Source organism: Streptomyces sp. NPDC058872 (assembly GCF_042743065.1).
Classification (GTDB): Bacteria; Actinomycetota; Actinomycetes; order Streptomycetales; family Streptomycetaceae; genus Streptomyces.
This window is the reverse complement of record NZ_JBHYMK010000002.1, coordinates 1-55,917: the sequence shown is the minus strand read 5'-3', so window position 1 is coordinate 55,917 and position 55,917 is coordinate 1. Positions and strand designations below refer to the sequence as shown.

Below are 55,917 nucleotides of genomic sequence, written 5' to 3'. Positions count from 1 at the left end.
GGCGCTGCCGCTCCTCCTCCGGGGCGGGTTCCCGCTGCCGTCCGGCTCCGTCCCGACCGACCGTCAGGCACGCCCCTCGGCGTCCGCCTCGATCGCCGTCGTGCGGGCCCAGCGGTAGTCCGCCTTGCCGCTGGGGGAGCGCTGGATGCTTTCGGTGAGGACCAGTTGGCGGGGGACCTTGTACCCCGCGAGCTGTTGCCGACAGTGGTCCTGGAGGCTCTCCAGGTCCAGCGGCGCTGCGTCCGGCCGGAGTTGGACGACCGCGGCCACGTGGTTGCCCCAGCGGGCGTCGGGGACCCCGGCGACGAGGGCGTCGTACACGTCGGGGTGGGACTTCAGGGCCTGTTCCACCTCCTCGGGATAGACCTTCTCGCCGCCGGTGTTGATGCACTGGGAGCCCCGGCCGAGCACCGTGACCACCCCGCTCTCGTCCACGGTCGCCATGTCGCCGAGGAGGACCCAGCGCACGCCGTCCCGCTCGAAGAAGGTCTCGGCGGTCTTGACGGGGTCGTTGTAGTAGCCGAGCGGGACGTGGCCGCGCTGGGCGAGGCGGCCGGTCTCGCCCGCGGTGACGGGGGAGAGGGCGACCGGGTCGACGACCTGGGTGCGTTCGTTGACGTGCAGGCGGAAGCCCTTGGCGGGGCCCGCGTCGTCGGTGGCGCGGCCGTTGGAGCCGGATTCGGTGGAACCGAAGTTGTTGAGCAGCAACACGTGCGGCATCAGTTCCTGGAGTTGGGCCCGCACCGTCTCGGACATGATCGCCCCGGAGGACGAGAGGCTGAAGAGCGCGGACAGGTCCGTGTCCCCGAGCGGCCCGCGCAGCGCGTCCACGAGCGGACGCAGCATCGCGTCGCCGACCAGGGAGATGCTGGAGACCCTCTCCTTCTCCAGGGTGCGCAACACCTCTTCGGGCACGTACTTGCGGTGGAGGACCACCCGCTGACCGTAGTTGAGGGCGATGAACGCGGTCAGCGTGGAGGTTCCGTGCATGAGGGGCGGTGCGGGGAAGAAGGTGATGCCCGAACCTCCCGCCGCGACCCGCTCCGCCAACTCCTCGGGGCGCTTCACCGGCTCGCCCGAGGGGTCACCACCGAAGAGGCCCGCGAAGAACAGGTCCTCCTGGCGCCACAGGACTCCCTTGGGCATGCCGGTCGTGCCGCCGGTGTAGATGATGAAGAGGTCGTCGCCGGACCGGGTGCCGAAACCGCGCTCCGGCGAACCGGCGGCCTCGGCCTCCGCGAACGGCACGCAGTCGAATGCCGGAGCACCCCCGATCACGGAGCCCTGCCGTGCGGGTCCGTCCCCCGGGCCGGGGGCGGGGCCGCGGTCGGTGGTCGGGCGGTGGTCGGGCGGGGTCCCCACCCGCACGAGGTGCCGCAGCTTCTCCGCCTGCGGCGCCGCCGCCGCGACCCGGTCGGTGAACTCGGCGTCGAAGACGAGTGCGGCGAGGTCGGCGTCCCGGTAGAGGTAGACGAGCTCTTCCTCCACGTACCGGTAGTTCACGTTGACCGGCACGATCCGCGCCTTGAGGCAGGCGAGGAGGGTCTGTAGGTATTCCACGCCGTTGTACAGGTGGAGTCCGAGGTGCTCGCCGGGGCGGATGCCCGCGTCCGTCAGGTGGTGCGCGATGCGGTTGGCGGCGGCGTCGAGCTCGGCGTAGGTCAGCCGGCGTTCCGCTCCGGTGCCCGGATGGTCGACGTACACCAGCGCCTCGCGGTCGGGGACCACGTCGACGACGGATTCGAACAGGTCGGCAAGGTTGTACTCCACCGTTCCTCCTGACCCCGGTTCGCGCTGGTTCGCATGGACTCGGCGGTCATTAGAGCGTCGACGGGGCACCGGGGGAAGGGGGTGCGCAGAAGAATCTGACTGAGTGTCAGAAAACTATTGAACTGACCTCCACACTCCTGCAACCTGTTCCAGAACTGGAGACGGGAGACCTCATGGGCGGTACCGAACACCTCGACGTCCGGCGCGTAGGCGCCACGCTCGTCCTCACCCTGAACCGGCCCGAGGCCAAGAACGCGCTCTCGCTGCCGATGCTCGTCGGCCTCCACGACGCCTGGCTGGAAGCCGATGCCGACGACGGGGTCCGCTCCCTCGTCCTCACCGGCGCGGGCGGGGCCTTCTGCGCGGGCATGGACCTCAAGGCCCTCGCCGGCAAGGGCATGGGCGGCGAGCGGTACCGGGACCGGCTGAAGGCGGACCCCGACCTGCACTGGAAGGCCATGCTCCGCCACCACCGCCCCCGCAAACCGGTCATCGCCGCCGTCGAGGGGTACTGCGTCGCCGGCGGCACCGAGATCCTCCAGGGCACCGACATCCGGATCGCGGCGGCCTCCGCCACCTTCGGCCTCTTCGAGGTGCGGCGCGGCCTCTTCCCCATCGGCGGCTCCACCGTCCGCCTGCCCCGCCAGATCCCCCGCACCCATGCCCTCGAAATGCTCCTCACCGGACGCCCGTACGGTGCGGAGGAAGCGGCCCGGATCGGCCTCGTCGGCCGCGTCGTCCCCGACGGCACCGCACTGGACGCGGCCCTCGAACTCGCCGACCGGATCAACGCCTGCGGGCCGCTGGCCGTCGAGGCCGTCAAGGCGTCCGTGTACGAAACGGCCGGGATGACCGAGGCGGACGGGCTCGCCGCCGAGCTGAAGAGGGGCTGGCCGATCTTCGACACGGCGGACGCGAAGGAGGGGGCGAGGGCCTTCGCAGAGAAGAGGGCGCCGGTGTACCGCCGAGAATGAGGCCCTCCTGCACCCTCCTGCCCTTCCGCGTCCGGCCGTGCGGGAACCCGCCCCGGGAACGGCGGCGGAACATCCCCATCCCCGTGCCGCGGGATTCGCCCCGCCGACCCGTCCGGCACACGGGTCCGGCCGCGGAAGGGACGGGGGCGAAGCCCCGCGCAGCGGACCGCCGTCGCACCCCACGCCCGCCCACCCGTCAGGAAGGAACCGTCCCGTGAACGCTGCCGCACCCCCGCCGGAGGCGCTCCGCGCCCCCCTCGTCGTCGAGTTCCCCTTCACCCGCTCCCTCGGGCCCGTCCAGTCCGCCTTCCTCACCGGACTCCGCGACCGCACGGTGCTGGGCGTGCGGACCGAGGAGGGGCGGGTGCTCGTGCCGCCCGTCGAGTACGACCCCGCCACCGCCGCCGAGCTCCGCGAGCTCGTCGAGGTCGCCGCCACCGGCACCGTCACCACCTGGGCCTGGAACCCCGATCCCCGCCCCGGGCAACCACTCGCGACCCCCTTCGCCTGGGTCCTGGTCCGCCTCGACGGCGCCGACACCGCCCTCCTGCACGCCCTCGACGCGCCCGGTCCCGAAGCCGTCCGCACCGGGCTGCGGGTCCGGATCCGCTGGGCCGCGGAACGCTCCGGTGCCATCACCGACGTCGCCTGCTTCGAGCCGTACGGGAGCGGGGCCGCGCCGGAACGCGAACCGGCCCCCCACGAAGGCCGGTTCGACGAACCGGTGACCGGCATCGTCGCCCCCGCGCGCCTGGACTACACCTACGGCCCCGGCCGCGCCCAGAGCCGCTATCTGCACGCGCTCGCCGAACGGCGCACCGTCGGCGAGCGCTGTCCCTCCTGCGCCAAGGTGTACGTGCCGCCCCGCGGCGCCTGCCCCACCTGCGGCATCGCCACCACCGACCGGGTCGAGGTCGGCCCCCGGGGCACCGTCACCACCTTCTGCATCGTCAACATCAAGGCGAAGAACCTCGACATCGAAGTGCCCTACGTCTACGCCCACATCGCCCTCGACGGGGCCGACCTCGCCCTCCACGGACGCATCGCCGGCATCCCCTACGACCGGGTCCGGATGGGCCTCCGGGTCGAACCCGTGTGGAGCGGGGACGGCCGCTACCCGGACCACTACCGGCCCACCGGCGAGCCCGACGCCGACTACGACACCTACAAGGAGCTGCTGTGACGCCACACCGGCCGGACCGGGAGGTGGCGATCGTCGCCTTCGCCCAGAGCGACCACCGACGGCACACCGACGAACTGTCCGAGGCCGAACTGATCATGCCCGTCCTGCACGAGGTGCTGCGTCGGGCCGGCCTCACGACCGCCGACATCGGCTTCACCTGCTCCGGGTCCTCCGACTACCTCGCCGGGCGCGCCTTCTCCTTCACCATGGCGCTCGACGCCGTCGGGGCCTGGCCCCCGATCTCCGAGTCCCACGTGGAGACGGACGGCGCCTGGGCGCTGTACGAGGCATGGGTGAAACTGCTGACCGGCGAGGCCGACACGGCCCTCGTCTACTCCTACGGCAAGTCCTCGTCCGGCTCCGTCCGCGACGTCCTCACCCGCCAACTCGATCCGTACTACCTCGCCCCCCTCTGGCCGGATTCCGTTGCCCTCGCCGCCCTCCAGGCCCAAGCCCTCGTCGACGCGGGAGTCACCGACGAACCCGCCCTCGCCGCCATCGCCACCCGCAGCCGCACGGATGCGACGACGAACCCGCACGCCCAGGTCCGGGGCGCCCGCCCACAGGGCGGATACGTGGTCCACCCCCTCCGTGCCGGTGACTGCCCGCCCATCGGCGACGGCGCCGCAGCCGTGATCCTCGCCGCCGGCGACCGGGCCCGCGAGTTGTGCCGGCGCCCCGCCTGGATCCGTGGCATGGACCATCGGATCGAGGCCCACTCCCTCGGCGTCCGCGACCTCACCGACTCGCCCTCCACCCGCCTCGCCGCCGAACGCGCCGGAGCCTTCGAAAGGCCCGTCGACACCGCTGAACTCCACGCTCCCTTCACCTCCCAGGAGGTCGTCCTGAGGAAGGCCCTCGGCCTCGACGACGACGTGACGATCAACCCGTCCGGCGGGGCGCTCGCCGCCAACCCCGTCATGGCCGCGGGGCTCGTGCGGCTCGGCGAAGCGGCAGCCCGCATCCACCGGGGCGAATCCGACCGTGCCCTCGCCCACGCGACCTCGGGCCCCTGCCTCCAGCAGAACCTGGTCGCCGTCCTGGAAGGAGACCGCCGTGGCTAAGGAGCCCGTAGCCGTCGTCGGCATCGGCCAGACCAAGCACGTGGCCGCCCGCAGGGACGTGTCGATCGCCGGGCTCGTCCGCGAGGCCGCGCTCCGCGCCCTGGAGGACGCCGCCCTGACCTGGGCGGACATCGACGCCGTCGTCATCGGCAAGGCCCCCGACTTCTTCGAGGGCGTCATGATGCCCGAGCTCTACCTCGCCGACGCCCTCGGGGCCGTCGGCAAGCCCGTGCTCCGCGTGCACACCGCCGGTTCCGTCGGCGGCTCCACGGCGCTGGTCGCCGCCAACCTGGTCTCCGCGCGCGTCCACCGGACCGTCCTCACCCTCGCCTTCGAGAAGCAGTCGGAGTCCAACGCGATGTGGGGACTCTCCCTCCCCGTCCCCTTCCAGCAGCCGCTCCTCGCCGGCGCCGGAGGATTCTTCGCCCCGCACGTCCGGGCCTACATGCGCCGCACCGGCGCCCCCGGGAACATCGGATCCCTCGTCGCGTACAAGGACCGGCGCAACGCGCTCAAGAACCCGTACGCCCACCTCCACGAGCACGACGTCACCCTGGAGAAGGTCCAGGCCTCCCCGATGCTCTGGGACCCCATCCGCTACTCCGAGACCTGCCCCTCCTCGGACGGCGCCTGCGCCATGGTCCTCACCGATCGCGACGGCGCCGCCCGCGCGCCGCGACCGCCGGCCTGGGTGCACGGCGGGGCCATGCGCAGCGAGCCCACCCTCTTCGCCGGCAAGGACTTCGTCTCCCCGCGGGCCGGCCGCGACTGCGCGGCCGACGTCTACCGGCAGGCCGGCATCACCGACCCCCGGCGCGAGATCGATGCCGTCGAGATGTACGTGCCCTTCTCCTGGTACGAACCCATGTGGTTGGAGAACCTCGGGTTCGCCGAAGAGGGCGAGGGCTGGAAGCTCACCGAGGCCGGGGTGACCGAACTCGACGGCGACCTGCCCGTGAACCCGTCCGGCGGGGTGCTGTCCACCAACCCCATCGGGGCCTCGGGAATGATCCGCTTCGCCGAAGCGGCCCTCCAGGTGCGCGGGGACGCCGGCGCCCATCAGATCGACGGAGCCCGTCGGGCGCTCGGCCACGCCTACGGCGGCGGTGCCCAGTTCTTCGCCATGTGGCTCGTCGCCGACGCCCCACCGGCAACGTAGGGCCTGCTGAACCCTCCGGGGGAGGACCTCTAGGCTGGCCCCATGACAGCGGAACGTGACCTGACCCGGCTCCTCGCCGGGATGCGCCCGGAGCTCGACCCCGGCCGCTACGTCTTCACCACGGTGGACGGCCCCGCCGCCCCGGCCGGGGTCGCCCCCGTCGTCACCGTCGCCGAGGACGAGGGCCTCACCCTCGTCGTACGGCAGGAGGAGGCGGACGCCGCCGCCCTGCCCTACGCCTACGTGGCGGGCAGGATCACCCTCCGGGTCCACTCCGCGCTCGACGCGGTGGGACTCACCGCGGCCGTCGCGGGCGAGCTCGCCGCTGCAGGCATGAGCTGCAACGTGGTGGCCGGATTCCACCACGATCACCTCTTCGTCGAACACGACCGGGCCGACGAGGCGTTGGCCGTCCTGAACCGTCTCGCGCGGCGGACGGCCGGCTTCGGCGAATGACGGTCACAAGCGGCGCCGACGGGCGTACGCTGGGGCCTTCACGGGGCCAACCGCCCGGTGCCCCTGATCGCGCGCCGGACGTGCGCCCTCGACCTGGGGGTGCAGCGTGGCACGTCAAGGCGACCGGCCGACCCGACGGGGAGGCAGCCTCTTCGAACGCGAAGCGGCACTCAATGCGGCCGAAGAAGCCCTTGACCTCCTGATGGGCACGGCCGAAGAGCCGCCCTGGCCCGTACCCGCGCCCCGCACTCCCCACGGCCCCCACCTCGTTGCGGTGCCGAACCGGCGGCCGACCGGGGACCGCACGCCGGGTCCCGCCTCCGATCCCGTACGTCCTGCCCGTCCGGAAGCCGGCCCCGCACGCCGCCCCGGCCGGGTGCCGGGACCCCGACCCGTGCCCGACCCCTCCCGCCCCCACGGGTCCGGGGAGCATCCGCCGGACCGCGGTCGCGGCGCCGGCGGCCCCGTCGGCGCGGACCCCTCCGACGGCACGGGAGGCACCGATCCCTCTGCCGGAACCGATGCCCCCCGCGGCTCCCGTCCCCCCGTCGCACGGCGCGGCGGAGTCCTCGCCTATGCCGCACCCGGCGGACTGGGCAAGACCACCCTGCTCGCCGAGGTCCGCCGTCGCGCCGCCGCACGGGGCTGCACCGTGCTCTCCGCCCGCGGCGGCGACCAGGAGCAGCGGGTGGCCTTCCACGTCGCCCGGCAGCTGCTCCAGCCGCCGCTGGCCCACGCCTCCGACGCCGAGCTGCGCGAGCGCCTCGGGTCCTGGTACGACATCGTCGGCCCCGCCCTGGGACTCCGGGTCGCCGGGGAGGGGGCACCGCCGGACCCGCAGGGGCTGCGCGACGGCCTCGACTGGGTCCTCACCCACCTCGCCGTGCGGCGCGATCCGCTCGTCGTCGTCCTCGACGACCTCCACTGGGCCGACCCCGAGTCCCTCGGTTGGCTCGCCGCCTTCGCCCCCCGTGCGGAGGAACTGCCCATGCTGTTCGTCGTTGCCTATCGTCCCGACGAACTCCCGCTAGAAGGAATGGAGTTCACGGGGCGTCGATCCGGGCGACGACCCCTCGGACTGGATCCGCTCACCTCTTCCGCCGTCGCCCGCCTCGTCCGCGCCCACGTCGGCGCCCACGCCGACGACGCCTTCTGCCGCGACTTCTGGGCCGCGACCTCCGGAAGCCCCTTCGAAGCGGTCGAGCTCGCCGCGAAGGTGTGTGCCCGCGGCCTCGATCCCACCGCCGGCAGCGCCGGAGAGCTGCACGACCTCGCCGCCGCCCTCAAGGGCAGCGGACTCGTCGCCCGCCTCGAACGGCTGGGCGCCGCCACCGTCCGTCTGGCCTGGGCCTGCGCGGTCCTCGGCGCCGGGATCTCGCCGCAGCTGGCCGGGGCCGTCGCCGGGCTCGGCAGCGAGGCGGTCGCCGACGGCGCCGAACTCCTTCGGGAGGCCAGGGTCCTGGCCGAGGCCGAAGGACCGGACGGGCCGCTGGAGTTCGTCCATCCGCTCATCGCCACCACCGTGTACCGGTCCATCCCCGCCGCCACCCGGGTCGCGCTGCACGGCCAGGCCGCCTGGTGCGTCGTGGACGCCGGCCTCGGTTCCACCGCCGCCGCCCGCCACCTCCTGGAGACCCACCCCGAGGGCGACCCCTGGGTCGTCCACCAGCTCCGCGCCGCCGCCGGGGAGAACCTCCGCGCCGGAGCCCCCGACGCGGCCCGCCGCTTCCTGGCCCGTGCCCTGCGCGAGCCCCCCGCCGCCGACGACCGGGCCGCGGTCCTCTACGAACTGGGCTGTTCCTCCCTCCTCACCGAACCCGCCACGACCGTCAACCACCTGCGCGCCGCCCTGGAGGAGCCCGTCGCCGATCCGGCCCTCCGCCACGGCATCGTCTACCGCCTCTCCCAGGTCCTCGCCCACAGCGACCGCCTGGTGGAGGCGTCCGAACTCCTCGCCCGTGAGGCGGGCCGGACCACCGACGCCCGCAGCCGGCTGCGGATGCAGGCAGAGAAGTTCATGTGGGACGCCTTCCGCGCCGACGAACCCGATTCGCCCGCCCGCTCACGCCGCCTCGCGGCCCTCGCCGACCGGCTCACCGGACGCGACCTCACCGAGCGGTACGTCATCGGGCTGCGCGCCTGGGACGCCACCCTTCGCGCCGAGCCCTCCGCGGTGGCCCTCCGTCACGCCGAGCGCGCCCTCGAAGGCGGGCTGAGCTGGGCCGACGAAGGGCGGGGCTTCGAGGTGCCGGTCCTCGTCGCCCTCACTTTCCTCTACGCCGACCGCCCCGGTCGAGCAGAGGAACTCTTCGCCGCCGGCACGGCCGAGTTCGAGCACCAAGGCTGGCGCGGCGCCCACCTCTCCTTCGCCTACACCCTGCTCGGCTACATCCGCTACCGGCGCGGTCGGCTGGTCGAGGCGGAGGACTTCGTCCGCTCCGGGCTGCGCCTCGCCGAGCGCGTCGGCCCCCGCACCCCCGCACAGTGGTACGCGGTGGGGGTCCTCATCGAGGTCCTCCTCGCCCGGGGACGCCCCGAGGAAGCCGCCCGCACCGCCCACGGTCACGACTTCGGCGAACCCTTCCCCGCGGCCGTCACCTTCCCCGACTCCCAGACCGTCCACGCCGAGCTGCTCCTGGCCCGGGGGCGTCCCGAGGAGGCCGCCGCGGAGCTGGCCTCCGTCGGCCGCCGCCTCGACCCGCGCGGCATGCGCAATCCGGCCTGGTGTCCCTGGCAGCTCCACCTCGCCCTCGCCGAGGCCGCCACCACCCCCCTCCAGGCCCGTCGCACGGCAGAGGGCGCGGTCGCCCGCGCCCGTCAGTACGGTGCGCCGTCCACGATCGGGCAGGCGCTCCGGGTGGCCGCGGAGGTGTCCGAGCCCTCGGCGCGCGTGAAGCTCCTGGAGGAGTCCGTGGACTGGCTCGACCGGTCGCCCGCCGCCTATGAGCTCGCCCGCTCCCTCGTCGCCCTGGGTGCCGCCCTGCGCCGCACCGAACGCTCGGGAGAGGCCGCCGAGCACCTCTACCGGGGACTGGAGGCAGCACAGGACTGCGGCGCCGACGGCCTCGTCGACGAGGCACGGACCGAACTGGCCGCGGCCGGGCTGCGTCCCCGTACGCTGCACCCGGCCGACACGGACGTGCTCACCGCCCGTGAGCGCGCCGTCGCCGAACTCACCGTCCGTGATCGGGACGCGGTCGCCGTGCTCGGCATCGACGCGACCGCCGTCGGGCGGGCCCTGTCGTCGGTCTACCGCAAGCTCGGCACCGATCGCACGGGCCTCGACCGGGCCCTGGCGAAGGCGAAGGGGGCCTTCGAGCGGGGGTGAGCGGAGGAGGGCGCCCGGCGCGTCGCGCCGTGCGTCGGGGCACGTACCATGGCCCTATGTCCTTCCTCCGCCGCCGTAGCGCCGCCACACCCGCGGGCCCGGACTTCGACGTCCTGGCCATGGACCCGGGGGACTGGCCCGGCAATCTCGGCGCCGGTCTGCTGCCCGCACCCGACGGTTCCTGCCAGGGCGTCTTCCTCCGGTACGACCTGTTCGGCGGTCGCGGACCCGCGATGATCATCGGCAACCTCCCGGAGGGCTCCCCGGCCCGTGAGCTCGCCGACGGACAGATCCCGTTCGAGGTGGCGCAGCTCCTCGCCGCTCTGGAGAACGACGAGCCGGTCGAGGTCCTCGACACCGAGGACGTCCCCGTCATGCAGGGCGACAACCTCCTCATCGTGCGCCGGCTAAAGCTCTCCGAGAGCAGGATCTCCTGCGTCCAGTTCGACCGCAGCGACAACGTCCTCGTGACGATCGCCAGTTGGGACCGGCCGATCACCGATGACCTGTACGCACTGCTGAAGCCGCTGCCCGCCGAACTGTTCCAGCAGGGCTGACGGGGAGCGGGGTCGATGAGCGCGCGCGTCGACAGTTGGATCTGGGCGGTCCGCCTGACCAAGACCCGCTCGCAGGCGGCGGCGGCGTGCCGGGCCGGGCACGTCAAGGTGAACGGCGAGCGGGTCAAGCCCGCGCAGGCCGTGAAGCCGGGGGACGAGGTCCGGATCTTCCACGCCGGTCGTGAACGGATCGTCGAGGTCAAGGAACTCCACACCAAGCGGGTCGGTCCGCCGGTCGCCGTCGAGGCCTACGTGGACAACAGCCCGCCCCCGCCGCCGCGCGAGCACGTGGCGGTGGCCGCCGTGCGCGACCGCGGCGCCGGCCGCCCCACCAAGCGGGAGCGCCGCGAACTCGACGGACTCCGCGGTCGACGCTCCTGATGCACCCCGAGGCCCGTACCCGTACCCGCCCGGGTACGGGTACGGGGCGCACCCGAGGTCCCCGGGGTGCGCCCTCGTTCCGTGCCGTCAGCGCGGGGCGGAGCCGATCAGCCCGGCCACGCGTGCGGCAGAGGTCCCGATCCCGGTCGGTCCCCGACCGGGCAGCGGGGTGCCGCTGCCCGCGTGGACGTCCTCGGCGCCGTAGCGCCGAACGCTCCGATGCCAGTTGAGGATCCCGGCGAGCCAGTCCTCCAGTTCCCGCAGATACGCTTCGAAGGCCCTCCGGCCCGCCGCGTCGAGTCCGAAGTGTTCGTAGAGGAGCGGGACTTCACGCTGCTTCAGGTGCTCGTACTGGCGCAGTCGACCCCGCATCAGGTCGTCGACCATCGATACCGCCGTCGGGTAGTCGCAGTCGAAGAACGTCTGCAACACCAGCACCCCGTTGTGCACTTCGCCCTCGACCTCGATCTCCTTCTGGTAGGAGAAGAGGTCGTTGAGCAGGGTGGCGTAGTCCATGACGGCGTGTTCGAGGGCCTGGACCGTGCCCGTGCGGAACAGCTCCGGCGGCAACGTCCCGGTGTGCCGCAGGCGGCACAGCAGCGTGGTCAGTTCCGAACCGAAGGTGCTCCGGCGCATCTCCACGTAGTCCACCGGGTCGGGCACCCGGTGCTGGGCCTGGTTGTGCAGTTCCCACAGCCAACTGTCCAGCATGGCGTCCAGTGCGACCCGCAGTTGGGCGCGGGGCCCCGGATCCATGGGCCCCGCGGTCCTCGCCCAGAGGTCGGCGAGCGAGCGCTCCAGGGGATTCACGGCGCGGGCCGCCCCCGCCGTCACGTCGGTCAGCGGCATGCAGGCCTTGAACCGCTCGGTCTGCTGCTTCGCCCCGAGCAGGTTGCGCGACCGCCCGAAGACGTACGGGTAGTAGTCGTCCCCGTACGTCCCCCAGGTCAACCACTCGGCGCTCAGCACCAGTTCTTCGAGGGTGGCGTCCGGGTCCAGCCCGGCCGAACACAGGGCCAGGTCGAAGCCTTCTGCCAGCGGCCGGTCCCACAGGTCGTCCAGGAGCCCCATCGACTCGGCCCAGTCGAGGGAGAGCCGGCGCGCTTCCGCATGGTGCGGGCTGAGCGCCAGTGGGTACGGAAGGTCGAACTCCGGCAGGAGTGAGGGGCCGACGTGCCGGTGCGGCACGTGCGTGAGCGCCCGCCTGCGGGCGGCGGCGGGTCGTCCGAAGAGGTTGCGGACGTCCAGGGCGGAGGTGCCGATGATGCCGTCCAGATGCGGGGGCCCGGCGGCCATGCCCTCGTTCATGTACCGACTGGAGCGCATGTGCCACTCGTGCCCGCCCGACTGCCAGTCCTGGAGCCCCTTCGCGTAGGCCGCGACGGCTGCGCACTCCCGGGGGTCCAGCCCCTCCTCCGCGACGAGCAGCGGCACCTCGGTGAGCGCCGTGTTCTCGAACTGCTGGAGCCGGGAGGTCAGCAGGTCGTTGACGGCGTCGGCCGCTTCCTGGGTCGTGCAGCCGAGGAAGCGCTCCAGGACCAGGACGCCGTTGCTGTTCTCGCCCTCGTCCTCGACCTCGCGCTGGTACGAGAAGAGGTCGTTGCGCAGGTGCACGGCGTCCGAGAAGGCGTCCTTGAGGACGCGCAGGGGGCGGGCGAGGGCCACCCGATCGGGCACCTCGGCCCCCACCGCGAACTCGACGAGCCCGGCGGACCACGGCGCGCCACCCACCTTGCGGCGCATCTCGATGTACTCGACGGGATTGGCGACGCGGCCGTCGTTGATGTTGTCGAGCTCCCAGAGCGACTCGTACAACAGGTGCTCCGTCGCCTCCGCGAAGCGCGTCCGCCAGGCTTCGGACATCGAGGGGACGGTCCGTAGCCACAGGTCGGCGAGGCCCGCCTCGACGGGATTGGTCGGCTCGGGCATGCTCCGCACCGGGTCCGCCGGCATGAACAGCGGCAGTCGGTCCAGGTAGGCCTTGCCTCCCGCCCTGTCCTGGGTGCGCTTGAAGACCTCCAGGAAGTGGTCGTCGAAGAAGAAGACCCAGGTGTACCAGTCGGTGACGAGGTCCAGTACCCCGGCGTCACAGTCGGGGTGGGTGTAGCCGCAGAGCAGGGCGTAGTCGTGGGACGTGAGGTCGTGCTCCTCCCAGACGCCCGAGCCCTCCAACATCCCCATCTCCCGTGCCCAGTCGCGCGTGTGGGTGCGGGCGGTCTCCACGTGGGGATTGAGCCGTGCCGGATGCGGGACGTAGAAGTCCGGCATAACGAAGGGCTGAGGCATGTCCTGGCGGGCCTTCCGGTGGGTGCGGGCTGTGACCGGCCCAGCCTTACCCGTCCCCCGGACGGCGCACGCGACCTTCTGGATAGTCATATGAACGACAGGTGGGGGGTGATGTGGGCGTGCGCCCGGCGGTGCTTCCCCGGAGGGACCCCGCATCCCCTCGGGTCCGGAAGACCTGCACGTCAGCGGCCTTCACGAAGCCGATTCGATGGCCGAACTGAACCTGGTAGCACTCCTCCTGTCCCCGCACCACCGTGTGCCCCTCCGCCTCGAACGTCGGAGCGAAGTAGTACTCGCCCGAGGTGCGGCCACCCACCACGTACCGATGGCCCGCCGGCACGACGCCAGGGCCGTGAGCGACCGCGGTGCACGGATCGGCGACGGACGTCTGCGCACGGGTGAACGGGACAAGGCGGCCTCCGGGGACGGGGGCGTGCGGGGCCGAACCCGTACAGGGGCACCGGCTCGCGAACGTTCCGTCAATCACGCCCGCCCCAGGCGTTTTCCCTCGTCGGAGCGGGAGCGGCGGCCATCGGGTGGGGTTTCGCCGAGACGGCCCCGGTGCCTGGCGGGCGTCACCGGAGTGGACCATTGGAGAGCGGGGACAGCGATCCGGACGGGAACGCGCCGGTGCGCCGCGTCCCGGTGTGTCGGCACCGGGCGCACGGCGCACCAACCCCCGTGTGGTCGGTCGGACCCGCCCCTTCAGCGCGTCCCGACCGCCGCGCGCACGGCCCGCCGTGCCATGGCGCAGTCGTCGTGCAGCCGCCTCAACAACAGCCGCTGTTCCTCGCCGGGGGCGAGCGCCCCCGAGGGCACCGGCACGGAACCGGCCGGCGGTGCTTCCTTCATGGTGCGCTGCACCGCGGTCTCGTAGGTGCGGATCTCCCGCGTCAACACGATCATCAGGTTCACCAGGAAGGCGTCCCGAGAGGCCGTGCCCGCCTGTTGGGCGAGCTGGCTGATCTGGCGCCGGGCCAGCGGTGCGTCACCGAGCACCGTCCACAAGGTCGCCAAGTCGTAGCCGGGCAGGTACCAGCCGGCGTGCTCCCAGTCGACGAGGACCGGCCCGGCCGGGGAGAGGAGGATGTTCGAGAGCAGGGCGTCGCCGTGGCAGAACTGCCCCATGCCCTGTCGACCGCCCGCGTGCGCAAGACCGTGCAGGAGCTTCTGCAGGTCGTCCCGGTCGCGGTCGGTGAAGAGCCCGAGCTCGTGGTACCGGGCGATCCGCGCGCCGTAGTCCAGCGGCGCGTCGAAGGTGCCGGCCGGGGGCCGCCAGGCGTTGAGCCGGGCGATGGCACCGAGTGCGGCGCGCACGTCGGCACGGGGCGGGGCCTCGACGGGGTGGCGCGACAGCGCCGCCGCCCGCCCGGGCATCCGCTCGATCACCAGTGTGCAGTTGTCCGGGTCCGCTGCGATGAGGCGTGGCGCCCGCACCGGTGGACGATGCCGGACGAAGGAGCGGTAGGACGCTATTTCGTGCCGGAACCGCTCGACCCACGAGGGGGAGTGGTCCAGTAAACACTTCGCGACCGCCGTGGTCCGCCCGGTCGTCCCGACGATCAGTACGGAACGTCCGCTGCGTCGCAGCACCTGCACCGGGTTGAACTCCGGACAGATCCGGTGGATCGATGCGATCGCCTTCTTCAGCTGCGCCCCCTGGGGGCCGGACAGATCGATTCTTCCGCTGACCGGCTGGGTACCGGTGCCGCCCACCCAGCGCCGCGGCCTCACGGCTTGGGCGGAGGGGGCGAGGTACGGTCCGGAGCCGGTCGGGACGATGCGGTGCTGCGGCCGGGGCGGGGCGGACACGGAGGACGATGCTGTGTACATGGAGGTGACAGATCCCTTCGTGCGCCGACGAGTTGCGTGCGTCGCCCCGCCCGCCCCCGGTCCGCACCCTGGGGAATGAGGGCCGGTCGACGGGGCGGGGTGGCGCATTCCTACCTGACACCCGGGGGCGGGTGGCGGAACATCGGGCGCACCCTGGCGAACCCTGGCGAATAGTCGCCAGCCCTATGACAGGGGGTTAGTGTCAACTCAGCCGAGAACCTGGGGGCTTAGACGTGACCGGACAAACCAACACCCGCCTGGCAGACCTGTTCGGCCTGGCCGGCTGGTCCAAGGGCGAACTCGCGAGACTGGTCAACCGGCAGGCGGCGGCCATGGGCCACCCCCAGCTGGCGACCGACACCTCGCGGGTGCGGCGGTGGATCGACAGGGGCGAGACCCCGCGCGATCCCGTGCCCCGGGTGCTGGCGGCTCTGTTCACCGAGCGACTCGGCCGTGTCGTGACCATCGAGGACCTCGGGTTCGTACGACACGGGCGCGCCGGAAAGAAGCAGGACGTCAGGAGAGCGGAGAACCCTGACGGGCTGCCCTGGGCACCCGATCGTACGGCGGCGGTCCTCACCGAATTCACGGGAATGGACCTCATGCTCAACCGACGCGGCCTGGTGGGCGCGGGTGCCGCACTCGCCGCCGGCTCCGTACTCAGCAACGCCATGCACGACTGGCTGCAGACCGACCCCATGCACAAGGGCCCCGCTCCGCGGGCCAGCGATCCCCTCCACGCCGACCCCGCTGGGTTCGACCGCTACGAGGCCGCCCCCATCGGGTCGGAGGAGATCGAGGCCCTGGAGCACTCGGTGGAGGTGTTCCGTGCCTGGGACGCCTCCCGGGGGGGTGGACTCCAGCGGAAGGCGGTCGTGGGCCAGCTCAACGAAGTGGGCGGGATGCTCGCCTATCGCCATGCCGAGCACCTCCAGCGGCGCCTCTGGGGCGTCGCTGCGAACCTCGCCGTGCTCGCCGGGTGGATGTCCCACGACGTCGGCCTCGAACCCACGGCGCAGAAGTACTTCGTCATCGCGGCCCATGCGGCCCGGGAGGGCGGCGACCGGCCCCGGGCCGGCGAAGCGCTGTCCCGCGCCGCCCGACAGATGGTGCACCTCGGCCGCCCCGACGACGCCATCGACCTGATGAACCTCGCCAAGGCCGGCTCGGGCGAGCGGTTGCTCCCCCGCACGCAGGCGATGTTCCACACCATCGAGGCCTGGGCGCAGGCTTCCATGGGGCGGGGGCAGGCCATGCGCCGGACCCTGGGAGAGGCCGAGGAGCTGTTCGTCTCGGACCGGCAGGACGAGAAGCCGAGTTGGATGCAGAACTTCGACGAGGCCGACATGCACGGCATGCAGGCACTCGCCTACCGCACCCTCGCCGAGCACGACCCGGCCGCGGCGATCCCCGCCCAGCGCCACGCCAGGTTGGCGCTCGAACTGCGACGCGAAGGACACGACCGCTCGAAGCTCTTCGACCACATCTCGATGGCCTCGGCCTGCTTCATCGCGGACGACCCCGAGCAGGCGGACCGGTACGCCCGACTCGCCCTGATGTCGATGGGGGACACCTCGTCCCACCGCACTTGGGAACGGCTGCGGGAGATGTACCGGCTCACCGGCCAGTACGCGGGCTACTCGCGCATCGAGAACCTCCGCGAGGAGATCGAGACGGCTCTTCCACGGTCTCCCGTCAACCGCCCCAGGACCGGACAGGCCTGAGCCTCCCCGGCCCACAGGGCAGGGAGGCTCGGACGGGGTTTCCCGGCGCGGTCGGGAGGGGGCCGGACGGTTTCAGCCGCCGACCCGGACCACCATCACGCAGGCGTCGTCCTCGCGCGCTTCCTCGCCGAACTCCTCCATCACCGCACGCACGCCGTCCTGTGCGTCCCGTGCCCCCGCGAGCCGGGGACCGAGCGCCAGCAGCCGCCGGGCGTCGGTGTCGTCGTGGCCGCCGCCGTTGCGGATCAGCCCGTCGGTGTACAGGACCAGCAGGTCGCCGGGGAGCAGCCGGCTCTCGGCCTCGCCGTACGCGGCGCCGGCCGTGGCCCCGAGCAGTACGCCCTCGGGGCGCCGGAGGGCACCTCCCTCCCCGCCACGGAAGAGCAGCGGGGCGGGGTGGCCGGCCTGTGCCCAGGTGAGGGTCTGGGTGACCGGGTCGTACCGGCAGCACATCGCACTGCCCAGCGCGGGTTGTGCGGAGGTCTCCACGAGCTGGTTGAGGTGAGCCATCAGCGCGGCGGGGCGGATGCCCGCGACCGCCATGCCGCGCAGCGCCCCGAGCAGCATGGCCATGGAGGAGGTCGCGGCGACCCCGTGTCCCGTCAGGTCGCCGACGGTGAGCAGCGCGTCCCCGCCGGGCAGTGCGAGCGCGTCGTACCAGTCGCCGCCGATGAGGCCGGTGCTGGCGGCGGGCAGGTAGTGCGCGGCCACGTCGAGCGGGGCGGGACCGTCGTGGGCGAAGCGGAGCGATCCGCGCCACGGGGGGAGGACCGCTTCCTGGAGCTCCACGGCGACCCGTCGCTCGGTGCGTTCGTGGTGACGGCTCCGCTCCAGGGAGTCCCGGCTCTCGCGGACGGCGCGTTCGCTGCGCCGCAGCTCGCTGACGTCCCTGAGCACCGCCCACATGGAGGCGGTGCAGCCGTCGGTGTCGAGCACGGGCTCGCCCGTCATGTGCACGGTGCGCACCCGGCCGTCCGTCCGTACGATCCTGAACTCCCCGTCGATCGGTTTGCCGTCGATCAGACAGTCCGTCACTAGCCCCTGCAACACGGTCTGGTCCTCGGCGAAGACCAGCGTGGGCATCTCGTCGAGCGACAGCGGTCCGCTCTCGCGGGGCCGGCCGAAGATCTGGTAGAGCTCCTCGGACCAGCTGACCTCGTCCGTGAGGAGGTTCCACTCGGCGCTGCCGACGCGGGAGAGGAGCGAGCCGGTCCGGGGCGGAGCGCCGTACGCCGTGCCCGGGTCGGTCGCCGGGGCGGGGGAGGGCCGCTCCCGCTCGGTTCCCTCGGGGATCACGTCCTCCGGGGCGCCAGCCCGGAGGAGGTCCAAGTGGGCTCCCAAATCATCGAGTTGATGTACTGCCAGGTCACACAGGGTGCGCTGCCACCGCTGCTGCGGATCGTCCTCGTCCGCCATGGCGTCCCGCCGCACGGCGTCGACCTGGCCGCGTAGGCGGCGGGTCTGCGAGATCAGTGCGTCCATCGCGCCCGGCTCTGGCGCTTGGGCGGGACGGTCCGCGAAGAGGGGGGACGGCATGTCGTACTCCGATACAGGCGCGGCGGCCAGATGTGAAAGGGAGGCCCGGATACGACTGTTGCACAGCAGGGGACGGGCCGTAAGGGATTTGGCGACACTCGATCCGGTGGTGCTTATGGCATATGCCAAAGGCCCGGCGGTGGGCGGACCAGGTGCGACGCGTTACGGTGCTGGGGTGCTGAGCGACGACGGAAACGGCGCGGTGGGCGCGGGCTCGACGGTCACGAGGGGGACGGTTGCAGGGGGGTCGGACGTGAGTGCGGACACACGGCAGCGGGATGCGGACGACACCGCCACGGCCGTGGGCACCGCGGTGCTGCTCGCAGCTGCGCCCGCCGGTCGGGGCCGCGTGATGGATGCGGCCTCCGTCCTGCCGGCCCTCGCCGCCGTGCCGCCCGGGATCCTCACCGGGACCACGACCGCCACCCTGGTCGAACTCGCCGATCCGCTCGACCCGCAGGCCGTGCTCACCCGGCTCCGCGCGGCAGCCGCGAGCCCGGGTCCGCTGCTCGTCTGCCTCGCCGGACAGCTCCAGCTGGACCGCCGTCAGCAGCTGCCCCACCTCGCACTCGCCCGTGCCACCCCCGCCACCGTCCGCTACACGGCACTGCCCTGGCACTGGCTCGTCGGAGAGCTGGGCACGCGTCGCCCCGGCACCACGACCGTGGTCGCGGACCTCGTGGCAGACCCGGAGGTCTGGCAGCGCCTCACCACCGAGCCCGGACTGCTCCACCTCGGCACCGGACCCCTCCTGTACGGACGCGTGGTGCCCGCTCCGCGCAAAGGCGGCCTCCTCAGACCCGAGTACCTGAGGGCCTGGGCCGAGCTCTGGCGTTCGGAGCCCCGGTGGACACCGCTCGCCCGGCACGCGGAAGCCGCCGCCCGAGCGGCGACCGCAGCGCCCGAGCCGGAAGCGGTCTTCTTTCCGCCCGCACCTCCTCCGGCCGTCGCGCCGATGCCCGCCCCCGCCCCCACGTTCGTTCCCGCACCCGTTCCCGCGCCGGCGGCCGTGGCGGACCCGCACCCGGCGATCCTCGCTGCGGCCGCGGCCGGACGACACGGGGAGGCGGCGGCCGTGGCCGCGGCCTGGGAACACGAAGCCCTGAGGCGGCACGGACCCCGTTCCGTCGAGGCCGTGCACTGGACGGAGGTGCGGGCCGACCTGGCCCGCTTGGCCGGGGACTCCGCCCGCAGTTGCGAGCTCTGGCTCGCCGCGGCCGAAGCCCGGCTCGCCCTGCTCCAGCACGCGGACGATCCGGACGTCGAGGACGCCGTCGACCGTGCCCACCACCAGTGGGAGCAGATCGTCGACCGCGACCGGGCACGTGCGCTCGGTCCGGCCCTCGTCGCGCTCCGGCGGCGCGTCCCGGGGCGCAGACCCGGAGCGCTGGCGGCGCTCACCCGCCGCATGGGCTGACGACTGCTGCCCGGTTGTCGTGCGCCGCGCCGCCCCGTCCCGTGGTGCGCCGCCCCCGAGCGCCGTCGCCCCCTCCCTCCGGGAGGCTCCGGAACCTGGGATGATCGGAGGCGTGGCCGTTCCTCCGCACTCCGTCCCGATCCCGGTGCCGACCGCCTCCGCAGGGTGGCCCGCTACCGCACGACTGCTTCTGCGGCCCGTGCGGGAGGCGGACCTGGACGCCGTGACCCGTCTGTGGACCGACCCCGAGGTGCGGCGTCATCTCGGCGGCCCCGTCATCGCACCGGTCGTGCGGATCCGCCGGCGGCGCGTCGTCGGGGCGCCCGGGGTCCACGCGGTCACCAGGGCCGGGGACGGCGTCCTGGTCGGCCTGGTCACGGTGGAGGAGGGGGCGCGGAACGGGGAGACGGAGATCTCGTACCAGTTCCTGCCCGAGCACTGGGGGCACGGGTATGCGCGCGAGGCGGTCGGCGCGGTCGTCGCCCGTCTCCTGGAGGGCACGCCCTGCGTGGTCGCGCTCACCCAGGAGGAGAACGACCGCTCGCGACGGCTCCTGGAAGCGCTCGGCTTCCAGCACGTCGAGTCCTTCGTCGAATGGGACGCCCGCCAGGTGCTGTACCGCCTGTGCCGATGACGCGCAGCCCCTCAGCGGGGTCGCCCGCCCGAGGCCAGTGCCGCCACGGCCCGTTCCAGGCGTGCCGTCCGCGTCTTCGCGGTGCGGGCCTGCCAGAGGCTGAGGATCACCAGGTAACGGTCGGTCTTGCTGAGGCCGTCGAAGGCCTCCGCCGCCTTCGGCTCGGCGGCCAGCGCCGCTGCGAGGTCCTCGGGCACCGTGGCGTCCTTCTGGGAGGGGTACGCGGCCTCCCACCGCCCGTCCGCGCGGGCCGCCCGCACCTCGGCGAGGCCGGGCTCCCGCATCCGGCCGGCCGCGGTCAGCGCTTCGACCTGGCGCACGTTGACCTGGGACCACAGGCTGCGGGGGCGTCGCGGGGTGATCTTCTGGAGGTAGTACCGGTGGTCGCGTGCGATGCGCTTGCCGGTGATCCAGCCGTAGGCGAGCGTGCTGTCCAAGATCTCCTCCGCGTTCGGCGAGGCGAGGCCCGATCCCTTGCGGGCGAGCAACAGCCAGATCCCCGGGGTGTCCCCGTGGTGCTCCTCCAGCCACGCCTCCAGTTCCTCCCCGCCGTCGAACGCCATGACCGAGAGCCCCTCGACCGTCTCCACCGCACGCCCCTTCCCCGTCGTCGGACATTCCCGCTGACCAAGCTTATGGACGGCGACCCGAAGGTGTCCGTCGCTTTCCCCCACGACACGGGACCCCCACGCATCACCGGGGGCGCGACCGGGGACACGGCGTCCGAGGGCGAGATCCTCCCCGTCCCGGCGCGACGGCGCGTACGATCTGCGGACCGCCGACCGCCGACCGCCGACCGCCGACCGCCGACCGCCGACCGCCGACCGCCGACCGCCGACCGCCGACCGCCGACCGGCGACCGCCGACCGCCGACCGCCGACGGGGCCGGACGCCCCTGCGGGAAGCGGGACCACCGACCCCGAACCCGTCACCGGGCCGACGGACCCGTCGGCTTCGCCGTCTGCGGCGGCCGGGTCGGCCACCAGGACACCCACACCGAGGAGCTCCGCGCCATGTCCTTCCTGGTGATCGGCGAATGCGTCGCCGACGTCGTCCGTGCGCCGGCCGGCTCCGGCGCCGTCGACCGGATCCACCCGGGCGGCAGCCCCGCCAACGTCGCCTACGGCCTGGCCCGTCTCGGCCGGGACGTCACCCTGCTCACCCAACTCGCTGCCGACCCCGTCGGACGGCTGATCGCGGACCACCTGGAGGGGGCGGGGGTGCGCGTCGCGATCGGAGGGCGTCCCGAGCGCACCCCCTCGGCCGTCGTCGAACTGGACGCGCACGGACGGGCCACGTACTCCTTCGACTTCGCCTGGACCCTGGAGGCCGGCGCGACGGCCGAGGAACGGCCGGCCCACGTGCACATCGGCTCCGTCGCCGCCGTCACCGCTCCCGGTGCGGCCGTGGTCCTGGCCGAGGTCGAGCGGCTGCGCCGGCGCGCCACGGTCAGCTACGACCCCAATGTGCGGCCCGGGCTGATGGGGGAGCACGGAGCGGCCGTCGCCCGCGTCGAGAAGTGCGTCGCCCGGAGCGACCTGGTGAAGGCGAGCGACGAGGACCTCGCCTGGCTGTATCCCGGCGAGGCGCCGCAGGCGGTCGCGGCCCGCTGGCTGGCCCTCGGCCCGGCCGTCGTACTGGTGACCCTGGGCGCGGCCGGCTCGTTCGCGCTCACCCGGCACCACCCCCGTGCGGTCGCCGTCGGGGCACCCGCGGTCACCGTCGTCGACACGGTCGGTGCGGGCGATTCCTTCATGTCCGCCGTCCTCGACGCCCTCGTCGGACGGGGGAGGGCGGCCCTCGAAGGACTCGGTCCCGAGGATCTCGTCGACCTGTTGCAGAAGGCCGGTGCCGCGGCGGCCGTCACCGTGGCCCGGGCCGGTGCCCGACCGCCCGACCGGTCCGAACTGGACGCGGCCAGGCAGGAGTGCGCCGTCAGGTCCGGGCGTGTGTCGTGATGTCCGAGGCGAACTGTTCGACCATTTCGGGTGTGACCGTCGGCCGGCACGCGGCGATGGCCTCCAGGTAGTCCGCGGTGTTCGCGCCGGGCGTCGGGCTCTCACCGCTGCGCGGCCCGACCGCCACCAGGTCCCGCTCGAAGGACGCCTGGGCGGCGACGCGGGCCGCGTGCTCGATGTCGGCGGGGGTGAACAGCTCGCTCGCGACGACCAGTTCGTCGATGTCGACGTTCGCGCGCCCGTCCGCGTAGCGGGACCAGATCGCCGCCCGCGCCGCCTTGTCCGGGGTGCCGATCGGAATGAGGTAGTCGAACCTGCCGGGGCGGAGGAAGGCCGGGTCGAGGGAGCGGATCGAGTTGGTCGCGCAGACGAGCAGCCGTTCGTCCCGTTCGCGGAAGCCTGGTATCAGCTTCAGGAGTTCGTTGGTGACCCCGTGCATGCCGCCGGGCCGGGCGGGTTCGGAGCGTACCGGCGCGATCTCCTCCACCTCGTCGATGAAGACGAGCACCCGCTCCAGCTCGCCGATCCGCGCGAACGCGGACCGCAGGGCGGCGGCGAGGTTCCCCTCGTCGGCGAGCCGGGACGGCAGGATCTCCACGAAGGGCCAGCCGAGTCGGGAGGCGATGCCGCGTGCGAACGTGGTCTTCCCGGTGCCGGGAGGGCCGAACAGACAGACCGCGCGGGGCGGTCGCACCCCGTGCCGGGTGGCCCGCTCCGGCTCGGCGAGCGGCAGCACGACCCGCCGCTCGATGAGGTCTTTCTCCCGTTCCATTCCGGCGACCTTCGCCCACAGGTCGCCGGGGAGCAGCCGGCCGCCCAGGTCGTCGAGGAGCCCGGCGGCGGGCCCGTGCAGGGGCTCGACCTTCTCGAAGTAGGCGACGGCCGGCTGGCGGGTGTACCCGGCGTTCAACAGTCCCTCGCCGAGGAGTTCTTCCTCCGGCAGTACGTAGGCGATCCGCCCGACGCGGGCGGCGACCAGCCGCCGTTCCAACTCCACGAGCAGGGCGCTGGCCAGACCGCGGCCCCGCCAGGCCGAGGAGATCGCGACCCGCATCACCCAGGCCCGCTCGCCGGAGACACAGGCCAGTGCCGCTCCGATGGGGGCGCCCTGGTGGACGGCGACCACGGCCGGCTGGCCGGTGGTGAGGGCGCCGATGCACTCGGCGAGCGAGAAGACGGACTCCTGCCCGAGCTCGGCGGTGGTGTCGATCAGATGGACGACGGCGGCGAGATCGCTCTCGCGGTAGTCGTGGATGTGCCAGTTCACCGGTGGTACCGCCCTTCGTTCGTGCCGTTTCGGCGAGGCTAGGCGGGACGGTGGGAGCGGGTCCTGCGCCATCGCGCACAAGGCGGCGCGGGCAAACGCTCCGTACCGGCTCTATGCGTCTGCCCCCTTCGACGCGAAACCCCCGGAAGGAGAACTCCCGGGGGTTTCGGCGAAGGACTGCGGACCGTCAGTAGGCCGGTGCCAGCTTCGGGTTCGGGCCGTGGGCGTTCTGCTGCTGCTCGCCGTCGGAGGCCAGGAAGACGATCAGGATGATCAGGCCCACCAGCGGGATGATGCTGATGAGGAGCCACCAGCCGGAGCGCCCGGTGTCGTGCAGGCGGCGGATGGCCACGCCGAGGCCCGGCAGGAAGACGGCCAGTGCGTAGACGCTGTAGAGCAGCGGGGAGGTGCCGATCACCGAGTCGATGATCGAGACGACGACCAGCGCGATGAAGTTGAACAGGGTGTACATCCAGAATTCCTTGCGGCGCGCCCGGCCGCTGAACACCGCGTACTTCTTCAGAACGTCGAGGTACCAGTTCATTTCGTCCCCCCAAGGACTGGGTATGTGAGCGGGAGCCTGTCCCTGTGGAGCAAGCTTTACCCAGAACTTATGTGGCCGAAAGCGCGTGGGTCAATTCGTTACCGGGCGGTTGTCGTTCGCCCGCGGAACGCGGTGAACGGCGGTGCCTCCGGGAGTGGAGGTACCGCCGTTCCGGGAGAGGATCAGCAGGTTTGGGGGGAGATGTTCAGGGCGTCACGTCCTCCGCTTGCTCATGAGGAGCCCGCCCGCCGTCAGGGAGAAGAGGCAGACGCAGGCGCCGGTGATGACATTGCTGAGGATCATGCCGGTGTCCGGATTCCGTGATACCACCCACGGCGAGACGATCAGCCAGGCGCCCAACAGCAGGACGACGAAGTTCAGGTCCTGCGACCGTTCGGGAGCCATCGACATGCACAGGCCGAGCACGGCGAGGGAGATGCCGACGATCAGGTTGCTGATGGCGAGTTCCGGACGGGCGGCGGAGAAGTGGACCGTCCAGGCGGAGATCGCGGCGTACACGCCGGCGAGGATCACGAGTTCCTCGACGGCCGTGACACCTCGGGTCTGGAGCATGCGGGCGTATCGGTCCCGCATTTCCGACGCGTCGGGGTGTCCCGCAATATCACCGTGACGGTGAGAGACGTCGGCCATGTGACTCGCCTCCTTCTGGCGTCATGCGTGTCAGGCCGCTCGGCGACTTTCGTGTCGCGGATCCATTGTGCGCTTATCTGGCCTTTATGTGTAGGTCTGCCCCATAAGGGATGTATACAGAAAAGAAGCTGCAGATCTGGGGGGTCCGGTCAAAGGAGCATGCCGTCCCGGTAATTCCCTGCAAGGGTGGACCGTCGTCCGCATGAACATATGCGGCGTGCAACGGAGTTCCGGCGTAGCCTGAAGGCGGACTCGGGGAGTGAACTTTTCCACCGCCGGGAGCGTGAGATGGCCGGCATCCTGCGAAAGAGTTTCGACGCGGCGGACGAGACCCGCCCCTTCGAGGAGGACAAGGGCAGACTGGACGTGCTCACCGGCGGGAACGGCTCGGTGGGGCGCGCCGTCTTCGAGCCGGGCTGGCAGTGGTCCAGGCACGTCAAGCCGATCGCCGGCACCGACAGCTGCATGGTCCGGCACATCGGGTACGTGGTCAGCGGCCGGATGAAGGTGGCCATGGACGACGGAGAAGCGGTGGAGTTCGGCCCGGGGGACTTCATGGAGATCGAGCCCGGACACGACGGCTGGGTCCTGGGTGACGAACCCTGTGTGATCGTGGACTGGGCGGGCTACTCCGACTACGCCCTCCCGCCCTCCTCCTGACGGTTGCCGCACCACCCCCTCCCGAGGGGTGGTGCGGCCCCTTCCGGATGCCTCTTCCGGGTGTCCCTTGCCGTCGTGGAGGGGTGAGCGCCCGACGCCCGGGCCCGCCCCCGCCGGCCGTGGCCCCCGTTCGCCCGGCCGCCCGCCCCGACGGTGGGGTCCGCCCGGCCGCGTGACGGCACGCCCCGCCGTCGGCCGAGAGGTGCGCACGGCGGGGATGTGCCACGGTGGGGCCATGAACGTGGGAATCATCGGCGCCGGCCGTCTGGGTACGGCGTTGGCCGCACTGCTCGTCCGGGCCGGACACCGGGTGAAGATGGCCGGTTCCAGGGAACCGGAAAGCTTGACGCCGCTCGTCGAGGAGCTCGGCGCGGACGCGTCGGCCGGGACTCCCCAGGAGGCCGCCGACTTCGGGGACGTCGTCGTCCTGGCCGTCCAGTGGGACCAGAAGGAGAGTGCCGTCGCCTCGGTCTCCTCGTGGCGGGGACGGACCCTGCTCGTCCCGGTCAACCCGTTGCGGGAGACGGCGAACGGTCTGGAGATCGCCGACACCGGAGGGCGCCCTCCCACCGAGGTCATCGCCGCCCTCGTCCCCGGAGCCCTGGTGGTCAAGGGCTTCAACACCTATCTCGCCCCGATCCTCGCCGAGGACCCGGCGGTCAACGGCGGGCGTCGCATCGTCCTGCTCGCCGGCGACGACGCCGACGCCAAGCGCAAGGTGGCCGAACTGGCCGACAGCGCGGGCTTCCAGGCCGTCGACACCGGGACCCTCGCCGAAGGCGCGCCCCTGTTCGACAGCGGTGGCCCGCTCAACGGGCTCGGCAGGGACCTCGTCGCCCTCTGACGGCAGACCGGGCCGCCGCGCCCGGGCGGCCGGTGCCGCCCTCGCGACCTGCGCTAGCCGTAGGCGTCCGTCACGCAGTCGCTGCCGCAGCGCCCGTGCTCGAAGCGGCGGCGGAGTGCCGCTGCCGCGTGGCGGCGCTCGACCCCGGCGTAGCCGTACCGGTCCTCCGTCATGCGTATCACCGCCTCGACGGTGACGATCGCCGGTTCGCCCTCGCCCGCGGACCTGCGGGCCGCCGCGATCACCTGGTCGGCCGCCCGCTGGAGGTCGCGGGCGTACTCGCGCTTGGCGAAGGAGCGTGCCCGTGAGGCGGCGAACGGTCGTACGGCCCGGCCCTCCCAGGTCATCCCGGCCGCCATCAGACCCACGCCGAGCAGGGCGACGAGCACCCCCACCAAGGCATCGGGGCCCCACTTCACTGCCGGTCGCCTCCCCTAGAACCCGTGGGTCCGGTATGCGGCCCGAGTCTAGCGGTCGGCGTGCTCCGGTCCGCCCCGTGTCCCAACGGTGTCCGGAAACGGGGCGGGTCCACGGATCCAGTCGCTTTATTGACACGTGTAAGTGTGCGATGGAAGGCTTCCCTTCCGGCCCCGTGTCCGCGTAGAAGGAGCAGCCCCCATGAGCACCGTCGTCACCACCGCCCGAGGGCCCGTCCGCGGCGAACGCCGTGCCGACGGCAGCATGCGCTTCCTGGGAATCCCGTACGCGCAGCCGCCGGTGGGCGAGCTCCGGTTCGCGGCCCCGGTGCCGCCGGAGCCGTGGTCGGAACCGCTGGACGCGACGGAGTACGGGCCGACGGCACAGCGACGCTCCTTCGCGGAGGTGACGACGATCCCGGAGCCGTCGATCCCGGGTGCCGGGGTGCTGAACCTGAACGTGTTCACTCCGATGCCGGAACCGGAAGCGGCTCTGCCCGTCCTGGTCTGGATCCACGGCGGGGGGTACGTCGCGGGTTCGGCGGCCAGTCCGTGGTACGACGGAGCGGCGTTCAACCGCGACGGCGTGGTGCTGGTCTCGATCGGGTACCGACTGGGGATCGAAGGGTTCCTGCACCTGGAAGGAGCCCCGGACAACCGGGGGGTGCGGGACTGGATCGCGGCCCTGGAGTGGGTGCGGGACAACATCGCGGCCTTCGGCGGCGATCCGGCCAAGGTGACCATCGCCGGCCAGTCGGCGGGCGGCGGCGCCGTGCAGGTCCTGCTCACCGTCCCGTCGGCGCAAGGGCTCTTCCGCGGGGCCATCTCCGCCTCCGGCGCGGTCGTGCGCCCGGACGGTCCCGAGGTCGCCCGGGCGGCGGCCCGGTTGCTGACGTCCCGCACCGGGGTCCCCGCCACCGCCGCCGCCCTCCGCGACCTCACCGACCGGGAACTCCTCGACCTCCAGGACCGCATGTCGGAGCCCGGCCCCGACCTCGTGGGCCTGCCGCCGATGCTGCCCCTCGCACCCTTCGCCGACGGCGAGCTGATTCCCGTTCCCGTCCTGGAGGCCCTGACGGCGGGCGGGGCGGGAGCAGAGGTCCCGCTGATGCTCGGTTTCACCGAGGACGAGTTCACGATGTTCCCCCCGCCCGACGGCGTGCCGCTGCCCGTCCTGCTCGGCGGCCTCGGTCTCGACCCGGTCAGGACCGCCGCCTTCGTCACGGAGTACGAAGCAGCCGGAGCGGACCGGCTCTTCGGCCAGGCGCTCACGGACACGATCTTCAGGGCCCCGAACCTTGCCGTCGCGGACGCCCGTGCCGATCGTGAACACCCCACCTGGTTCTATGAGTTCCGTTGGCGCTCGCCGGTCGTCGGTCAGGCCTTCCACTGCCTGGACCTGCCCTTCGCCTTCGACCACCTCGATGCCGAAGGGGTCGTGGCCGCCGCCGGGAACGAGCCGCCGCGTGCCCTCGCCGACGCCCTCCACCGCGCCTGGGTCGCCTTCGTCAGGGACCAGGACCCGGGTGTCGACTGGCCGCGCTACGCCGCGGGGGAGCGCATCACGAAGATCTGGGACACGGAGCCCCGGACCGCCGGGGACCCCCTGCGCGCGATCCGTGCACTCCGGCTCCCGTGAGTCGTGAGCCGTGAGCCGTGAGCTCCGAGTCCTGCGGCCGCTTCCGCCCGTCCCGTTGACGACGCGGCGCCCGGCCCGGTGGCATGGCATCGCGCGCAGTTCGCCGCACCCGCTTCGGACGGATCGGAACGCCCATGACGAAGGACCTCGCCGCCCCCTCCACACCGTTGATCGCCGACGCCTGTCTGCGGCTCGGGGAACCGCTGCGCGTCGCGCCCGCCGGGATCGTGCCCGTCGTGGCGGGGAGTCGGGTCGCCGGCCGGGTGCTGCCGGTGCGTCACTACGGCAGCGTCGACGTCTTTCTGGAGGCCCTCATGGACGCCCGGCCCGGAGACGTCCTGGTCATCGACAACGCGGGCCGTCGCGACGAGGCCTGCATCGGCGACCTCGCCGTCCTGGAGGCCCGTGCGGCGGGAGTGGTCGGTGTCGTGCTCTGGGGACTGCACCGGGACACCCCGGACCTGATCGAGATCGGACTCCCCGTCTTCTCGTACGGGCGCCACGCGCCCGGCCCCGTGCGCCTCGACGAGCGGGACCCGGACGCGCTGGCCACCGCACGGTTCGGCGACCACCGGGTGACCACCGCCGACCTCGTCTTCGGCGACGACGACGGCGTGGTCTTCGTGGCGGCCGACCGCGCCGACGCCGTCCTGGAAGCGGCCGGGGCACTGTTCCGCACGGAACGGGAGCAGGCCCGCCTGATCAGGGCGGGGCGGACCCTGCGGACGCAGACCCGCTTCGACGAGTACCTCGTGCGCCGGGCCGAGGACCCCTCCTTCACCTTCCGCCGGCATCTGCGTCGAATCGGCGGAGCGATCGAGGAGTGATCGAGGAGTGATCGAGGAGCGGGCCCACCGGTGGGCCGGGCGGCTCAGCCCTCGAAACCGACGGTGCCGTCCGGCAGGATCGCCTCCACCCGGGCGCCGTGCTCCACGGTCCGGCTCACCGTGCAGAACTTCTCGTGCGTCAGACGCACTCCGCGGGCGAACACCTGGGCCGCCTTCGGGTTGCTGTCGGGCAGCTCGAACTCGTAACTGACCCGGATCCGCCCCAGTCGACCGGGCTCCTCCGGGTCCGACACCGCCTCCACCACGATCGCCAGCTCCTCGTGGTCCACGGCCCGGGCGGTCCGGTCGATGACGAGGCCGCCGCACCCTCCCATCGCCGCGAGCAGCAGCTCCACCGGGGTGAAGGAGGGCTGGGCGTCCGCATCATCGGCAGCGGCCATCAAGACCTCCGCGCCCCGGTCATTGCGGGCGGTCCACTTCCGGTACCCGGTGCGGACGGTCTCGATCCGGTAGTCGGCCATGGCGGCGGAGCTCCTTCGTCGGCGTGCGTGTCCCCGTACGGTACGCGCCGGGAGGTCGCGGCCCCGGAACCGGTCGCCCCGTACCGTGCGCACGGTCAGGTGAGTAGCACGGTACGGGGGGACTGAGTACGCCGACCGATGCGGTGACGGCCGTCCGCCGGTGGAATGGGGCCATGACCTTCCACGCCCGGCGCATCCGCCCCCTCCGCCACGTGACCGCCACCGGCACGGCCCTCGCGGTGGCCCTCGGCCCCGTGGTGCTCGGCGCCCTGCTCGCCAGGTCGGTCGGTGGGGATCCGATGGCCTCCGTCAACGCGCTGATCGCGGGGGGCGGTCAGCGCGCCCGGATCTCGCGCGCCCAGCTCCGCTCGGGTGCCGCACTCCGGCCCGGTGCGCGTCCACGGGGCGGCCGCCCCGCGGGGAGAACCGACTCGGCCGGGCGCCTTCCGTGCCAGGAGGAAGGCCTGCGGGGTCTTCTCCGTGGGGTCCGGCTCCCGCACCAGGCGGGCCGACTCGACCAGTTCCGCCGACGCCAGCAGGTCCGCGACGCGGTCGGGTGACCGGCGGTACACGTCGAGGCTGACCTCGTGGCCGTACGCCTGCTCCAGGCGCACCCGCTCGTCACCCACCTTGAAGGCCACCAGTGCGTACCCGCCCGGAGCCAAGACCCTGTGGAACTCCCCGAACGAAGCGATGAGTTCCTCCTCCGGCATGTGCACCGTCGAGTACCACGAGCACCCCGCCGAGGGAACCACCGGGCAGGTCGAGCGGCGTCCGTGCCAACGGGTCGGAGAGCAGACGCTCGTAGTCGACGGCGACGGTGTCGTACGAGCGGCGGACGGCGGTGGGGTGTGCGGCTTCGGCCATGGGCGGCACCCTACGGTCCCGGTGTCCGGCGAACCGGCCCCGGAAACGGACGCCATGAGCGATGATCGTCGCCTCTGGGGCCTCCGGAGGTAGCGGGCCGGGACCATGGCGAAGGGGCACATCGAATGGCGAGGCGGGACTCCGGACGCGACGACCACCACACGAGCGGCACGGACGGAGCCGGCCCTCCCGTCCGGCACGCCGGGCACGCCCCCGGCATCGGGCGACGGCGGTTCCTCGGCTACGTGCTCGCCGCCCCCACCCTCACCGTCGCCGCCCGGATCGGAGGGGAGGCCCTCGCACCGCAGGAGGCCGCGGCCCTGGTCCCCTCACCGCCGGGGCCGGCCGAACTCCTCGACCTCAACGAGCTGCTCACCGTTGCCGCCCTGCCCACCAGCAACCTCATCTCCGTCCGCGTCGACGCCGACGGCACGGCCCACTTCGCCCTCCCCCGCGCCGAGGTCGGCCAGGGCATCACCACCTCCAGCGCCATGATCCTCGCCGAGGAACTCGACCTGCCCCTCGACAGGGTGAGGGTCACCCTGGCCGACGCCCGTCCCGAACTGCTCTTCAACCAGCTCACCGGCAGCTCCAACACCACCCACTCCACCTACACGCCCATCCGGGTCGCCGCCGCCCTCGCCCGGGCCCGACTGCTCCGTGCCGCCTCCCTCGCCCTGGGCGAGGCCGTCGACACCCTCACCACCAAGGCCGGCGCCGTGGTCTCCCCGACCGGCACGGTGCTCGGCTACGGGGAACTGGCCGCGCGGGCGGCGGCCGTCACCGACACGGCGGTGGAGGTGACCCTCAAGGACCCCGGCGGCTTCCGGGTGATCGGCACCGGGCAGCGACGGGTGGACGCCCTCGAAGCGGTCACGGGGCGGAAGCAGTTCGCCATGGACCTCCAGGTGCCGGACGCGCTGCCCACCATGGTCTGCCGTCCGCCCACCATCAACGGCACGGTCCGCTCCGTGACCAACCTCGCCGAGGTCCGTGCGATGCCCGGCGTCACCGACGTCGTCACCGTCTCCACCGGTGTCGCCGTCCGCGGCCGGACCTTCGGCCAGTGCATCGACGCCGTCCGTGCGCTTCGGGTCGACTGGGGTCCGGGAACCGTCGAGGGGGCCTCCGACGCCACCGTCCTGGAGGAGCTCCACCGGGCCGAGCTCCCCTTGGTGGTACCGCCGCTGCCTCTGCTCACCAAGGCCGTGGACGCCCGCTTCACCTTCCACTTCGCCAGCAATGCAGCCCTGGAGACCAACTGCGCGATCGCGGACGTACGGGCGGACTCGGCGGAGATCTGGTCCTCCCTGAAGTCCCCGATCGTCGCCCAGGAGCAGATCGCCCTCGCCCTGGGACTGCCGCCCGCCGCCGTCCGCGTCCACGTGACCGAGGGCGGCGGTTCCTTCGGTCGACGGCTGTTCTCCGACGCGGCTCGTGAAGCCGCGGAGATCTCGCGGGCCCTCGGCAAGCCCGTGAAGCTGATGTGGCACCGCAGTGACGACTTCCGCCAGGGCCGTACGCACCCGATGTCCACGTCGAGGGTGCGGGCCACGTACGCGCTCGGCGAGGTCCTCACCTACGAGCAGCGCCACACCTCCGTGGCCACGGACTTCGGACACGGCATCGGCGAGGTGCTGACGGCGGAGGCGGCCCGACTGCCCGTCGCCGACCTCACCTTCTCCGAGACGATGTTCCAGCTCACCCAGGTCAGCCCCTACCACCTCGGCGTCACCACCCAACTCCTCGCCGAGACCGACACGGGCTTCAACACCGGCTCCATGAGGAACATCTACTCGCCCAACGTCCGCTGTGCCCAGGAGCTCGTCATGGACGAACTGGCCCGGCGGACGGGGCAGGACGGTTACGAGATGCGACGGCGGCTCCTGAAGGACGCGCGCACCCGCGCCGTCCTCGACAGGGTCGCCGAGGCAGGGGCATGGGGCCGGAACATGTCGGCCGGCACGGGCCAGGGCCTCGCCGTCCACACCGAGTACCACTCCGCCCTCGCGGTCCTCGCCGAGATCGACTGCCGGCCCGGGACCGTCGGCCGGAAGCTTCCCGACGCCTACACCGGGCCGCGCGTGACGAAGGTGGTCTGCGCCGTCGACGTCGGCCTCGCCGTCAACCCGCGCGGTCTGGAGGCCCAGATGATGGGGGGCATCGCCGACGGCATCGCCCTCGCCCTGACCTCCGGGCTCCACCTGCGCGACGGGGCCTTCCTGGAGGCCAGTTGGGACCAGTACTTCTACACCCGACAGTGGAACGACCCGCCCGAGCTGGAGATCATCGTGATGCCTCCGAGCAGCGACGAGCCGGGCGGTGCGGGGGAGCTCGCGGTCGCCGGCGCCATGGCCGCCGTCGCGTGCGCCTACGGTCGGGCGACCGGCACGATGCCGACGGTCTTCCCCGTCAACCACGGGGAGCCGCCCGCCTTCACGCCCCTGCCGCTCGTTCCGCCCGTCCCGGCCTCGCCCACCGACGGCCGCACCCGCACCGTCTGAGCCCTGGAGCCCCCGTGCCGCAGCACACCTTCATCCTGAACGGCAAGGCCGTCACCGCCGACGTCGAGGGAGACGTCCGGCTCCTCTGGGTCCTCAGGGACGTCCTCGGAGTCACCGGACCCAAGTACGGTTGCGGGGTCGGCGTGTGCCGGGCCTGTACGAGCCACCTCAACGGCAGGGCCTTCACGCCCTGCGCCGTGCGCGTCGGGGACGTGGCCCCCACGGACGAGATCACCACCATCGAAGGGCTCGCGGACACCGTGGCGAGCGAACTCCACCCGATGCAGGAGGCATGGCTCGACCGGGACGTCGCCCAGTGCGGCTACTGCCAGCCGGGGCAGATCATGGCTGCGGTGTCGGCGGTGCGCCGGGCCAGAGAGGCCGGCCGCGAAGTCACCGAGGCCGATCTCGAGGGGCTCCGGAACATCTGCCGGTGCGGCACTTACCACCGCATCCGGCAGGCCGTCCTGGAGGGCGCCCGCCGGATGGAGTGACGGACGGCTCCGCCGCAGTGTCCCTGCTCGGTTCCGCACCGCGGCGAGGGGCCCCACCACCGGTCTTGGTGGTGGGGCCCCTGGTGGGTCCGGAGCCGGCTCAGACGGCCGGCGGCACCCGGGACGGGCGGCCCGCGCCGCGGGTCAGGACGTAGCCGCCGATGCCGGCGAGTGCGGCGAGGATTCCGCCCACCAGGGTCCAGATCCAGCGGTCGGACCACCAACCGGAGGACCAGCCGTCCTCCGGAGCCCCCGCCTCCACAGCGGGGGTCCGACCCGCTTCGGTGTCGGCCTCGGCCTGGTCGGCGGTGGTCGCCCCCGGGACCAGCGGCGCGGCCAGGGCGCCGTCGGTGGCGTAGGCCCCGCCCTCGTCGGCGACGTCCACCCCGATCCGGGCGGAGAAGGGCTGCCCGAGGTCCTCGTCCGGGCCGTTGGTGACGGTCAGCCGGACGTAGTAGCTGCCGGGCAGGGGGTCCTGGGACCAGGCGTCGGCCGAGGCCCGGACCGGGCGCAGCGCGCAGGCCAGTTCCACGGTCGCGGCGTCCTTCGCCGCCGCGCGGGACTGCATTCCGTAGGTGCACGGCTGACGCCGCCGCAGGCCGTCGTACACGTCGACGCGCCAGGTGGCCGCCCCGTGCCGCAGGGCCGTGTCCGGAAGCGTGACCGTGGCCCTCACGGTCGGCCGCTCCCCGGTGTCGGCGGGAAACACCCAGTACAGGTAGTCACCGGTGGCGGCCTGTGCCGTTGCCTGCTGCCCGGGGAGGAAGCGGGCGGCGGTGCGGAAGGTGGTGCCGGCCTCCGTGGGACCGGCCTGCTCGGAGGGAGAGGCCGACGCGCTGGGGGTGTCGGCCAGGGCTGCCGGAGCCGCCTGACCGAGCAGGGCGGCGCCCGCGAGCAAGGCCGTGGCGAGCATGCGTACGGTACGCATCAGTGGGTCCTCCAGACAGCGACGCGCCAGCGGGACAGCCAGCCCCAGAGCAGACCGGCCAGGAAGCCGACGAGGACCAGGGCGCCGAGCAGCCACCAGCCGCGGCCGAGGCCGAAGGAAGCGATGTCCGAGGCGCTGGACGGGCCGTCGACGACGTCCACCGTCAGTTCGATCGGCATGCCCGGCGTCGTCTTGACCGACGGGGGAGCGGAGAAGGAGTTGCTGACCTGGAGGCAGACCGTCTCGGCGGCCGGCTTCGTCCCGTCCGAGTCGTCGTCCGCCTCGGCCTTCGGGTAGCGCAGTCCGGTCGAGATCACGTCCGTGCGTCCGTCGCCCGCCTCGGATCCGCGGACGATCTCGCGGCCGTGCAGGGTGACGGCCCGCAGCAGCACGCCGTAGTCCTCGTTGACGGCCCGGTCGGCCGAGATGCTGACGGAGGCCCGCAGTTCTTGACCGGGCAGCAGGTCCACCCGGTACCAACGGTGCTCGCCGAAGGTCTCGCGGTCCGTGTAGAGGCCGGGCTTCAGCTGGGGGGCGTCGGTGCACCGTGCGGCGCCGTTGGTGGCCACGGGGGTGACGACGGGGTCGGCGGCACGGTCGACCAGTTGGCGGACCCGGCGGGAGAGTTCGTCGGTGCGGTGGATCGAGGTGTAGGTGCCTCCGGTCGCCTCCGCGATGCAGGTGAGCTGCTGCCGGGTCTTGGCGTCCGGCACCAGACCCAGCGTGTCGATGACGAGGTGGATCCCCTTCGCCGCGATCTCCCGGGCCACCTGGCACGGGTCGAGGGGGGCGCAGGTGTCCTCGCCGTCCGTGATGAGCACGATCCGCTTGGTCGCCCCGTCTTCGCCGAGGTCGTCGGCTGCACCGAGCAGGGCCGGACCGATCGGGGTCCAGCCCGTCGGCGCCAGGGTGGCCACCGCGGTCTTGGCCTCGGTGCGGTCGAGCGGGCCCACCGGGTAGAGCTGTCGGGTGTCCTTGCAGCCCTGCTTGCGGTCCTGCCCGGGGTAGTCGGCGCCCAGGGTGCGGATGCCGAGCCGCACCTCTTCGGGAACCGCGTCGAGAACCTCGTTGAAGGCCTGCTTCGCCGCGGTCATGCGGGATGTGCCGTCGATGTCCTTGGCCCGCATGGAGCCGCTGACGTCGAGCACCAACTCGACCTTGGGTGATTCCTTCGCCGCTGGTTCGTCGGCAACCGCGCTCGTCGGCAGGAGCGCGGCGCTCAGGGCGACGAGCAGCGCGCCGGCCCCGGTCGCCAGCCGTTTTCTCGTGATCATCGCCGGATCGTATTGATGATCGTCCGACAAACCAAAACCGGGGGTGGTAACCGGCCTTCGGATCGTGCTCCGAGCCGTGCTCCGGGTCCGCGCGGCCCGGCGGTGCGCGGGGTTCGGGAAGGAACCCCGGCTGGCACCCGGCGCCCCACGCCGAATGCCCACAGTGCTTCACGCCGCCCTCGTTGCCCGCGATCAGACGGCCGCCGGCCCGGCCGTAGTGTGCGCGTACCGGCCGGCGTCGTCGAGGAGGCCGGAGCGGGCGCAGAGCCGCTCGATCACCCGCTCCACCACGGAGCCGTCGTCGCCGAGCCAGATCGGCGGAACTCCCCGGAACCCTGTCTGACCAGCGGCTTCGGTCGGCAGTTCACCCATGGGATCGCCAACGCGACGTGCGCGTCGTGGTGGACCCTCGTGGGCCGCACGGACAAGGAGGCCCACCTGTCACTGCGGTCGATGCCACCAGGTGCTTGAGGCCCATGTGCTGGGGGCACCACCCTGAGACAGCCGTGTACTGATCCTCTCGTCGAGTTCCGCCATGGTGCGGTGGAAGGCGCTTTCGAGGTCCACGTTGTAGCGGTGAGCCAGGATGAGTACCGACCACAGGCAGTCGGCGAGCTCGTGTTCCAGCGCAGGCCGACCGCCCGGGTGCTCTCTCGCACCCTCCTCCGCCATGATGAGTTTGGCCAGGTCGCCGACGTCGCCCATGAAGCCGAGCACGAACTCGGTGCGTGTCCAGACCCGGCCGCGCTCACGACGGTTCAGCTCGTCGTAGAGGTCATGGATGCGGATCGCCTGCTGCTTCACTTCGTCGAAGTCCACGGAGTCCGTCCCTTCGGGGTGAGCGGGCTGAGGAGCACGGCCCGTTTGCCGGTCCTTGCGCGACGAGGAGTTCTGGAGGCCCGCCCGTCGTGCCGAAACGAGCGGGAGGCATGTGACAACGGGGAATGGAGTGTCGGACCTGTCGGACCAGGTTGCGGGTTCAGGTCGAGAAGCAGGGGCCCAGGACCTGCTGCAGGTAGTCCGCGCCCGGGCCGAGGCGGGCAGCCCGTTCGGCCGAGGGGACGAACGGGCTCTCGTGGAGCTCGGGGGCCACCCCGCGCTCCGTCTCCGACACTGAGAGCTGTGCGGGAGACGAAGCCGAAGGCCGGCTGGGCGAAGCCGTTGACGCCGATGACGACAGCGTGGTCTGTGCCGTGTTCCGGGCGGGCGGTGCCGTTGAACTGTTGCACGACCGGTGGGTTCACCGGGCGGCTGAGCTGCTCGCCCTGGACAACGATGGTGAGAAGGACCGGCTCCGGTTCGACCGTTGTCGCATCCACACCGGCGACGGCAGGTGCGGCGAGAACGCCGAGGACGGCGCCGGCGAGCCGGGCGAGCAGGAACAGGACGGCGAGGAAGCCGAGCACGGTCCACCAAGGGTGCGCGGCGACCACGCCCCACACGCACACGGTGATCCATCTGATGACGGATCCGGTCGACCGCTCCCAGAGCGTTTTTCCGACGGCCAGGGCCAGTACGGCGTACAGCAGGAACTTCAGAAACGGGTCGAGGGAGCCGTCTTCACCGAACACCGTCCGTCCTCCCCTCGGGAGAGGCCCGTTCGTACGGAGCGGCGAACCGGGGCCGGCGAGCGCCGGGGAGCCGTCGGCGGGTGAGGGAGGGAAGCCGCAGGAGCTGGTGGAGCGGCACACCCAGCTCGGCCCATGAGCGCAGCCGTTCACGATCGGTCCAGCCCACGGCGTGCCGCTCTCCCCACTCCCGGGCGTCGCGGGTGAAGCCGCCGTTCGTCACGACCGTCGCCGCATTCGCGCGGTGGGCGGGGCCTGCTGTCCCCTTCACCTGGTACATCACCTGGGAACCGACCTTCGCGGCGACCTTGGTGTGCTTGGCCTGGACGACGAGGCGCCCGTACGCCGGGTGGTCGGCGATGACGTCGGCGGCCTGATCGCCCTGCTGCCCCACCTGTCGGGCCGACCAGCCGTCCCGGATCAGCAGGTCCCGCAGCGCGAACTCGAACTGCCGGTCGTCCATCGCGTCGAGCTCCGCCAGGCTGAACCGCAGGACCGTCGAACGCCGTGCGCGCGCCGCCTGCTCGCGGGCGGCTGCCACAGCCCGCCAGACGCCGGCCGCGCATCCCAGGAGAGCGAGCACAGCCACGATGGGCCACCACCGCACCAGCGCCTCGCCCACCCAGACGAGCAACCGCACCACCAAGGAGGCCACCGCTGCGGCCACCAGGGCCGCCGCCCCGTATTCGACCGCGCCGCGCGGCCGACGAATCGCTAACCGCCGCCGCCCCATCAGCGGTCCGCCGACGGCGTCGCCGTCACCCCGGGCACGGGGGGCTGCGTCGGCGCCGCCCCCTCGAACCCGAAGAACTGCGCCCACAGCACCACGACGGCGGCGATGCCGCCGATCAGCCACGGGCTCATCTTCTTCGCAGGCCGACGGGTCGGATTCCGGCGGATGTGGCTCCGCACCCGGTGATACCCCTCAGGCGGCATGAACTGTCCCCTCCCGAAATGAGGGCCGCACCGACGCGAACCCCTCCTGACATGGATGTAGCAGTGGCCACCGACACTGACCCGGGAGAACCACACCGCGATCACTCCAAACCGGCCACCCCCCGTCAACGACTTCTCCTCAGCGGTCGAACACGAGGTGAACGGCCAGGTGGCCACGGAGAACCGATTGCCACCCCGGCCACGTCCGCACCACCCGGGCACCACGCGACAGCCGGAGGAACCCCTGGTCGCAGCACCCTGCCCGGTGGAGCGAAGTTGGCGAGAAAGACAGGGAGCACGCTCCCCGCGTACGCGCGTGTGCGCCCCCACGCGCCACCAGTCGGACGCAGTGCCGGGCAGGTCTTCACTTTCAGGACGGGGCAGCACGGTGGGGGTGGGTGCTCCATGTGTCCCGAGACCGAGGCGAAAGCTTCTTGGGATTGGTGGCCCCGCGACAGCCCGAAGCCGACGGCGGCGTCCGTGTCGCCGACGACGGAACGGGTCTTGCGGTCGGGCACGCCGGCCACGCTGACGGCCCTCCGCCGGAGACCCGGCTGACCGTGCTCTGCTGCGGGGCACCACCCGCCGACCGGCGCTCGCTGTTCGGCGGTTACCTCGGCGCGGGACTGGTCGTCGTCAACGCCTTGTCGAGCCGCCTGACGGCAGAGGTACGGCGCGACGGCGCCCACTGGGTGCTGGAGTACGAGCAAGGCGTGCCGGTCGGGGTGCCTGCCCGCATCGGGCCGGCCGACGGCAACGGGATCGTGATCACCTTCCGGCCCGAGGGACTAGGTTGCGGAACAGGGCGCCCCGATCCACCCGGACGTGAGCGGCTTCGAGCGCGAGTGCTCCGAGACGGAGGGAACCGTGGAGGTGTCCCTCCGTTGGTGCGACTCCCGCGAGGAACGGATCGCACGCTACGCCAACAGCCTGCCGACCACCGGCGGTGGCACGCACGAACTCGGTTTCCGAGACGGCCTGGCGGCCGCTCTCACCGCCTATGCCCGGAAGCGACAGCTGCTCAGCCCGTCCGACCCCGACTTCACCCCCACTCGGCTCGGCGCGGGCGACAGCCGTCCTCGCCCGGATCCCGACGCCCCCCGCCACTGACACGATCGCTTTCCGGGCCTGCCGCCAAGGATCGGGGAACGCTCGGCGAACCTTCACGGTGGCTCAGGCGAACGTCGTGTCCTGGAGCAGCGGTCGAAGCACAGGCGCAGGACCTGGTCCTCCGCCCAGAGGAACGTGCCGACGCCGTTGACGTCGACGGAGTGGGAGCCCCGGCCCGCCCCTAACGGTGTTCGGGGTTCTCGAAGTCGAAGCGGCAGCCGGCGTCCCACTCGGAGCGCTGGTTGCCGTGCGCCGGGATGCCGCCGGCGTCCTTGAGCATGCGGGCCAGGTGGAGCTGGTTCCAGGTCATGAAGGTGGTGTTGCGGTTGGTGAAGTCGTTCTCCGGCCCGCCGGAACCGGGGTCGAGGTACGACGGGCCCGGGCCGGCCGGGCCGACCCAGCCCGCGTCCGCCTGCGGCGGGATCACGTAGCCGAGGTGCTGGAGGCTGTAGAGGACGTTCATCGCGCAGTGCTTGGCGCCGTCCTCGTTGCCGGTGATCAGACAGCCGCCCACGCGACCGTAGTAGGCGTACTGGCCGCGCTCGTTGAGGATCGAGGAGCAGGCGTAGAGCCGCTCGATGACCTTCTTCATGACCGAGGAGTTGTCACCCAGCCATACGGGTCCGGCCAAGGTGAGGATGTCCGCGGCCATCACCTTCGAGTAGATGACGGGCCACTCGTCGGTCTCCCACCCGTGCTCGGTCATGTCCGGCCAGACACCGGTCGCGAGGTCGATGTCCACCGCCCGCAGCACCTCGACCTCGACGCCCTGGCGCTCCATGATGCCGGTGCTGATGTCGATCAGCCCCTGTGTGTGGCTGCGCTCCGGCGACCGCTTGAGCGTGCAGTTGATCACCAGGGCGCGGAGATCACGGTAGGACGTGCCGGCGTCGGTCATCGGTGCGTTCCTTTGCGAACGAGTGGGCGGTCGGAAGGCGAAGCACACCCAGCCGCGACGTCGATGCGGCCCCGGGGCGGTCCGGCCGGAAGTCCCGTCCACTGTCTCGCCCCGGCGGGCGGAAACGACCGAGCGCCGCGCCAACGGCAGCGAAGTCGCCCCCCGATCACCCGCGTGGCCCGCACCGGTGACATCCGTCCCCGACTCGGATCGGTCCGCAGGGCACGAGGGCCTCGGAGGCCCTCACCCGCTCGTGCCGTACGGGCCAGGCGTCCCGCTCCCACCCGCGCTCCCCGTGTCCGGTCGGGCCTCGGTGGCGATGCCCCGGGTCCACCGCCCGCACCACGGAGGTCGTCACGCCCTGTGCCTCCCCCACCGACCGGCTGCGCTCGACGAGGCCCTCCGCACGGCTGACCTCGGGCGGCCGTTTGAGGGTCCAGCCGATGGAGGGCGGGCTCAGGTGCGCCGGGTGGGAGACTCCGGTCCCACGGGACCCGTGTCGGGGAGCGGGCGGGCCCGGACGCCCTGGGAGGGCTCCTGGTGGCCGCCCGTGGCGATGATGCGCACCTCGTCCCGATCGCTGATCTCTGCGCGGATGATGCCGGTGGCATCGGTGTAGACCGGATGGCCTCCGGACCCCGTGAGGTGCGTGCGCTCCACGATCACGAGGTCCCGGGGCGAGCCCGTGCCGTCGGAGAACACCAGCTCGTATCGGAGTGGGTTCATTCACCCGATTTTACGCCGATCGGGTCGGGTCGCCCCTGGGGAACCGCATCGACCAGGGCGGCCAGTGCCTCGCCGAGGGCCCTCGTGCCCGGCCCCGCCGGCCCGCCAGGCTCGCTCATGTAGCAGTCGCGGCGGATCTCGATCATCAGTGAGCTCACCCGCGGATCGCGGCCGTAGCGCTCCAGCGGTACGTACGTGCCGGCGAAGGGGCTGTCGGTTCCGACACCGCCGAACCCGTCGAACGCCTCCCGCGCCGCCTCCAGCAGCGCGGGAGGCGTGTGGAAGGCGTCCGTGCCCAGACAGACCGGCGGGCGCGGCCCGTCGCCGTGCAGCTCGTACGGCAGCCGCTCGGTCGGGTACGAGTGGACGTCGAGGATCACCGCGCGTCCTGTCGCCGCGAGGCGCTCCGCGACGGCATCGCCCATCGCCCGGGCGTACGGGGCGAAGTACCGGTCGAGCAGCGGGGAGGCGTCGAACCCGCTCGGCCGCAGCGGTGCACGGTGGCTGGTGCGGGTGTAGACCGCGCCCATGCCGACGGACAGCATCTCCTCCCGTTCGTCCGGGAAGCGCTCGGGGTCGACGACGAGTCGCGAGAGCCGGTTGACGAACCTCCAGGGCCGCGTGCCGGCCGCGGAGGCGGCGACGGCGGCGATCTCCGCCGTGTGGGAGTCCGTGAGGTGGTCCAGCTCGCGGGCGAGTTCCTCGTCACCGAGCAGAATGCCCCCGCGCACCTCCGGGGGCACCTCGCGGGCGGAGTGCGGAACGTGGAGCAGGAGAGGCGAGTCGGGGGCGCCGTGCAGGAGCCGGAAGCCGGGCGGGGAGCCGGAGGGGACGTCGGTCATCCGACGATCCTGCCGCCCACCCCGCCCATGTCGGGGCGAAACCGCTGGATAAGGTGGGGGAGGATGTGCCGCCTTACCAGGACTTCAGGCGCCGGACCGGGCCGATCCCCGAGCACGACGGGCACCGGACGTCCGCCCGGTGCCCGCCCCGTTCCGTCCGGACCGCGGCAGCCGCCCCGGAAGCCCCGTCCCCGAGAGCAGCGAATGAGTGCCGAAGCCGTCCTGAGTCCCGACCCCGATGCCGATCTCGCCACCGATGCCCCCCTTGTCGTACCGCGCCGCCCGCGCATCGCCGGCAGGGCTCCGGCCGGGCCCGCGCCCGGTGCCGCCCTCCACAGCATCAGCGCAGCAACCACCGCCCTGCTCGGCCTCGTCGCCATTGGGGCCTTGATCCACGAGCCGGTGCTGATACCGCCGCTCGCCGCCAGCGCCGCCCTGGTGCACTGCGCTCCCGCGCTCCCCCTGGCCCAGCCCCGGAGCGTCATCGTGGGCCACCTCCTCGGCGCCGTTGCCGGGTACGCGGTGGCGACCGTGGCGGGGAACGGCAGTGCCTGGGCCGCCGCGCTCGCGGCGGGAGTCGCCCTCGCACTGACCACCCTGGCCCGCACCCCGCACTCGCCGGCCTGCGCGACCGCCGTCGTCATCGTGCTCCAGGCCCCCGCTCCCGGCAGGTTCGTCCCCCTGCTCTTCGGCGCCACCGTCCTGCTGGTGCTGACGGCGTTCGCCGCCTCCCGCACCCGGCGTTCGGCGCCGAGTTACCCCGCCTACTGGTGGTGATCCGAGGGCCGGTCCCGGTCCGTGCCCCGGCTGGCGGCCGTACGCCCTTCCGCTCCGCACCGCCCTCGCCTCTGGCGTTCCCGCCGAACGCGGTCTCGTCACCGGCGTCGTCGGCGGCTCGGCCGCCGGTTTCATGCGGGGCAGCAGCATCCGGGTCCCTGGTCCGGCCGCGGGTCTGACCGATGCTCGTCCTCGAAGCGGTCCGGACCCTGGCTCCGGCCGCACTCGGCCCCGTCGTGCTCCTCGCCGGGCTGCTCCAGGTCGTCACGGGTCCGCTGCGTCGGGGCCGTTGGTTCCGGGGCATCTCGCTCTCGGTCGTCGAGGGGGTGCTCGCCTGGATCCTGGTTCACGCGGGCTGGAAGCCCATCCCTTCAAGGGGGCCGTCTCCCTGTGGCGCAGCCATCGCGGCGAGGCGCCCGTCCTGGTCGTGACCGCCGTGGCGATCGTCACCTCCCCCGTGTTCGAAGGCGTTCTGGTCGGGCTCGCGGTGTCCGTCGCCAAGACGGCCCGGGACGCTTCGCACCCTCCGGGCGGACCGCCCCGGCGTCCTCGACCTCTCAGGACTCCGGGGCGGACCGTGCCTGCCGGTCCGCCCCGGAGTCCTGGGCCGATCGTCACCGCACGCCCGGCGCCGCCTCCGTGCACCTTCACGGACCGGTCATGACAGGCCCTCCGGGCGGGTGGCGATGAAGGAGGGGCGCCGGACCGGGGCGGCGAAGGGGGCCTCGGGAAGGTTCTCGACGCTGTTGAAGACGAGGAACACGTTGCTGCGCGGGTACGGGGTGATGTTGTCGCCCGAGCCGTGCAGGGCGTTGCAGTCGAACCAGGTCGCCGAGCCCGCCGGACCGGTGAAGTGCCGGATGCCGCAGGCGTCGGCGAAGGTGGTGAGCGCCTCGGGGGAGGGGATGCCGGCGTCCTGCATCTTCAGCGACTGCTTGTAGTTGTCCTTGGGCGTCTCGCCCGCGCAGCCCAGGAAGGTCCGGTGCGAGCCCGGCATGATCATCAGGCTGCCGTTGGTGGTGTGGTTCGGGGTGAGGGCGATCGACACCGACACGGTCCGCATCTGGGGCAGGCCGTCCTCGGCGTGCCAGGTCTCGAAGTCGGAGTGCCAGTAGAAGCCGCTGGCGCCGAAACCGGGCTTGACGTTCACCCGGGACTGGTGGACGTAGACGTCGGAGCCGAGGATCTGTCGGGCGCGCCCGGCGATCCGGGGGTCCTCGGCCAGCCGTCCGAAGACCTCGCTGATCCGGTGCACCTCGAAAACGGAGCGGATCTCCTGGGAGCGGGGCTCGACGATGGCCCGCTCGTCCGCCCGCACGGCGGGGTCGGCGACCAGTCGGTCCAGCTCGGCACGGAGCTCATCGACCTCGTCGGGGGTGACCAACTCGTCCACCGTGATGAAGCCGTCGCGGTCGTACTCCTCCAGTTCCCGGGCCCAGAAGGGTCCCGGCGTGCCGGGCTCGGACCAGACCACGGGGTCCTTGCGGCCGATGAGCTCTTCCTTGGGGCCGCGGGTGGGGTAGAGGTCGACGGGACGGGTGGGTGCGGAGGCCATGGGGCGGAGCGCCTTCCTTTCGCGTACGGGGGTCGTCGTGGTTCTCAGGCCGGGTCGGGTTCGGTGAGGAGCGGGTAGACGCCGTTCTCGTCGTGGTCCTCCCGCCCGGTGACGGGCGGGTTGAAGACGCACAGGCAACGGAAGTCCTGCAGGACCTTGAGGGTGTGGCGCTCGTGTCCGTCGAGCAGGTACATCGTTCCGGGCGTGATCGTGTACGTGCGCCCGGTCTCGTGGTCGGTGAGTTCGGCCTCGCCGGCCGTGCAGACCACGGCCTCGACGTGGTTCGCGTACCACATGGACGTCTCGGTGCCGGCGTACAGCACGGTCTCGTGCAGGGAGAAGCCGACCCGCTCACGGGCCAGGATGATGCGCTTGCTCTCCCAGGTGCCGGAGGCGGCCCGCACGTGCCGCTCGGTGTTCTCCAGCTCGTCGAAGGTGCGGACGATCATGGGTGGTGGCCTTTCTGCGGGGGGATGGTCAGGCGTCGCGGCGGTCGGCCGCGTGGCGGACCGAGCGGGCCAGGATGCCGAGGCCCTCGTCGAGCTCGTCGTCCGTGGCGGTCAGCGGGGGCAGCAGCTTGACCACTTCGCCGTGCGGCCCCGAGGTCTCCAGCAGCAGACCGGTCTCGAAGGCGCGGCGGCACACGGCCTCGGCACGCTCCCCGTCGGTGAACTCCAGCCCCCAGACGAGGCCCCGGCCGCGGACCGCGATGCCCATGCGGTCGTCGTCGCACAGGTCCCGCAGTGCGAGTTCCACCCGGTCGGCCCGGCCGAGGGTGCGCTGGCGCAGGGCGTCGTCGCGCCAGTACGCGTCGAGGGCGGCCGTGGCGGTGACGAAGGCGGGGTTGTTGCCGCGGAAGGTTCCGTTGTGCTCGCCCGGTCCCCAGAGGTCGAGCTCCGGACGGAACAGGCAGAGCGACATGGGCAGGCCGTAGCCGCTGATGGACTTGGACAGGGTGACGATGTCGGGCGTGATGCCCGCCTCCTCGAAGGAGAAGAAGTCACCGGTGCGTCCGCAGCCCATCTGGACGTCGTCGACGATGAGGAGCATGTCGTGCCGGCGGCAGAGGTCGGCGAGCTCGCGCAGCCACTCGGCGCGGGCGACGTTGACGCCGCCCTCTCCCTGGACCGTTTCGACGATGACCGCCGCGGGGTGGTCGAGGCCGGAGCCGGGGTCGTCGAGGAGCCGCTCGAACCAGAGGAAGTCCGGCGTCTGACCGTCGAGGTACTGGTCGAAGGGCATCCGGGTGGCGTGCGGGAGCGGCACTCCGGCCCCGGCGCGCTTGGCGGCGTTGCCGGTGACGGCCAGCGAGCCCAGCGACATGCCGTGGAAGGCGTTGGTGAAGGACACGACCGTCTTCCGGCCGGTGACCTTGCGGGCGAGCTTGAGGGCGGCCTCCACGGCATTGGTTCCGGTGGGGCCGGGGAACATCACCTTGTACGGCAGGGCGCGGGGCTCCAGGACCGTCTCGCGGAAGGTCTCCAGGAAGGCGCGTTTGGCGGTCGTCGACATGTCGAGGCCGTGGGTGATGCCGTCGTCGGCGAGGTAGTCGAGCAGCGCGCGCTTGAGCACCGGGTTGTTGTGCCCGTAGTTCAGTGAGCCCGCCCCGGCGAAGAAGTCGAGGTAAGGGCGCCCGTCCTCGTCGTACAGTCGGCTCCCACTGGCGCGCTCGAAGACGACCGGCCAGGCGCGGCAGTAGCTGCGGACTTCCGATTCGACGGTCTCGAAGACGGAGGGGGCGATGTCGGTCAGGGACACGGAGTCTCTTCTCCAGGATGTGGTGCGGGGAAAGGGGCGGGAAGTCGATTCAGGACGTGCGGGGACCGAGCGGGCCGATGCGGTACAACACCTCGGCGTCGTGTCCGGACGCCGGGAAGGCGTCCGACGGGAAGAGGACCTCGCGGGTGAGGTCCGCCCCGTGCCGGCGCGCGTATGACCGGAACAGCCGGTCGGACGCGAGGTTTCCCGGGGTGACGGTCGCCTCCAGCCGGTCGAATCCGCGCCTGTTCGCGACCTGTGCGGACAGAGCGTCGAGCAGGGTCCCGGCTACCCCGTTTCCGCGGTGCGAATCTTCCACGGCGACCTGCCAGACGAAGAGCGTCTCGGGGGCGTCGGGCCGCAGGTAGCCGGTGACGAAACCGACCGGCCGTCCGGAGGCGTCACGGGCGACGGCGGTGGTGTCGGCGAAGTCGCGGCACCAGAGCATGTAGCTGTACGGCGAGTTGAGGTCGAGATCGCCCGAGTTCCGGGCGATCCGCCACAATGCGGCGCCGTCCGTGATTTCGGCCGGGCCGACGGAGACGGCGGCCGGGGACGTCAGGGGGGCAGTGGTCATGTGGGCCGAAGCTACCGAGCAGGCCGCGGAACTTCCTGGGGCGAAGGTCTTGTTCGACTATCAACCTTCGTGATAGGTGCACTGGGGATGCCCGGGGCGGGAATTGCTCTCCCTCGGTGCGTCAAAGGCGGATCAAAGAGGGCAATTCCACCGTTTGTAACGGATGGGTAACAGCTCTGTTTCCTGAGATGGGGCTCCTTAAGAAGGTGAGAACATCCGGGTTTTCCTGTTTGAGGACTCCGGAAGCGGGAAGCCGGGCCAGGAGGTCCCCTGACCCGACTCCCGTCGCGCGGACGCTGCTCCCCGCGTGGTGTTCCCTGCGTGCCGGCGGGTGGCTACCAGATGGCCTCGACCCATTCGGGGTGGTCGATGAACGGGTTCCGGTTGCCTTGGTAGGTGGAGTAGATGACGTCGTTGCGGCGCTCCTCGAAGGCGCTCGGCGGGTCCTGCTCGTTCCACTGCTTCAGGATCGAGAGCCGGCCGTGGAAGGGCGTGCTGCCGTTGGAGGAGGATTCGTTGGGCTCCAGGTCGGGCCAGGCGTCGTCGCCCTCGTAGCGAACGGCCATGTAGAGGATCATGCGGGCCACGTCCCCCTTGTCCGCGTCGCGCGGCTCGAAGGAGTTGCTGTCCGTGTAGCTGCCGGGGGCGCCGCTGACCGAGCTGCCGCCGTTGTCCCAGTCCTTGTTCCCGCGGATGCTGTTGACCTGTACGTCGCAGGCGCGCAGGTGGTGCAGGTCGGTGCCCGGGCCGGTCGAGGTGCCGAAGTCGCCGTGGGACTTGGCCCAGGTGTGCTCGCGGTTCCAGTCGCCCACGCTGCCCCCGTTGAGGGACTTGCTCCGTGAGGTGCCGCTGTACAGCAGGATGACGTTGTTGGTGTTGTTCGGATCTTGGTCGGTGTTCTTGAGCGCGTTCCAGACCGCGGAGTACGAGATCTTGCTCTGCTTGCTGATGATGGTGTGCAGCGAGGACTTGAGGCTCGTGCCGCTCTTGCCGATCGCGTTCTTGTAGTACGTGCTGTCGTACGCGGTCGTCGTGGCGCTTGCGGGGGTCGCGGCGACCGTGGGGAGCGTGACGCCGACGAGGGTGGCGGCTGCTGCCGCCGCCCATGCCTTCCATCTGCCTATCCGCGCAACGGACATGGGGGGCCCTTTCCCGGGGACGGCACGCGCGGGGTGATCGGTGCCCGCTCAACGGCACCGGTGTCTACGCGTGTTGACTTGATGTCACCCGGAGGGTCGCACACGTCAGGTACCTGTCATGTAACGAGAAGGGGGCCGTTCCGTGACGTTCTCGCATAGGCCGGAACCGCCCCGCTTTCCGGGGGTTCACGGGGGCATCAGGCGCCCCGGGAGTCCACCGGCAACCCCTTCGGTTCCTTGATCCGCTTCATGATGATCTGCGAGTTGACCTCGGTGACCCCGGTCAGCGTCGTCAGCCGCTCGATCCACAGGCGCTCGTATGCCGCCAGGTCGGCCACCGCGATCCGCAGCAGGCAGCCCGGACTCCCGAACAGGCGATAGGCCTCGATCACGTCCGGCACCTCCCGGAGGGCCTCCTCGAAGGCCTCCACCGTCTCCCGGTCGCGTCGCACCTCCACCGAGACGAGGACCTCGAAGCCGCGCCCCACCGCCTCGGGGTCGATGATCGCCCGGTACCCCCGGATCACCCCGTCCTGCTCCAGTTGGCGCACCCGGCGCAAACAGGGGGAGGGGCTGAGTCCGACCCGCTGGGCCAGCTCCTGGTTGCTCAACCGGCCGTCGTTCTGGAGCTCGCGCAAGATATGGAGATCGATTCGGTCCATGACGCAATTGTCTACCACGAAAGAAAGGATCAAGGGTCGATTTCGCAATCGCCTTGCGCACCACCTGCCCTATCGTTGCGGGTGCAGGTGACACGGGTACGGAGTGAGGGCGGCAGGCATGAAGCGGACGAACGACGGGGGAGCGCGCCGGATCGTCGTCATCAGCACGGGCGGCACGATCGCCAGTCGCTGGCAGGGCACCGGCTATGCGGCCGATGCCTCCGGCAGCGACGTGCTGGCCACCGCCCCGCTTCCCGAGGACGTCACCGTCGAGGTCGTCGACCTGTTCAACGTGAACAGCTCCCGCATCACCGCGGCCCACCAGCTCGCCCTCCTCCGCACCGTCCACGAGACCTTCGCCGACCCCGGCGTCGACGGCATCGTGATCACCCACGGCACCGACACCCTGGAAGAGACGGCCTTCCTCCTGGACCTCCACCACGCCGATTCCCGGCCGGTCGTCCTGACCGGAGCCCAACGGCCCTTCGGCACCGGCGACGGTGACGGCCCCGGCAACCTCTACGACGCGCTCCAGGTCGCCTCCACCGTCCGCGACCTCGGTGTCCTCATCGTCTTCAACGGCCGCGTGCACGCGGCACGCGGCACCGTGAAGACCCAGACCCTCGCCATCGACGCCTTCTCCGACCCCTCCACCGAGCGCCTCGGTCGCGTGGGCTTCTCCCGCGTCGACATCGAGCGACAGCCGGAGCGTCCTGCTCCGCTCCCCCTCCCCGCCGCCGCGCGGACCGCGGCGCCGGGGGCGACCGGCCCCGACGCCACTGTGCTGCCCCGGGTCGACATCATCACGCACCACTCCGACGGCGATCCGTTCCTCCTGAACGCAGCGGTTTCCGCCGGGGCCCGGGGGATCGTGCTCGTGGCCACCGGTGCGGGCAACGCCACCCCCGAGATCGCCGCCGCCGTTGCGGAGGCCGTCGCCCGCGGCGTGCTCGTCGCCGTGACCACCCGGGTCCCCGCCGGGCCGCTCGCCGAGATCTACACCGGCGGCGGCGCGGTCGACCTCGTCGCCGCCGGTGCCCTGCTCACCGGCACCCTCCGGGCCGGGCAGGCGCGCATCGTGCTCCTCTCCGCGCTCCTCGCCGAGGGGGCCACCGGTGCGACGGACCCCGCTGGCCTGCGCCGCCTCCTCGAAGGACCCGTCCGTGCGGAACCGACCCTCGCCACGGGCGGGTCCCGGTCGGCCTCGGCGGTCGCCGCCCGCGCCTGATCCGGGCGCACTCCAGAACGCCGGCCCGCGGGCGGTTCCCCCGCCGTTCCGCCCGCGAGCCGGGACCAACCGTGCGCATCGGCACGCCCCGTCTGCAGTCGCTAGTCGCTCGGCTCCGGAGCCGTCCGTCGCTCCCGACCGATGCCCGGGAAGTCGACGGTCGCGCCATCGAAGGCGCCCCGCCCTTGCACGTCCTTTCCCTCCCCACCTTTCCGCCCCGCCCTTCCCGAGGACTCCCATGGCCCCCGCACCGGTCCCGCACGCCCTTCCCGTCCGCCGCGAGCACGATCTGCTCGGTGAGCGGGACGTTCCCGCCGATGCCTACTGGGGCGTCCACACGCTGCGCGCCACGGAGAACTTCTCGATCACCGGTACCCCCATTGCCGTCTACCCCCTGCTCATCGGTGCACTGGCTGCCGTGAAGGAGGCCGCGGCGCGTGCCAACGAGGAGTTGGGACTGCTTTCCGCCGTCAAGGCGGACGCCATCGCCGGCGCCTGCCGGGAGATCCGCAACGGACGGTTCCACGACCAGTTCGTCGTGGACGTCGTCCAAGGCGGAGCGGGAACCTCCACCAACATGAACGCCAATGAGGTCGTGGCCAACCGGGCCCTGGAGCTCCTCGGCCACGCCAAGGGCGACTACGACCGGCTGCACCCCAACGAGGACGTCAACCTCGGCCAGTCCACCAACGACGTCTACCCGACCGCCATCCGCATCGCGGCGATCGGCGCCGGCCGCGAACTGCTGAAGGCGATGGCCGTCCTCCAGGACGCCTTCGCCGCCAAGGCGCTGGAGTTCCGCGAGGTCGTGAAGATGGGACGCACCCAACTCCAGGACGCGGTGCCGATGACGCTGGGCCAGGAGTTCTCCACCTACGCCGTGATGCTGGAGGAGGACCGCGGTCGACTCGCCGAGGCGATCGAGCTGATCCACGAGATCAACCTCGGGGCCACCGCCATCGGCACCGGCCTCAATGCCGCCCCCGGCTATGCCGAGACCGCCCGTCGCGAGCTCGCGCAGCTCACCGGCCTGCCGCTGGTGACCTCGGTCAACCTGATCGAGGCCACCCAGGACTGCGGCGCCTTCGTCCAGCTCTCCGGGGTCCTCAAGCGCATCGCGGTCAAGCTCTCCAAGACCTGCAACGACCTCCGTCTGCTGTCCTCGGGACCGCGCGCGGGCCTCGGCGAGATCAACCTGCCCCCGGTCCAGGCGGGTTCCAGCATCATGCCCGGCAAGGTGAACCCGGTGATCCCCGAGGTCGTCAACCAGGTCGCCTTCGAGGTGATCGGCAACGACATCACCATCACCATGGCTGCCGAGGCCGGGCAACTGCAGCTCAACGCCTTCGAGCCGGTCATCTTCCATGCCCTGTCGAAGAGCCTCCTCTCGCTGCGTGCCGCCTGCCTCACGCTTGCCGAGCGCTGTGTGGACGGCATCACCGCGAACACCGAGGCGCTCAGGACGGCCGTGGAGAATTCCATCGGGCTCGCCACGGCACTCAACCCCCACCTCGGCTACACCGCCGCCACGGCCATCGCCAAGGAGGCGCTCGCCACCGGCCGCGGAGTCGTCGAGCTCACTCTGGAGAAGGGCTTGCTGCCCGCTCACCGACTGGCCGAGCTCCTCACTCCGGAGCGCCTCACGGGAACCCCGGGGTCGATCGGGGCCTGAGCGTTCGAGCGGCCATAGGACGGAAGTTACCCGTCGGTTTGGCGTGACTTCCCCGACGGTTGACAGTAGAACGTGTTCCCATTCTGTCGCGAGTGAGGAACAGCACGTGAATCAACTGCCTCTGCACGTCAAGGAAATCGGCGGTCTCAGCCGCCGCCGTTTCCTCGCGGGAACAGGTTCCCTCCTCGGTGCCGCCGCCCTCATCGGGCACGCGGGTCCGGCCCACGCCGAGACCCCCCTCGCCACCACCGTGATCCCCGCGGGCGCCCACGTCCCGGCCTTGGTCATCGGCACCGGGTACGGCGGCTCCGTCGCGGCCCTCCGGCTCGCCCGTGCCGGCGTCGACGTCCACATGGTGGAGATGGGCATGGCCTGGGACGCCCCGGGCTCCGACGGCAAGGTCTTCGCCAACACCACCAAGCCCGACTACCGTTCCTTCTGGCTGCGGACCCGCACCAAGCAGCCCCTGAGCAACTTCCTCGGTTTCCCCCTCGACAAGGACGTCCCCCGGTACACCGGCATCCTCGACGCCGAGGACTTCGCCGGCATCACCGTCTACCAGGGGCGTGGCGTCGGCGGCGGCTCCCTCGTCAACGGCGGCATGGCCGTCACGCCGCGCCGCGAGAACTTCGCCGCCATCCTCCCCACCGTCGACGCCGCGGAGATGTACGCCACGTACTACCCGCGCGCCAACGCCGGACTCGGCGTCACCGAAGTCGACCAGGCCTGGTGGGAGAGCGCTTCCTGCTACCAGTACGCCCGTGTCGGTCGCAAGCACGCCGAACGCTCGGGGTTCCCCTTCGTCTTCGTGCCGAACGTCTACGACTGGGAGTACATGAAGCGGGAACTCGCCGGTGAGGTGCCGAAGTCGGCCCTCGCCGGCGAGGTCATCTACGGCAACAACCACGGCAAGAAGAACCTGCAGAAGACCTATCTCGCACAGGCCGTTTCCACCGGCCGCGTCACGATCTCCGCGCTGCACAAGGTCACCTCGGTCACCCCGGCGTCCGGCGGAGGCTACACCGTGGCCATCGACCAGATCGACACCACCGGGGCGACCCTCGCGAGCAAGACCGTCACCGCCGACAAGGTCTTCTTCGCCGCCGGCAGCATCGGCACCAGCAAGCTCCTGACCCGCCTCAAGGCCATCGGCGCGCTTCCCGCCCTCAACGACCAGATCGGCAAGGGCTGGGGCGACAACGGCAACGTCATGTGCGGGCGCGCCAACCACCTGTGGGACCCGACCGGCAAGCTTCAGTCGGCCATGCCCACCGCGGGCATCGACAACTGGGACGCGGGCGGCGCCTTCGCCGAGGTCGCCCCGCTGCCCACCGGCATCGAGACCTACGCCTCGTTCTACCTTTCCATCACCAAGACCCCGCACCGCGCCGAGTTCACCTGGAACCCGGCCACCGCGAAGGTCGACCTCAGCTGGGAGAGGGCCTGGAAGCAGACCTCGATCGATGCGGCGAAGACCATCTTCGACAAGATCAACGCCAAGGAGGGGACGATCTACCGCACCGATTTCTTCGGCGCGTACAAGATCTGGGGCGACCACCTCACCTACCACCCGCTCGGCGGCGCCGTCCTCGACCGGGCGACCGACAACCACGGCCGTCTCCACGGCTACACCGGCCTGTACGTCATCGACGGCGCCCTCATTCCCGGCAACACCAGCGTCAACCCGTTCGTCACCATCACGGCCCTCGCCGAACGCAACATCGAGCGGATCGTCACGGAGGACTTCTGACGCGTGGTGCGGAAGGACCGGCCGGTCCCTCCGGCCGGCCCTTCCGGAAGCGTTCCTCAGTGCGTCGGCAGCGCGCACACCGCGTCGAGCCCGAGCACCCGGTTGAGCCGTCCGAACGCCAGCCAGGAGCCCAGGCTCATCGTCAGCTCCACGATCTCAGCCTGGCCGTAGTGCGCGGTCATCCGCCCCCAGAACTCCTCGTCGAGGCCGTGGTGGTCGAGCGCGTACCGCTCCGCGTACTCGGCCGCGAGCCGCGTCCGCTCGTCGAAGGCCTCCGAGACCTCCGTCTCGCGCCAGGCCGAGACCAACCCGTCGAAGCCCTCCTCGACCTTCTCCCCGTCCCGGTCGGTGCGCCAGTCCAGGCAGAATCCACAACCGTTGATCTGCGCGATCCGCAGCCGCGCCGCCTCGAACTCGCGCAGTCCCAGGGTCGTGTGGGCGTACACCGACAAGGAGAAGTTCGCCGCCGCCGTTCCGATTTCGGGGACCATCTCGCCCCACACGTATCCGATCGGCTCCTGCCCCTCGGGAATGTCGATGATCACTTGGAGCTCCTTCCCAGCTTCCCGACCGCCGGTCGCAGCGGTACGTCCAGCGCGTCGTACAGTCCCGGCTCCGCCGCCACCAGCCAGTCGATCGCCCCGACGAGCCGTCCCACGGCCGTGGCGTTCCCGCCCGCCGAGCGGTTCTCCCCCTCGTCGGTCGCCGTGACCGTCACCTCGATCCGCGGGCTCCCCTCGACGATCACCCGGTGGGCGCCCGCCCCGTCCGGCGGCACGGGCCAGTCCGGTGCGCACGAGGGATGGATGCGGGTGACGTGCTCGATCACGATGCGGGGCTCCCCGCCCACGATGCCCTGCACCTCGAAGCGGACCGCGCCCTGCGTCCCCGCCTCGAAGGAGCCCATCGTCCGCGTCGTGACCGCGGTCTCCAGGGGGCGCCGTTCCACGGTCTCGCGGATCTCTTCCAGCGTGGCGCCGAGGGCACGGGCCATCAGCCGGATCTGCCCGCCCCAGATCATGGTCGGCACCGAGGGCCACAGCATGGGCGGTTCGTAGGCCAGGAGTCGGCCCATTCCCACCAACTCCCTTACGGATTGCTCCTGTTCGTACGTCGAGTAGTCGAAGATCTCCTGGCAGCGGATCGTCTCCACGGTGGACCCGAGGCCGCTCACCAGCAGCGGCAGCACGTCGTTGCCCCAGCCCGGGTCGACGCCGGACACGAAGAGCGATCCGCCCCCCTCGGCGACGGCGGCGAGGACCGGATCCCGGAACTCCGGGGGCGCGTTGAGCTGGTCGTACAGGGGGTACAGGGCCGGCGTCACGACCGCCGCACCCGCCGCCACCGCCCGTGTCACATCGGCGAGCGCCCCGTCGGGCCGGGTGTCGCCGGAGGCCGCGTACACGACCGCCTCCGGCCGCCCGGCGAGCACCCTGCCGACGTCGTCGTCCGCCGTCACTCCGAGATCGCGCCCGAGCCCCGCGAGCCGGCCCGCGTCCCGGCCCACCTTCACGGGGTCGGACACCAGCACGGCCGTGAGTTCGAGGTCGGGATGGGCCTCCACCGCGCGAATGGCCGCCCGCCCGACGTTTCCGGTACCCCACACCACCGTCCGAATCATGCGCGGAGGGTAGCGCCGGCTCCCGGAGGTTCCCAGCCCCGTGACGCCCGTATCTGACGGGGCGTCAAAAATATTCTCCGGGGGCCTTCACGCCAGGCGCAAGGTCACGAAGGGAACGGTGTCGCCCGGCAGCACGTACCGCTCCACCTCCACGAAGCCGCGCCCCCGTGCGAACCGCAGCCCCTCCTCGTTCGAGGCCGACACCACCGTCTCCACCCCCGTGCCGCCCAGCGTCCGTGCGTGCGCGAGCCCCCGCTCGTACAGGGCCGTTCCGAAGCCGCGCCCGCGGAACCCGGGCAGCGTCCGCGCGATGACGGTCGCCGCCGGTGTCTCCCCGTCCGGTGGACGCACCGTCGAACACCCCACGGCCACACCGTCCGCGTACGCCACGTCCAGCCGGTTCCGGCCCGCACGCTCCCGCACCTGCTCCCACGAGAGCACCGCGGTCGGGACGACCGTGTCGTGCACGGCCCGCCGTTCTTCGAGCTGTTCTTCGGTCCGTGCCCGTTCGACGAGGAAATCCTTCATGTCCGGAGCCAAGCGGGACCGATGTGAGCGGTCAACCGCGTTTCCGTCCCTCGGACCGACGCGACCGTACGGGTGAGGGCGCGACCCGGACGACAGCGCCACCCGTCGAACGGGTACGGATCGCAGCACCACACGCCCCAGGAGGATGCCGTCCCATGCCCCCACCCAAGGGCACCACCGCACTGCTGAGCGCCGGCGCGCTGTGTGCGGCCCTGCTGCTCGCCGGCTGCGCGGGTGCCGCCCCGCCCCCGCGCTCCACCCCCGCCCCGACGACCGCGGCCACCACCGGCGACGGCCGCCCCGCCCCCGCGCCGGCCGGCGGCGACCCCGCCGCCGCGCTGCGGATCCCCGGCATCGGAACCGCCACTCAGGCCCGTGTGCCCGACGGCACCACCCAGGCGCTCGTCGTCACCGGTGCCGCCGCCGACTCCTCCACGGCCCTCGCCACCCTGTACCAACGGGACCCGACCGGCCCCTGGGTCGCAGCCGCCGGACCCTGGCCCGCCCACAACGCCCTCCGCGGTTGGACCGCCGACCACGTCGCGGGCGACCTGCGCACCCCCGTCGGCGTCTTCCGGCTCAACGACGCCGGCGGCCGACTGCCCGATCCCGGCGCCCGCCTCCCGTACGACCAGGACGCAGAGTTCGCCATCAGCGGCACCGGCTTCTCCGGCGAACCCCTCGAAGGCTCCTTCGACCACGTGATCGCCATCGACTACAACCGGGTGCCCGGACGCACCCCGCTCGACAAGGAACGGCCCCTCGGCGCCGACAAGGGCGGCGGCGTCTGGATCCACGTCGACCACGGCGGCCCCACGCAAGCCTGCATCGCCCTGGAACGGGAGGCGCTGCGCGTGCTCCTGCGCGCCCTCGACCCGGCCGCGGAACCCGTCGTGGTGATGGGCCCGGCCCC

Annotated in this window: 53 protein-coding genes and 2 pseudogenes; 25 read left to right on the top strand and 30 right to left on the bottom strand. The window is 72.0% G+C overall.

Annotation, left to right across the window (positions count from 1 at the left end):
- Positions 1–63: 63 nt before the first annotated feature.
- On the bottom strand, positions 64–1,770 hold the full coding sequence (locus tag ACFW22_RS01585) for an acyl-CoA synthetase (RefSeq protein WP_386397232.1): 1,707 nt from the start codon (positions 1,768–1,770) through the stop codon (positions 64–66).
- A 173-nt stretch (positions 1,771–1,943) separates the two neighbouring features.
- On the opposite strand from ACFW22_RS01585, the gene ACFW22_RS01580 reads away from it, so the two are divergent.
- The 8 genes from ACFW22_RS01580 to ACFW22_RS01545 all read left to right on the top strand — a co-directional run bounded on the left by ACFW22_RS01580 (position 1,944) and on the right by ACFW22_RS01545 (position 10,872).
- Positions 1,944–2,744, top strand: coding sequence for a crotonase/enoyl-CoA hydratase family protein (locus tag ACFW22_RS01580; protein ID WP_386397229.1), 801 nt, complete (start codon positions 1,944–1,946; stop codon positions 2,742–2,744).
- Positions 2,745–2,958: 214 nt separating this feature from the next.
- Positions 2,959–3,927, top strand: a complete 969-nt coding sequence (locus ACFW22_RS01575) for a Zn-ribbon domain-containing OB-fold protein (RefSeq protein WP_386397226.1) — start codon at positions 2,959–2,961, stop codon at positions 3,925–3,927.
- Positions 3,924–4,991 (top strand): thiolase domain-containing protein, encoded by a 1,068-nt coding sequence (locus ACFW22_RS01570; protein ID WP_386397224.1) that lies wholly within the window; start codon positions 3,924–3,926, stop codon positions 4,989–4,991. Before ACFW22_RS01575 ends, ACFW22_RS01570 begins: the two co-directional genes overlap by 4 nt.
- Positions 4,984–6,150 (top strand): thiolase domain-containing protein, encoded by a 1,167-nt coding sequence (locus ACFW22_RS01565; RefSeq protein WP_386397221.1) that lies wholly within the window; start codon positions 4,984–4,986, stop codon positions 6,148–6,150. The genes ACFW22_RS01570 and ACFW22_RS01565 overlap by 8 nt, the downstream gene beginning before the upstream one ends.
- Before the next feature lie 42 nt (positions 6,151–6,192).
- Entirely contained in the window at positions 6,193–6,606 is a 414-nt protein-coding gene (locus ACFW22_RS01560) for an ACT domain-containing protein (RefSeq protein WP_386397218.1), read from the top strand.
- Between the two features lie 592 nt (positions 6,607–7,198).
- Positions 7,199–9,934: an ATP-binding protein gene (locus ACFW22_RS01555; protein WP_386397552.1), complete on the top strand. Its 2,736-nt coding sequence runs from the start codon at positions 7,199–7,201 to the stop codon at positions 9,932–9,934.
- Between the two features lie 56 nt (positions 9,935–9,990).
- Positions 9,991–10,491 carry a hypothetical protein gene (locus ACFW22_RS01550; RefSeq protein WP_024757478.1) on the top strand — a complete coding sequence of 167 codons (501 nt, stop codon included), beginning with the start codon at positions 9,991–9,993 and terminating at the stop codon, positions 10,489–10,491.
- 15 nt (positions 10,492–10,506) lie between these two features.
- On the top strand, positions 10,507–10,872 hold the full coding sequence (locus tag ACFW22_RS01545; RefSeq protein WP_384877091.1) for an RNA-binding S4 domain-containing protein: 366 nt from the start codon (positions 10,507–10,509) through the stop codon (positions 10,870–10,872).
- A gap of 87 nt (positions 10,873–10,959) precedes the next feature.
- On the opposite strand, the gene ACFW22_RS01540 is transcribed toward ACFW22_RS01545, so the two are convergent.
- Positions 10,960–13,158, bottom strand: a complete 2,199-nt coding sequence (locus ACFW22_RS01540; RefSeq protein ID WP_386397214.1) for a germacradienol/geosmin synthase — start codon at positions 13,156–13,158, stop codon at positions 10,960–10,962.
- A 705-nt stretch (positions 13,159–13,863) separates the two neighbouring features.
- Positions 13,864–14,991 (bottom strand): aminoglycoside phosphotransferase family protein, encoded by a 1,128-nt coding sequence (locus tag ACFW22_RS01535; RefSeq protein ID WP_386397212.1) that lies wholly within the window; start codon positions 14,989–14,991, stop codon positions 13,864–13,866.
- 233 nt (positions 14,992–15,224) lie between these two features.
- Between ACFW22_RS01535 and ACFW22_RS01530 the strand changes: the two genes are divergently transcribed.
- Positions 15,225–16,715 (top strand): hypothetical protein, encoded by a 1,491-nt coding sequence (locus ACFW22_RS01530; RefSeq protein WP_386397209.1) that lies wholly within the window; start codon positions 15,225–15,227, stop codon positions 16,713–16,715.
- 72 nt (positions 16,716–16,787) lie between these two features.
- Here the strand turns inward: ACFW22_RS01530 and ACFW22_RS01525 are convergent, their stop codons facing one another.
- On the bottom strand, positions 16,788–18,251 hold the full coding sequence (locus tag ACFW22_RS01525; protein WP_386397206.1) for a PP2C family protein-serine/threonine phosphatase: 1,464 nt from the start codon (positions 18,249–18,251) through the stop codon (positions 16,788–16,790).
- 253 nt (positions 18,252–18,504) lie between these two features.
- On the opposite strand from ACFW22_RS01525, the gene ACFW22_RS01520 reads away from it, so the two are divergent.
- Both ACFW22_RS01520 and ACFW22_RS01515 read left to right on the top strand, forming a co-directional pair.
- On the top strand, positions 18,505–19,668 hold the full coding sequence (locus ACFW22_RS01520) for a hypothetical protein (RefSeq protein WP_386397203.1): 1,164 nt from the start codon (positions 18,505–18,507) through the stop codon (positions 19,666–19,668).
- Positions 19,669–19,780: 112 nt separating this feature from the next.
- Positions 19,781–20,302, top strand: coding sequence for a GNAT family N-acetyltransferase (locus ACFW22_RS01515; RefSeq protein WP_386397201.1), 522 nt, complete (start codon positions 19,781–19,783; stop codon positions 20,300–20,302).
- 11 nt (positions 20,303–20,313) lie between these two features.
- Here ACFW22_RS01515 and ACFW22_RS01510 read toward each other — a convergent pair whose 3' ends face one another.
- Entirely contained in the window at positions 20,314–20,865 is a 552-nt protein-coding gene (locus ACFW22_RS01510) for a YdeI family protein (protein WP_386397549.1), read from the bottom strand.
- Positions 20,866–21,315: 450 nt separating this feature from the next.
- Between ACFW22_RS01510 and ACFW22_RS01505 the strand changes: the two genes are divergently transcribed.
- On the top strand, positions 21,316–22,260 hold the full coding sequence (locus ACFW22_RS01505; RefSeq protein WP_386397546.1) for a carbohydrate kinase: 945 nt from the start codon (positions 21,316–21,318) through the stop codon (positions 22,258–22,260).
- Here ACFW22_RS01505 and ACFW22_RS01500 read toward each other — a convergent pair.
- The 3 genes from ACFW22_RS01500 to ACFW22_RS01490 form a co-directional block, all read right to left on the bottom strand.
- On the bottom strand, positions 22,238–23,527 hold the full coding sequence (locus ACFW22_RS01500) for an ATP-binding protein (RefSeq protein ID WP_386397198.1): 1,290 nt from the start codon (positions 23,525–23,527) through the stop codon (positions 22,238–22,240). The genes ACFW22_RS01505 and ACFW22_RS01500 overlap by 23 nt on opposite strands.
- A 187-nt stretch (positions 23,528–23,714) precedes the next feature.
- Positions 23,715–24,071 carry a DUF805 domain-containing protein gene (locus ACFW22_RS01495; protein ID WP_386397196.1) on the bottom strand — a complete coding sequence of 119 codons (357 nt, stop codon included), beginning with the start codon at positions 24,069–24,071 and terminating at the stop codon, positions 23,715–23,717.
- 213 nt (positions 24,072–24,284) lie between these two features.
- Positions 24,285–24,722 (bottom strand): SPW repeat protein, encoded by a 438-nt coding sequence (locus tag ACFW22_RS01490; protein ID WP_386397194.1) that lies wholly within the window; start codon positions 24,720–24,722, stop codon positions 24,285–24,287.
- Between the two features lie 288 nt (positions 24,723–25,010).
- On the opposite strand from ACFW22_RS01490, the gene ACFW22_RS01485 reads away from it, so the two are divergent.
- Positions 25,011–25,382, top strand: coding sequence for a cupin domain-containing protein (locus ACFW22_RS01485; protein WP_386397192.1), 372 nt, complete (start codon positions 25,011–25,013; stop codon positions 25,380–25,382).
- 235 nt (positions 25,383–25,617) lie between these two features.
- The gene (locus tag ACFW22_RS01480) at positions 25,618–26,226 is read left to right on the top strand and encodes an NADPH-dependent F420 reductase (protein ID WP_386397190.1); all 609 of its coding nucleotides are present in this window, start codon (positions 25,618–25,620) and stop codon (positions 26,224–26,226) included.
- Positions 26,227–26,279: 53 nt separating this feature from the next.
- Here the strand turns inward: ACFW22_RS01480 and ACFW22_RS01475 are convergent, their stop codons facing one another.
- On the bottom strand, positions 26,280–26,645 hold the full coding sequence (locus ACFW22_RS01475) for a hypothetical protein (protein ID WP_386397187.1): 366 nt from the start codon (positions 26,643–26,645) through the stop codon (positions 26,280–26,282).
- A gap of 199 nt (positions 26,646–26,844) precedes the next feature.
- Here ACFW22_RS01475 and ACFW22_RS01470 point away from each other — a divergent pair, with 199 nt between their 5' ends.
- Positions 26,845–28,281 (top strand): carboxylesterase/lipase family protein, encoded by a 1,437-nt coding sequence (locus ACFW22_RS01470; protein ID WP_386397185.1) that lies wholly within the window; start codon positions 26,845–26,847, stop codon positions 28,279–28,281.
- A gap of 134 nt (positions 28,282–28,415) precedes the next feature.
- Positions 28,416–29,108 (top strand): RraA family protein, encoded by a 693-nt coding sequence (locus ACFW22_RS01465; protein ID WP_386397183.1) that lies wholly within the window; start codon positions 28,416–28,418, stop codon positions 29,106–29,108.
- 44 nt (positions 29,109–29,152) lie between these two features.
- Here the strand turns inward: ACFW22_RS01465 and ACFW22_RS01460 are convergent, their stop codons facing one another.
- Together ACFW22_RS01460 and ACFW22_RS01455 are read right to left on the bottom strand one after the other, a co-directional pair.
- Positions 29,153–29,590: an OsmC family protein gene (locus tag ACFW22_RS01460; RefSeq protein ID WP_386397180.1), complete on the bottom strand. Its 438-nt coding sequence runs from the start codon at positions 29,588–29,590 to the stop codon at positions 29,153–29,155.
- 95 nt (positions 29,591–29,685) lie between these two features.
- Positions 29,686–30,303 carry a hypothetical protein gene (locus ACFW22_RS01455; RefSeq protein ID WP_386397178.1) on the bottom strand — a complete coding sequence of 206 codons (618 nt, stop codon included), beginning with the start codon at positions 30,301–30,303 and terminating at the stop codon, positions 29,686–29,688.
- Between the two features lie 279 nt (positions 30,304–30,582).
- Between ACFW22_RS01455 and ACFW22_RS01450 the strand changes: the two genes are divergently transcribed.
- Entirely contained in the window at positions 30,583–32,961 is a 2,379-nt protein-coding gene (locus ACFW22_RS01450) for a molybdopterin cofactor-binding domain-containing protein (RefSeq protein ID WP_386397175.1), read from the top strand.
- Between the two features lie 14 nt (positions 32,962–32,975).
- Entirely contained in the window at positions 32,976–33,455 is a 480-nt protein-coding gene (locus tag ACFW22_RS01445; RefSeq protein WP_386397173.1) for a (2Fe-2S)-binding protein, read from the top strand.
- Between the two features lie 100 nt (positions 33,456–33,555).
- On the opposite strand, the gene ACFW22_RS01440 is transcribed toward ACFW22_RS01445, so the two are convergent.
- From ACFW22_RS01440 to ACFW22_RS01410, 7 genes and pseudogenes are all read right to left on the bottom strand, one after another.
- Positions 33,556–34,383, bottom strand: a complete 828-nt coding sequence (locus tag ACFW22_RS01440) for a hypothetical protein (RefSeq protein WP_386397171.1) — start codon at positions 34,381–34,383, stop codon at positions 33,556–33,558.
- Entirely contained in the window at positions 34,383–35,657 is a 1,275-nt protein-coding gene (locus ACFW22_RS01435; RefSeq protein WP_386397168.1) for a VWA domain-containing protein, read from the bottom strand. Before ACFW22_RS01435 ends, ACFW22_RS01440 begins: the two co-directional genes overlap by 1 nt.
- Positions 35,658–35,849: 192 nt before the next feature.
- Positions 35,850–36,029, bottom strand: a complete 180-nt coding sequence (locus tag ACFW22_RS01430) for a hypothetical protein (RefSeq protein WP_386397165.1) — start codon at positions 36,027–36,029, stop codon at positions 35,850–35,852.
- 69 nt (positions 36,030–36,098) lie between these two features.
- The gene (locus ACFW22_RS01425; RefSeq protein WP_386397163.1) at positions 36,099–36,476 is read right to left on the bottom strand and encodes a MazG nucleotide pyrophosphohydrolase domain-containing protein; all 378 of its coding nucleotides are present in this window, start codon (positions 36,474–36,476) and stop codon (positions 36,099–36,101) included.
- 314 nt (positions 36,477–36,790) lie between these two features.
- Positions 36,791–37,063 (bottom strand): annotated as a pseudogene (locus tag ACFW22_RS01420) (restriction endonuclease); the annotation flags it as partial.
- Positions 37,064–37,217: 154 nt separating this feature from the next.
- Positions 37,218–37,958, bottom strand: a complete 741-nt coding sequence (locus ACFW22_RS01415; RefSeq protein ID WP_386397160.1) for a restriction endonuclease — start codon at positions 37,956–37,958, stop codon at positions 37,218–37,220.
- Positions 37,958–38,089 carry a hypothetical protein gene (locus tag ACFW22_RS01410; protein WP_386397158.1) on the bottom strand — a complete coding sequence of 44 codons (132 nt, stop codon included), beginning with the start codon at positions 38,087–38,089 and terminating at the stop codon, positions 37,958–37,960. Before ACFW22_RS01410 ends, ACFW22_RS01415 begins: the two co-directional genes overlap by 1 nt.
- Before the next feature lie 885 nt (positions 38,090–38,974).
- On the opposite strand from ACFW22_RS01410, the gene ACFW22_RS01405 reads away from it, so the two are divergent.
- On the top strand, positions 38,975–39,271 hold the full coding sequence (locus tag ACFW22_RS01405) for a hypothetical protein (RefSeq protein ID WP_386397543.1): 297 nt from the start codon (positions 38,975–38,977) through the stop codon (positions 39,269–39,271).
- A 181-nt stretch (positions 39,272–39,452) separates the two neighbouring features.
- Here the strand turns inward: ACFW22_RS01405 and ACFW22_RS01400 are convergent, their stop codons facing one another.
- The 3 genes from ACFW22_RS01400 to ACFW22_RS01390 form a co-directional block, all read right to left on the bottom strand.
- Positions 39,453–40,169 carry a flavodoxin family protein gene (locus tag ACFW22_RS01400; protein ID WP_386397155.1) on the bottom strand — a complete coding sequence of 239 codons (717 nt, stop codon included), beginning with the start codon at positions 40,167–40,169 and terminating at the stop codon, positions 39,453–39,455.
- A 456-nt stretch (positions 40,170–40,625) separates the two neighbouring features.
- Positions 40,626–40,895 carry a DUF6296 family protein gene (locus ACFW22_RS01395; RefSeq protein WP_386397152.1) on the bottom strand — a complete coding sequence of 90 codons (270 nt, stop codon included), beginning with the start codon at positions 40,893–40,895 and terminating at the stop codon, positions 40,626–40,628.
- Positions 40,892–41,737, bottom strand: a complete 846-nt coding sequence (locus ACFW22_RS01390) for an N-formylglutamate amidohydrolase (RefSeq protein ID WP_386397149.1) — start codon at positions 41,735–41,737, stop codon at positions 40,892–40,894. Before ACFW22_RS01390 ends, ACFW22_RS01395 begins: the two co-directional genes overlap by 4 nt.
- A gap of 204 nt (positions 41,738–41,941) precedes the next feature.
- On the opposite strand from ACFW22_RS01390, the gene ACFW22_RS01385 reads away from it, so the two are divergent.
- Both ACFW22_RS01385 and ACFW22_RS01380 read left to right on the top strand, forming a co-directional pair.
- Positions 41,942–42,514 carry an HPP family protein gene (locus tag ACFW22_RS01385; RefSeq protein WP_386397147.1) on the top strand — a complete coding sequence of 191 codons (573 nt, stop codon included), beginning with the start codon at positions 41,942–41,944 and terminating at the stop codon, positions 42,512–42,514.
- Positions 42,515–42,557: 43 nt separating this feature from the next.
- A pseudogene (locus tag ACFW22_RS01380) lies at positions 42,558–42,855 on the top strand (SulP family inorganic anion transporter); the annotation flags it as partial.
- A gap of 317 nt (positions 42,856–43,172) precedes the next feature.
- Here ACFW22_RS01380 and thpD read toward each other — a convergent pair.
- The 6 genes from thpD to ACFW22_RS01350 all read right to left on the bottom strand — a co-directional run bounded on the left by thpD (position 43,173) and on the right by ACFW22_RS01350 (position 48,205).
- A complete protein-coding gene (gene thpD, locus ACFW22_RS01375; protein WP_386397144.1) occupies positions 43,173–44,069 on the bottom strand; it encodes an ectoine hydroxylase in 897 nt (298 codons plus the stop codon).
- Positions 44,070–44,113: 44 nt separating this feature from the next.
- Positions 44,114–44,518 (bottom strand): ectoine synthase, encoded by a 405-nt coding sequence (locus tag ACFW22_RS01370; protein ID WP_386397141.1) that lies wholly within the window; start codon positions 44,516–44,518, stop codon positions 44,114–44,116.
- Between the two features lie 28 nt (positions 44,519–44,546).
- The gene (ectB, locus tag ACFW22_RS01365) at positions 44,547–45,827 is read right to left on the bottom strand and encodes a diaminobutyrate--2-oxoglutarate transaminase (RefSeq protein ID WP_386397139.1); all 1,281 of its coding nucleotides are present in this window, start codon (positions 45,825–45,827) and stop codon (positions 44,547–44,549) included.
- A gap of 49 nt (positions 45,828–45,876) precedes the next feature.
- On the bottom strand, positions 45,877–46,404 hold the full coding sequence (ectA, locus tag ACFW22_RS01360) for a diaminobutyrate acetyltransferase (protein WP_386397136.1): 528 nt from the start codon (positions 46,402–46,404) through the stop codon (positions 45,877–45,879).
- A 335-nt stretch (positions 46,405–46,739) separates the two neighbouring features.
- Positions 46,740–47,543, bottom strand: coding sequence for an endonuclease I family protein (locus tag ACFW22_RS01355; RefSeq protein ID WP_386397134.1), 804 nt, complete (start codon positions 47,541–47,543; stop codon positions 46,740–46,742).
- A gap of 197 nt (positions 47,544–47,740) precedes the next feature.
- Entirely contained in the window at positions 47,741–48,205 is a 465-nt protein-coding gene (locus ACFW22_RS01350) for an Lrp/AsnC family transcriptional regulator (RefSeq protein ID WP_386397132.1), read from the bottom strand.
- A 118-nt stretch (positions 48,206–48,323) separates the two neighbouring features.
- On the opposite strand from ACFW22_RS01350, the gene ACFW22_RS01345 reads away from it, so the two are divergent.
- The 3 genes from ACFW22_RS01345 (at position 48,324) to ACFW22_RS01335 (ending at position 52,855) form a co-directional block, all read left to right on the top strand.
- Positions 48,324–49,433 carry an asparaginase gene (locus tag ACFW22_RS01345; RefSeq protein ID WP_386397129.1) on the top strand — a complete coding sequence of 370 codons (1,110 nt, stop codon included), beginning with the start codon at positions 48,324–48,326 and terminating at the stop codon, positions 49,431–49,433.
- A gap of 238 nt (positions 49,434–49,671) precedes the next feature.
- On the top strand, positions 49,672–51,105 hold the full coding sequence (locus tag ACFW22_RS01340; protein ID WP_386397126.1) for an aspartate ammonia-lyase: 1,434 nt from the start codon (positions 49,672–49,674) through the stop codon (positions 51,103–51,105).
- A 106-nt stretch (positions 51,106–51,211) separates the two neighbouring features.
- The gene (locus ACFW22_RS01335; RefSeq protein ID WP_386397124.1) at positions 51,212–52,855 is read left to right on the top strand and encodes a GMC oxidoreductase; all 1,644 of its coding nucleotides are present in this window, start codon (positions 51,212–51,214) and stop codon (positions 52,853–52,855) included.
- A gap of 56 nt (positions 52,856–52,911) precedes the next feature.
- Here ACFW22_RS01335 and ACFW22_RS01330 read toward each other — a convergent pair whose 3' ends face one another.
- The 3 genes from ACFW22_RS01330 to ACFW22_RS01320 all read right to left on the bottom strand — a co-directional run bounded on the left by ACFW22_RS01330 (position 52,912) and on the right by ACFW22_RS01320 (position 55,004).
- Positions 52,912–53,400, bottom strand: coding sequence for a carboxymuconolactone decarboxylase family protein (locus ACFW22_RS01330; protein ID WP_386397122.1), 489 nt, complete (start codon positions 53,398–53,400; stop codon positions 52,912–52,914).
- Positions 53,397–54,476 (bottom strand): dihydrodipicolinate reductase, encoded by a 1,080-nt coding sequence (locus ACFW22_RS01325; protein ID WP_386397119.1) that lies wholly within the window; start codon positions 54,474–54,476, stop codon positions 53,397–53,399. The genes ACFW22_RS01330 and ACFW22_RS01325 overlap by 4 nt, the downstream gene beginning before the upstream one ends.
- A gap of 87 nt (positions 54,477–54,563) precedes the next feature.
- Positions 54,564–55,004 (bottom strand): GNAT family N-acetyltransferase, encoded by a 441-nt coding sequence (locus ACFW22_RS01320; RefSeq protein WP_386397116.1) that lies wholly within the window; start codon positions 55,002–55,004, stop codon positions 54,564–54,566.
- A gap of 155 nt (positions 55,005–55,159) precedes the next feature.
- On the opposite strand from ACFW22_RS01320, the gene ACFW22_RS01315 reads away from it, so the two are divergent.
- A partial coding sequence (locus ACFW22_RS01315) for a hypothetical protein (protein WP_386397113.1) occupies positions 55,160–55,917 on the top strand: 758 nt, incomplete at its 3' end.

Excerpts from the sequence above, each read along its gene's own strand:
- ACFW22_RS01430 (WP_386397165.1), bottom strand. The coding sequence starts at position 36,029 with ATGGGTGAACTGCCGACCGAAGCCGCTGGTCAGACAGGGTTCCGGGGA.
- ACFW22_RS01580 (WP_386397229.1), top strand. The coding sequence starts at position 1,944 with ATGGGCGGTACCGAACACCTCGACGTCCGGCGCGTAGGCGCCACGCTC.
- thpD (WP_386397144.1), bottom strand. The coding sequence starts at position 44,069 with ATGGCCTCCGCACCCACCCGTCCCGTCGACCTCTACCCCACCCGCGGC.
- ACFW22_RS01450 (WP_386397175.1), top strand. The coding sequence starts at position 30,583 with ATGGCGAGGCGGGACTCCGGACGCGACGACCACCACACGAGCGGCACG.
- ACFW22_RS01400 (WP_386397155.1), bottom strand. The coding sequence starts at position 40,169 with ATGACCGACGCCGGCACGTCCTACCGTGATCTCCGCGCCCTGGTGATC.
- ACFW22_RS01490 (WP_386397194.1), bottom strand. The coding sequence starts at position 24,722 with ATGGCCGACGTCTCTCACCGTCACGGTGATATTGCGGGACACCCCGAC.
- ACFW22_RS01350 (WP_386397132.1), bottom strand. The coding sequence starts at position 48,205 with ATGGACCGAATCGATCTCCATATCTTGCGCGAGCTCCAGAACGACGGC.
- ACFW22_RS01535 (WP_386397212.1), bottom strand. The coding sequence starts at position 14,991 with ATGTACACAGCATCGTCCTCCGTGTCCGCCCCGCCCCGGCCGCAGCAC.
- ACFW22_RS01320 (WP_386397116.1), bottom strand. The coding sequence starts at position 55,004 with ATGAAGGATTTCCTCGTCGAACGGGCACGGACCGAAGAACAGCTCGAA.
- ACFW22_RS01470 (WP_386397185.1), top strand. The coding sequence starts at position 26,845 with ATGAGCACCGTCGTCACCACCGCCCGAGGGCCCGTCCGCGGCGAACGC.
- ACFW22_RS01340 (WP_386397126.1), top strand. The coding sequence starts at position 49,672 with ATGGCCCCCGCACCGGTCCCGCACGCCCTTCCCGTCCGCCGCGAGCAC.
- ACFW22_RS01435 (WP_386397168.1), bottom strand. The coding sequence starts at position 35,657 with ATGATCACGAGAAAACGGCTGGCGACCGGGGCCGGCGCGCTGCTCGTC.
- ectA (WP_386397136.1), bottom strand. The coding sequence starts at position 46,404 with ATGACCACTGCCCCCCTGACGTCCCCGGCCGCCGTCTCCGTCGGCCCG.
- ACFW22_RS01385 (WP_386397147.1), top strand. The coding sequence starts at position 41,942 with ATGAGTGCCGAAGCCGTCCTGAGTCCCGACCCCGATGCCGATCTCGCC.
- ACFW22_RS01410 (WP_386397158.1), bottom strand. The coding sequence starts at position 38,089 with ATGAGCCCGTGGCTGATCGGCGGCATCGCCGCCGTCGTGGTGCTGTGG.
- ACFW22_RS01355 (WP_386397134.1), bottom strand. The coding sequence starts at position 47,543 with ATGTCCGTTGCGCGGATAGGCAGATGGAAGGCATGGGCGGCGGCAGCA.
- ACFW22_RS01550 (WP_024757478.1), top strand. The coding sequence starts at position 9,991 with ATGTCCTTCCTCCGCCGCCGTAGCGCCGCCACACCCGCGGGCCCGGAC.
- ACFW22_RS01390 (WP_386397149.1), bottom strand. The coding sequence starts at position 41,737 with ATGACCGACGTCCCCTCCGGCTCCCCGCCCGGCTTCCGGCTCCTGCAC.
- ACFW22_RS01465 (WP_386397183.1), top strand. The coding sequence starts at position 28,416 with ATGACGAAGGACCTCGCCGCCCCCTCCACACCGTTGATCGCCGACGCC.
- ACFW22_RS01325 (WP_386397119.1), bottom strand. The coding sequence starts at position 54,476 with ATGATTCGGACGGTGGTGTGGGGTACCGGAAACGTCGGGCGGGCGGCC.
- ACFW22_RS01395 (WP_386397152.1), bottom strand. The coding sequence starts at position 40,895 with ATGAACCCACTCCGATACGAGCTGGTGTTCTCCGACGGCACGGGCTCG.
- ACFW22_RS01510 (WP_386397549.1), bottom strand. The coding sequence starts at position 20,865 with ATGGCGTTCGACGGCGGGGAGGAACTGGAGGCGTGGCTGGAGGAGCAC.
- ACFW22_RS01455 (WP_386397178.1), bottom strand. The coding sequence starts at position 30,303 with ATGCCGGAGGAGGAACTCATCGCTTCGTTCGGGGAGTTCCACAGGGTC.
- ACFW22_RS01415 (WP_386397160.1), bottom strand. The coding sequence starts at position 37,958 with ATGGGGCGGCGGCGGTTAGCGATTCGTCGGCCGCGCGGCGCGGTCGAA.
- ACFW22_RS01460 (WP_386397180.1), bottom strand. The coding sequence starts at position 29,590 with ATGGCCGACTACCGGATCGAGACCGTCCGCACCGGGTACCGGAAGTGG.
- ACFW22_RS01485 (WP_386397192.1), top strand. The coding sequence starts at position 25,011 with ATGGCCGGCATCCTGCGAAAGAGTTTCGACGCGGCGGACGAGACCCGC.
- ACFW22_RS01505 (WP_386397546.1), top strand. The coding sequence starts at position 21,316 with ATGTCCTTCCTGGTGATCGGCGAATGCGTCGCCGACGTCGTCCGTGCG.
- ACFW22_RS01525 (WP_386397206.1), bottom strand. The coding sequence starts at position 18,251 with ATGCCGTCCCCCCTCTTCGCGGACCGTCCCGCCCAAGCGCCAGAGCCG.
- ACFW22_RS01495 (WP_386397196.1), bottom strand. The coding sequence starts at position 24,071 with ATGAACTGGTACCTCGACGTTCTGAAGAAGTACGCGGTGTTCAGCGGC.
- ACFW22_RS01560 (WP_386397218.1), top strand. The coding sequence starts at position 6,193 with ATGACAGCGGAACGTGACCTGACCCGGCTCCTCGCCGGGATGCGCCCG.
- ACFW22_RS01370 (WP_386397141.1), bottom strand. The coding sequence starts at position 44,518 with ATGATCGTCCGCACCTTCGACGAGCTGGAGAACACCGAGCGGCACGTG.
- ACFW22_RS01440 (WP_386397171.1), bottom strand. The coding sequence starts at position 34,383 with ATGCGTACCGTACGCATGCTCGCCACGGCCTTGCTCGCGGGCGCCGCC.
- ACFW22_RS01545 (WP_384877091.1), top strand. The coding sequence starts at position 10,507 with ATGAGCGCGCGCGTCGACAGTTGGATCTGGGCGGTCCGCCTGACCAAG.
- ACFW22_RS01540 (WP_386397214.1), bottom strand. The coding sequence starts at position 13,158 with ATGCCTCAGCCCTTCGTTATGCCGGACTTCTACGTCCCGCATCCGGCA.
- ACFW22_RS01480 (WP_386397190.1), top strand. The coding sequence starts at position 25,618 with ATGAACGTGGGAATCATCGGCGCCGGCCGTCTGGGTACGGCGTTGGCC.
- ACFW22_RS01345 (WP_386397129.1), top strand. The coding sequence starts at position 48,324 with ATGAAGCGGACGAACGACGGGGGAGCGCGCCGGATCGTCGTCATCAGC.